This window comes from Pedobacter sp. PACM 27299 (assembly GCF_001412655.1).
Classification (GTDB): Bacteria; Bacteroidota; Bacteroidia; order Sphingobacteriales; family Sphingobacteriaceae; genus Pedobacter.
Map to the genome: position 1 here is coordinate 5,651,807 of NZ_CP012996.1, position 57,671 is coordinate 5,709,477.

At 40.4% G+C, this 57,671-nt stretch carries 54 protein-coding genes (2 of these 54 running past the window's edge); 22 read left to right on the plus strand and 32 right to left on the minus strand.

Translation table 11 applies throughout. The annotated features are described in order from the left end of the window. The 5 genes from AQ505_RS23775 to AQ505_RS23795 all read right to left on the minus strand — a co-directional run. Positions 1-1,437 carry the 5' portion of a glycoside hydrolase family 13 protein gene (locus tag AQ505_RS23775; protein ID WP_062550461.1) on the minus strand. Its footprint begins 405 nt before the window's first position, so only the first 1,437 of its 1,842 coding nucleotides appear in the window; it begins with the start codon at positions 1,435-1,437; its stop codon lies beyond the left edge, outside the window. Positions 1,438-1,522: 85 nt separating this feature from the next. Further along, positions 1,523-2,536 (minus strand): SusE domain-containing protein, encoded by a 1,014-nt coding sequence (locus tag AQ505_RS23780; protein WP_062550462.1) that lies wholly within the window; start codon positions 2,534-2,536, stop codon positions 1,523-1,525. An 18-nt stretch (positions 2,537-2,554) separates the two neighbouring features. Beyond that, positions 2,555-4,141, minus strand: coding sequence for a RagB/SusD family nutrient uptake outer membrane protein (locus tag AQ505_RS23785; RefSeq protein WP_062550463.1), 1,587 nt, complete (start codon positions 4,139-4,141; stop codon positions 2,555-2,557). An 11-nt stretch (positions 4,142-4,152) separates the two neighbouring features. Next, positions 4,153-7,134, minus strand: a complete 2,982-nt coding sequence (locus AQ505_RS23790) for a SusC/RagA family TonB-linked outer membrane protein (protein WP_062550464.1) — start codon at positions 7,132-7,134, stop codon at positions 4,153-4,155. Positions 7,135-7,712: 578 nt separating this feature from the next. Then, positions 7,713-8,726: a LacI family DNA-binding transcriptional regulator gene (locus tag AQ505_RS23795; protein ID WP_062550465.1), complete on the minus strand. Its 1,014-nt coding sequence runs from the start codon at positions 8,724-8,726 to the stop codon at positions 7,713-7,715. Positions 8,727-8,910: 184 nt separating this feature from the next. Between AQ505_RS23795 and AQ505_RS23800 the strand changes: the two genes are divergently transcribed. Continuing rightward, positions 8,911-10,077: a fatty acid desaturase family protein gene (locus AQ505_RS23800; RefSeq protein ID WP_062550466.1), complete on the plus strand. Its 1,167-nt coding sequence runs from the start codon at positions 8,911-8,913 to the stop codon at positions 10,075-10,077. A 36-nt stretch (positions 10,078-10,113) separates the two neighbouring features. Here AQ505_RS23800 and AQ505_RS23805 read toward each other — a convergent pair whose 3' ends face one another. Next, on the minus strand, positions 10,114-10,350 hold the full coding sequence (locus AQ505_RS23805) for a hypothetical protein (protein ID WP_062550467.1): 237 nt from the start codon (positions 10,348-10,350) through the stop codon (positions 10,114-10,116). 133 nt (positions 10,351-10,483) lie between these two features. Then, the gene (locus AQ505_RS23810) at positions 10,484-11,392 is read right to left on the minus strand and encodes a glycerophosphodiester phosphodiesterase family protein (RefSeq protein WP_062551186.1); all 909 of its coding nucleotides are present in this window, start codon (positions 11,390-11,392) and stop codon (positions 10,484-10,486) included. A 388-nt stretch (positions 11,393-11,780) separates the two neighbouring features. Between AQ505_RS23810 and AQ505_RS23815 the strand changes: the two genes are divergently transcribed. From AQ505_RS23815 to creD, 5 genes are all read left to right on the plus strand, one after another. After that, entirely contained in the window at positions 11,781-12,545 is a 765-nt protein-coding gene (locus tag AQ505_RS23815; protein ID WP_062550468.1) for a DeoR/GlpR family DNA-binding transcription regulator, read from the plus strand. Positions 12,546-12,610: 65 nt separating this feature from the next. Continuing rightward, positions 12,611-13,252 (plus strand): DUF47 domain-containing protein, encoded by a 642-nt coding sequence (locus tag AQ505_RS23820; protein WP_062550469.1) that lies wholly within the window; start codon positions 12,611-12,613, stop codon positions 13,250-13,252. Between the two features lie 55 nt (positions 13,253-13,307). Next, entirely contained in the window at positions 13,308-13,928 is a 621-nt protein-coding gene (locus AQ505_RS23825; RefSeq protein ID WP_062550470.1) for a hypothetical protein, read from the plus strand. Continuing rightward, the gene (locus AQ505_RS23830) at positions 13,925-14,227 is read left to right on the plus strand and encodes a winged helix-turn-helix domain-containing protein (RefSeq protein ID WP_197286261.1); all 303 of its coding nucleotides are present in this window, start codon (positions 13,925-13,927) and stop codon (positions 14,225-14,227) included. The genes AQ505_RS23825 and AQ505_RS23830 overlap by 4 nt, the downstream gene beginning before the upstream one ends. 53 nt (positions 14,228-14,280) lie before the next feature. Next, positions 14,281-15,654 carry a cell envelope integrity protein CreD gene (gene creD / locus AQ505_RS23835; RefSeq protein WP_062550471.1) on the plus strand — a complete coding sequence of 458 codons (1,374 nt, stop codon included), beginning with the start codon at positions 14,281-14,283 and terminating at the stop codon, positions 15,652-15,654. A gap of 105 nt (positions 15,655-15,759) precedes the next feature. On the opposite strand, the gene AQ505_RS23840 is transcribed toward creD, so the two are convergent. Beyond that, the gene (locus AQ505_RS23840; RefSeq protein WP_231634971.1) at positions 15,760-17,310 is read right to left on the minus strand and encodes a M28 family peptidase; all 1,551 of its coding nucleotides are present in this window, start codon (positions 17,308-17,310) and stop codon (positions 15,760-15,762) included. Between the two features lie 84 nt (positions 17,311-17,394). Continuing rightward, entirely contained in the window at positions 17,395-18,366 is a 972-nt protein-coding gene (locus AQ505_RS23845) for a polyprenyl synthetase family protein (RefSeq protein WP_062550472.1), read from the minus strand. 72 nt (positions 18,367-18,438) lie between these two features. On the opposite strand from AQ505_RS23845, the gene AQ505_RS23850 reads away from it, so the two are divergent. Beyond that, positions 18,439-19,461, plus strand: coding sequence for an alpha/beta hydrolase (locus tag AQ505_RS23850; protein ID WP_062550473.1), 1,023 nt, complete (start codon positions 18,439-18,441; stop codon positions 19,459-19,461). A gap of 71 nt (positions 19,462-19,532) precedes the next feature. Here AQ505_RS23850 and AQ505_RS23855 read toward each other — a convergent pair whose 3' ends face one another. The 7 genes from AQ505_RS23855 to AQ505_RS23885 form a co-directional block, all read right to left on the minus strand. Further along, positions 19,533-20,507, minus strand: a complete 975-nt coding sequence (locus tag AQ505_RS23855) for a YpdA family putative bacillithiol disulfide reductase (protein WP_062550474.1) — start codon at positions 20,505-20,507, stop codon at positions 19,533-19,535. A gap of 21 nt (positions 20,508-20,528) precedes the next feature. Continuing rightward, positions 20,529-21,944 (minus strand): MBL fold metallo-hydrolase, encoded by a 1,416-nt coding sequence (locus tag AQ505_RS23860; protein ID WP_062550475.1) that lies wholly within the window; start codon positions 21,942-21,944, stop codon positions 20,529-20,531. 88 nt (positions 21,945-22,032) lie between these two features. Next, positions 22,033-23,049 (minus strand): asparaginase, encoded by a 1,017-nt coding sequence (locus tag AQ505_RS23865; protein ID WP_062550476.1) that lies wholly within the window; start codon positions 23,047-23,049, stop codon positions 22,033-22,035. 3 nt (positions 23,050-23,052) lie between these two features. Next, the gene (locus AQ505_RS23870) at positions 23,053-23,820 is read right to left on the minus strand and encodes a TatD family hydrolase (RefSeq protein ID WP_062550477.1); all 768 of its coding nucleotides are present in this window, start codon (positions 23,818-23,820) and stop codon (positions 23,053-23,055) included. Positions 23,821-24,002: 182 nt separating this feature from the next. Beyond that, on the minus strand, positions 24,003-25,445 hold the full coding sequence (locus tag AQ505_RS23875) for an MAC/perforin domain-containing protein (protein ID WP_062550478.1): 1,443 nt from the start codon (positions 25,443-25,445) through the stop codon (positions 24,003-24,005). A gap of 659 nt (positions 25,446-26,104) precedes the next feature. Beyond that, positions 26,105-27,103: an FKBP-type peptidyl-prolyl cis-trans isomerase gene (locus tag AQ505_RS23880; protein WP_062550479.1), complete on the minus strand. Its 999-nt coding sequence runs from the start codon at positions 27,101-27,103 to the stop codon at positions 26,105-26,107. 93 nt (positions 27,104-27,196) lie between these two features. After that, positions 27,197-28,207: a DHH family phosphoesterase gene (locus tag AQ505_RS23885; RefSeq protein ID WP_062550480.1), complete on the minus strand. Its 1,011-nt coding sequence runs from the start codon at positions 28,205-28,207 to the stop codon at positions 27,197-27,199. Positions 28,208-28,314: 107 nt separating this feature from the next. Here AQ505_RS23885 and AQ505_RS23890 point away from each other — a divergent pair, with 107 nt between their 5' ends. From AQ505_RS23890 to AQ505_RS23900, 3 genes are all read left to right on the plus strand, one after another. Next, positions 28,315-28,734, plus strand: coding sequence for a nucleoside-diphosphate kinase (locus AQ505_RS23890; protein ID WP_062550481.1), 420 nt, complete (start codon positions 28,315-28,317; stop codon positions 28,732-28,734). 524 nt (positions 28,735-29,258) lie between these two features. Further along, a complete protein-coding gene (locus AQ505_RS23895; protein ID WP_062550482.1) occupies positions 29,259-29,999 on the plus strand; it encodes an FKBP-type peptidyl-prolyl cis-trans isomerase in 741 nt (246 codons plus the stop codon). 54 nt (positions 30,000-30,053) lie between these two features. Beyond that, positions 30,054-30,236 (plus strand): hypothetical protein, encoded by a 183-nt coding sequence (locus AQ505_RS23900; RefSeq protein ID WP_062550483.1) that lies wholly within the window; start codon positions 30,054-30,056, stop codon positions 30,234-30,236. A 3-nt stretch (positions 30,237-30,239) separates the two neighbouring features. Here AQ505_RS23900 and AQ505_RS27275 read toward each other — a convergent pair whose 3' ends face one another. The 3 genes from AQ505_RS27275 to recF are packed head-to-tail and all read right to left on the minus strand — an operon-like array spanning position 30,240 to position 31,625. Continuing rightward, on the minus strand, positions 30,240-30,356 hold the full coding sequence (locus AQ505_RS27275; RefSeq protein WP_335337975.1) for a DciA family protein: 117 nt from the start codon (positions 30,354-30,356) through the stop codon (positions 30,240-30,242). Next, the gene (locus tag AQ505_RS27280; protein WP_335337976.1) at positions 30,353-30,529 is read right to left on the minus strand and encodes a hypothetical protein; all 177 of its coding nucleotides are present in this window, start codon (positions 30,527-30,529) and stop codon (positions 30,353-30,355) included. The genes AQ505_RS27275 and AQ505_RS27280 overlap by 4 nt, the downstream gene beginning before the upstream one ends. Then, entirely contained in the window at positions 30,522-31,625 is a 1,104-nt protein-coding gene (gene recF / locus AQ505_RS23910; protein WP_062550484.1) for a DNA replication/repair protein RecF, read from the minus strand. The genes AQ505_RS27280 and recF overlap by 8 nt, the downstream gene beginning before the upstream one ends. A gap of 250 nt (positions 31,626-31,875) precedes the next feature. Between recF and AQ505_RS23915 the strand changes: the two genes are divergently transcribed. From AQ505_RS23915 to ytxJ, 3 genes are all read left to right on the plus strand, one after another. After that, positions 31,876-32,544 (plus strand): tetratricopeptide repeat protein, encoded by a 669-nt coding sequence (locus AQ505_RS23915; protein ID WP_062550485.1) that lies wholly within the window; start codon positions 31,876-31,878, stop codon positions 32,542-32,544. A gap of 75 nt (positions 32,545-32,619) precedes the next feature. Then, positions 32,620-33,111: a 6,7-dimethyl-8-ribityllumazine synthase gene (ribH, locus tag AQ505_RS23920; RefSeq protein ID WP_062550486.1), complete on the plus strand. Its 492-nt coding sequence runs from the start codon at positions 32,620-32,622 to the stop codon at positions 33,109-33,111. A 212-nt stretch (positions 33,112-33,323) separates the two neighbouring features. Further along, positions 33,324-33,656, plus strand: a complete 333-nt coding sequence (ytxJ, locus tag AQ505_RS23925) for a bacillithiol system redox-active protein YtxJ (RefSeq protein WP_062550487.1) — start codon at positions 33,324-33,326, stop codon at positions 33,654-33,656. Here ytxJ and AQ505_RS23930 read toward each other — a convergent pair. Continuing rightward, positions 33,646-34,050: an OsmC family protein gene (locus AQ505_RS23930; RefSeq protein ID WP_062550488.1), complete on the minus strand. Its 405-nt coding sequence runs from the start codon at positions 34,048-34,050 to the stop codon at positions 33,646-33,648. The two genes, ytxJ and AQ505_RS23930, sit on opposite strands and share 11 nt — an antisense overlap. 111 nt (positions 34,051-34,161) lie before the next feature. On the opposite strand from AQ505_RS23930, the gene lipA reads away from it, so the two are divergent. The 3 genes from lipA to AQ505_RS23945 all read left to right on the plus strand — a co-directional run bounded on the left by lipA (position 34,162) and on the right by AQ505_RS23945 (position 36,536). After that, positions 34,162-35,049: a lipoyl synthase gene (gene lipA, locus AQ505_RS23935; protein ID WP_062550489.1), complete on the plus strand. Its 888-nt coding sequence runs from the start codon at positions 34,162-34,164 to the stop codon at positions 35,047-35,049. 61 nt (positions 35,050-35,110) lie between these two features. After that, entirely contained in the window at positions 35,111-35,662 is a 552-nt protein-coding gene (locus AQ505_RS23940) for an RNA polymerase sigma factor (protein WP_062550490.1), read from the plus strand. Between the two features lie 94 nt (positions 35,663-35,756). After that, positions 35,757-36,536 (plus strand): anti-sigma factor, encoded by a 780-nt coding sequence (locus AQ505_RS23945; protein ID WP_231634972.1) that lies wholly within the window; start codon positions 35,757-35,759, stop codon positions 36,534-36,536. On the opposite strand, the gene AQ505_RS23950 is transcribed toward AQ505_RS23945, so the two are convergent. The 5 genes from AQ505_RS23950 to AQ505_RS23965 form a co-directional block, all read right to left on the minus strand. Next, complete coding sequence (locus tag AQ505_RS23950) at positions 36,533-37,468, minus strand: NAD(P)H-hydrate dehydratase (protein WP_062550492.1); 936 nt, start codon at positions 37,466-37,468, stop codon at positions 36,533-36,535. The genes AQ505_RS23945 and AQ505_RS23950 overlap by 4 nt on opposite strands. Positions 37,469-37,478: 10 nt before the next feature. Beyond that, positions 37,479-40,322, minus strand: coding sequence for an excinuclease ABC subunit UvrA (gene uvrA, locus AQ505_RS23955; protein WP_062550493.1), 2,844 nt, complete (start codon positions 40,320-40,322; stop codon positions 37,479-37,481). Positions 40,323-40,435: 113 nt separating this feature from the next. Further along, the gene (locus AQ505_RS27020) at positions 40,436-40,768 is read right to left on the minus strand and encodes a 2Fe-2S iron-sulfur cluster-binding protein (RefSeq protein WP_231634973.1); all 333 of its coding nucleotides are present in this window, start codon (positions 40,766-40,768) and stop codon (positions 40,436-40,438) included. Beyond that, positions 40,717-41,487, minus strand: coding sequence for an FAD-binding oxidoreductase (locus AQ505_RS23960; protein WP_231634974.1), 771 nt, complete (start codon positions 41,485-41,487; stop codon positions 40,717-40,719). Before AQ505_RS23960 ends, AQ505_RS27020 begins: the two co-directional genes overlap by 52 nt. A gap of 78 nt (positions 41,488-41,565) precedes the next feature. Further along, positions 41,566-42,375 (minus strand): lytic transglycosylase domain-containing protein, encoded by an 810-nt coding sequence (locus tag AQ505_RS23965; RefSeq protein WP_197286262.1) that lies wholly within the window; start codon positions 42,373-42,375, stop codon positions 41,566-41,568. A gap of 221 nt (positions 42,376-42,596) precedes the next feature. On the opposite strand from AQ505_RS23965, the gene AQ505_RS23970 reads away from it, so the two are divergent. Then, complete coding sequence (locus AQ505_RS23970) at positions 42,597-44,195, plus strand: pseudouridine synthase (RefSeq protein ID WP_062550494.1); 1,599 nt, start codon at positions 42,597-42,599, stop codon at positions 44,193-44,195. Positions 44,196-44,297: 102 nt separating this feature from the next. Next, the gene (locus AQ505_RS23975) at positions 44,298-45,410 is read left to right on the plus strand and encodes a lactonase family protein (RefSeq protein ID WP_062550495.1); all 1,113 of its coding nucleotides are present in this window, start codon (positions 44,298-44,300) and stop codon (positions 45,408-45,410) included. 109 nt (positions 45,411-45,519) lie between these two features. Here AQ505_RS23975 and bshA read toward each other — a convergent pair whose 3' ends face one another. The 3 genes from bshA to tilS form a co-directional block, all read right to left on the minus strand. Beyond that, complete coding sequence (bshA, locus tag AQ505_RS23980) at positions 45,520-46,692, minus strand: N-acetyl-alpha-D-glucosaminyl L-malate synthase BshA (protein WP_062550496.1); 1,173 nt, start codon at positions 46,690-46,692, stop codon at positions 45,520-45,522. Positions 46,693-46,888: 196 nt separating this feature from the next. Continuing rightward, a complete protein-coding gene (locus tag AQ505_RS23985; RefSeq protein WP_062550497.1) occupies positions 46,889-47,371 on the minus strand; it encodes a hypothetical protein in 483 nt (160 codons plus the stop codon). A gap of 57 nt (positions 47,372-47,428) precedes the next feature. Continuing rightward, positions 47,429-48,805: a tRNA lysidine(34) synthetase TilS gene (gene tilS / locus AQ505_RS23990; protein WP_062550498.1), complete on the minus strand. Its 1,377-nt coding sequence runs from the start codon at positions 48,803-48,805 to the stop codon at positions 47,429-47,431. 195 nt (positions 48,806-49,000) lie between these two features. Here tilS and AQ505_RS23995 point away from each other — a divergent pair, with 195 nt between their 5' ends. After that, positions 49,001-51,598, plus strand: a complete 2,598-nt coding sequence (locus tag AQ505_RS23995) for an OstA-like protein (protein WP_157262549.1) — start codon at positions 49,001-49,003, stop codon at positions 51,596-51,598. On the opposite strand, the gene rdgB is transcribed toward AQ505_RS23995, so the two are convergent. Together rdgB and AQ505_RS24005 are read right to left on the minus strand one after the other, a co-directional pair. Beyond that, on the minus strand, positions 51,573-52,148 hold the full coding sequence (gene rdgB, locus AQ505_RS24000; protein WP_062551190.1) for an RdgB/HAM1 family non-canonical purine NTP pyrophosphatase: 576 nt from the start codon (positions 52,146-52,148) through the stop codon (positions 51,573-51,575). The two genes, AQ505_RS23995 and rdgB, sit on opposite strands and share 26 nt — an antisense overlap. Next, positions 52,148-52,930, minus strand: coding sequence for a hypothetical protein (locus tag AQ505_RS24005; protein ID WP_062550499.1), 783 nt, complete (start codon positions 52,928-52,930; stop codon positions 52,148-52,150). The genes rdgB and AQ505_RS24005 overlap by 1 nt, the downstream gene beginning before the upstream one ends. Positions 52,931-53,075: 145 nt before the next feature. Here AQ505_RS24005 and AQ505_RS24010 point away from each other — a divergent pair, with 145 nt between their 5' ends. The 3 genes from AQ505_RS24010 to AQ505_RS24020 all read left to right on the plus strand — a co-directional run bounded on the left by AQ505_RS24010 (position 53,076) and on the right by AQ505_RS24020 (position 56,021). Then, on the plus strand, positions 53,076-53,633 hold the full coding sequence (locus tag AQ505_RS24010) for a hypothetical protein (protein ID WP_062550500.1): 558 nt from the start codon (positions 53,076-53,078) through the stop codon (positions 53,631-53,633). Between the two features lie 62 nt (positions 53,634-53,695). Next, positions 53,696-55,054 (plus strand): peptidylprolyl isomerase, encoded by a 1,359-nt coding sequence (locus AQ505_RS24015; protein ID WP_062550501.1) that lies wholly within the window; start codon positions 53,696-53,698, stop codon positions 55,052-55,054. A 4-nt stretch (positions 55,055-55,058) separates the two neighbouring features. After that, positions 55,059-56,021, plus strand: a complete 963-nt coding sequence (locus tag AQ505_RS24020) for an AAA family ATPase (RefSeq protein WP_062550502.1) — start codon at positions 55,059-55,061, stop codon at positions 56,019-56,021. A gap of 177 nt (positions 56,022-56,198) precedes the next feature. Here AQ505_RS24020 and AQ505_RS24025 read toward each other — a convergent pair whose 3' ends face one another. Both AQ505_RS24025 and AQ505_RS24030 read right to left on the minus strand, forming a co-directional pair. Further along, the gene (locus AQ505_RS24025) at positions 56,199-57,086 is read right to left on the minus strand and encodes a glycerophosphodiester phosphodiesterase family protein (protein ID WP_062550503.1); all 888 of its coding nucleotides are present in this window, start codon (positions 57,084-57,086) and stop codon (positions 56,199-56,201) included. A gap of 211 nt (positions 57,087-57,297) precedes the next feature. Further along, on the minus strand, positions 57,298-57,671 hold the 3' portion of the coding sequence (locus AQ505_RS24030) for a nuclear transport factor 2 family protein (RefSeq protein WP_062550504.1). 484 nt of this gene lie beyond the right edge of the window; only the last 374 of its 858 coding nucleotides appear in the window; its start codon lies beyond the right edge, outside the window; the stop codon is at positions 57,298-57,300.

Here is a 57,671-nt window from a genome sequence, read left to right on the forward strand (position 1 = left end):
GTCAGAATAGTTCTTCATTAAAATCTCTGTTCCATAATACATTTGAGGGATACCTCTTAACGTTAACAGTAAAGCCATTCCAGATTTATACTTGTCGAAATCTTCTTTCACCATCGAGTAGAACCTGCTCATGTCATGGTTGTCCATGAAAATCACATTACGTTCGGCATCCTGGTAAAGGAAATCCTGTGCGATGGTGGTGTATAACCTGAAAATTCCGTCTGTCCAGCCGGATTTACCATTCAAAGCTTCATAAATTGCATTTTTAAGCACGGCATCAGTTACGCCTGGCAGTTCGGTATCAAAACCTCTGCTTACCGTGTTTCCACCAGTAAAAAACGCTTGTGCAGCTGCCGAATTCACCAATGTTTCTCCAAAAACGGAAAGCGTTGGGAACTCTGCTTTTATCTTGATCGCCCAGTCTCTCATGTATTCCGGGTCGTTATATGGGTAAGTATCCAACCTTAATCCGTCGATTCCTGCATCTTCTACCCACCAGATGTGGTTTTGTGTCAGGTAATTCTGTACATAAGGATTTCTTTGATTCAGGTCGGGCATACTAGGTACAAACCATCCGTCCAACATTTTCTTCTGATCGGCTTTTGAAGCATGGGGATCCATAACCGGCTCATCACGATAGCTGGTCTGCGTATACACTGGCCATTGGTTTACCCAGTCTTTCATTGGCATATCTTTATAGAACCAATGTCCGGTACCCACATGGTTGTGTACAATATCTTTCACTACTTTCATTCCTTTTTCATGTACTTTATCTACGAAAGATTTGTACAAAGCCAGGTTTCCGTAGCGTGGATCTATCTTATAGTGATCCGTTGCAGCATAGCCATGGTACGACGCATTGGCCATGTCATTTTCAATTTCCGGAGTCATCCAGATGGCGGTTACGCCTAAATCTTTCAGGTAATCTAACTTATTGATCAATCCCTGTAAATCTCCACCATGGCGGTAATACATAGAATCTCTGTTCAATTTAGTTTCCTGCATTCCTTTAATCACATCATTTTTCGGATCGCCGTTAGAGAAACGATCCGGCATCAGCAGGTAAATCAAATCTTTGCTGCTTACCCCTTTGCGACTTGCATTAGCAGTCCTGTTTTTCAGCTCATAAGTATACTGCAGTACTTTCTTCCCTCCTTTGGTAAATGCGATTGGGAATTTTCCCGCAGCGGCGGATTCCGCAATTTCCAGGTCTACAAATAAGTAGTTAGGATTTTCTACCTTATTTACACCTACCAGTTTTACACCTGGATAGTTCAGTTCTACACCCAGCTCAGCGATGCGGTCGCCATGAACTAACAATTGAAGTTTAGGGTTTTTCATGCCTACCCACCAATACATCGGTTCAATGCGCTCCAATTTTTGGGCAAAGGTGGTCACAGAAATACTCAGGAGGAGTAAAAGGATAAGTTTTTTCATGAGCAAAAGATTGAGGTAAGGAATGGATGAATAAAAACAGGTGGTCCAGCATGCCAGAAGAGCTGTAGGACCACCTGTTTGGGTATTAATTTTTAACCAGTGAGTATTTTAAATTCGGAATATCGAAAGTAACCGTATAGTTTCCTGCTGTGGCAACAGTAATATTGCCACCATTAAATACAAGATTACCACCACTTCCACCATAGTTGAAATCGTAGGCACGATCCGCTCTGAACTTCAATTCTCCAGCCAACAGATTTGCAGTTACTTTATAAGTACCTTTTCCGTCATTGATGAATTTCATGTCAATATCACTACCCCACCCAAGTGGTGTAGCACTACCTGTAATCGCCCATATTTTTGAGTCTTCAAATTTAAATGCTTTCGTGTTCATATCTACTGTAATCAGCTGCGGACCGGCTTTTGGCGCGGTTAAATTGGCCGCGTTTCCTGCACTGCTTAGCAACCCGCCTAAGACACCATAAGAAAGGTCCCAGGTTTTTACCGGCGTAATTTTGAACTCTAACTGAGCAGCTGGGAATACAATAATTCCTGAGTATTTACCATCACTATCTGGAGAAACCAGACTGTCGGCTGTTGCAGGTGCCCATCCCTGATAAGCACCTGGAGCAAAAATCCATGAAGTGGCCAGGTATGCTGTCGCTTTCAAAGTCAATACATTCGAATAAGTGACTGCATTCGGTGCCGGAGCAGATTTTAAGCGAACTTCCAGTTCTGATGGAACATTTGCTTTTAATCCAAAAGCCAGCATCATGGCATTGATCGCACTTACTGTTGGTGCATAAGTTGTACCTGCAATCACCACTTCTTTAGGGTTAGCAAAATCTCTACCTTTTACATCAATCTGAATGGTAGAAGTGACCGGAACAATTACGCCTGTCACTACCGGAGCAGGAAAGGTAAAAGTTACTGCCGGGCTCGTTGCCGCAGCTAAGGATAAATTAAGTGTAGTGGTGCTTGCGGTTAGTGTCCCTGCCGGACTCACATTAGTCACCAGGTCTGTTCCATCCTTTTTGCAGGACCATAAACCTATGGCCACTAAAACAAAGGAAATATATTTTATAATGTTTGATTTCATCTCAATTTCTGCTTAGGGTTAGTAACCTTTATTTTGAATCAGATTGGTATTGGCAATCAGGTCGGCCAGCGGCAATGGATAAATATTACGTGTCGCATCTACCCCTTGTCCGGATTTCACACCACCTTTATACGGCCATAAATAACCAGCTTCTGTAAATTTGTTATAGCGAACTAAATCTGTACGGCGGAAACCTTCCCAGTACAATTCTCTGCCACGCTCATCCAGGAAGAAATCAACACTAATCGCCAATACATTTCCTGAAGTATTGCCATAAGCACGCTGACGCAAATCATTTACATAGGTAATTGCCTGTCCGGTTGAACCGCCAGCACCACCACGGGCTACTGCTTCTCCATAAATAAGATATTGTTCCGCAAGGCGGAATAATGCAAAATCCAATGAGCTGAATTTTCCTTCGTTAGAAGGTGCAGGTACGCCTTTTGAATCCACATTTCTAAATTTGATCACCCTTAAACCATCGGTAAAAGTATTCACATCATCATTTTCCAATTTCTGGCCAAAAAACATTGCTCTTTGATCAGTAGCACCAGAATAGTCTGTAAATAATTTAGGTAGGTTAATCCTGCTGCGGTTACCTCCCCATCCTCCGGTTGGCACACCAAATGAAGCAGGGTTCATGTCTCCGTTAATTGCTGCATTGATCAGGTAAGTTGTTCCACCATCATTTTGCGTATGCAATCCATCATAATTAATGGTCAGGATGTTCTCTTTACTAGTGGTTCTGTTGTCTGTTAAAAATAGATTTTTATAAATTGGTGATAAGCTGTAACCACCGTTGATTACTTTACTGGAATAAGTAATGGCATCTGTATATCTGGCTGTACCGGTATATACCTGAGCATTCAGGTATAACCTGGCTAACAACGACCAGTCTGCACCTTGATCTGCACGACCGTATTCATTGGTCATTGGAGCAGCCAGATCTCCTTCAATTGCTTTCAATTCTGACTCTACGTATTTAAAAAGCTCTGCCCTTTGAATTTGTCTGGGCGGAATTTTTCCGATCAGGTCTTCTTCTGTTACAAAAGGAGGATTGGCGTAACCATCCATCAATACCCAATATTGGAAGGCACGAAGGAAGCGGGCTTCCGCACGGTAGCGCTGTACATTTGTTGCATCCTGACCAGTGATGTTGCGGCTCGCCAATTTTTCTGGCGTACTTTCTCTCAGGAAGTCATTACAAACAGTAATCTGATAAATACTTCTGGAATATAAACCTCTGACAAATATATTCTCAGAAGTCCAGGTCATCTTATCCAAATCCGGAATTCCATCATCATTCCATCCGCAGATGGCTTCATCTGTTGGCAATTCCTGTGTCATCCAGAATAACCTCAGGAAATCTGTAAATCCTGGATTCAACCCGCCGATGTCACTTTCTGCAGTCGCTCCACTTGGGTGCGTCAAAGCATAACTGGCATATAATTTAACCAGCTGGTTTTTATATCCTGCTGGGGTGGCATAAGCCTGATCCGCTACTAAATCATTAGTAGGTCGTAAGTTCAAGGCGTCCTTTTTACATGAGCTGATAAAGACCAGTAAAACGCTTGATATGGTGAATATTTTAAATAAATTTCTCATCCTGATAAAAATTAAAAGCCAACATTTAAGCCCAATGTATAAGTTCTAGGTCTTGGATATAAGTTATAATCTATACCTGTAGTGATTTCCGGATCCAATCCTTTGTATTTAGTCAGCACAAACACATTCTGCACGTTTGCTGATATACGAAGGGTGGTATTTCCATTTTTAGAGATTTTACCTGCATCAAATGCCAATCCTAAATTGTCCATCTTCAGGAAGGATGCATTTTTCATGTAGTAATCACTTAGGTATTCATTGTTGGTGAAATTGGTCTTGTACACATCAACATTTGCATTGTTGATCAATCCACTTGGACTTAGGATATTGCTCCTCACACCGAAGTTAGAAGATACGTTATCATACACGTAGTTACCGATATTGGCTCTCAATACCGTACTTAAGGTCCATTTTTTATAGCTGAAAGCAGAGTTAAAGCCAAAAGTGAATTTCGGATCCGGAGAATGGTAGAAGTATTTATCGTTTGCATCTACCACGCCATTGCCATCCAGATCAGCGTATACCCCTTCTAAAGGCATCCCATTTGCATCATAAATCTGTTTTTTCACGAAGAAAGATCCAGGAGCCTGGCCAATTGCATTGTACTTGATGTTGTTACCAGTACCACCAGTGATACCACCTGCATCAATCTTGAAATTAGGGTCAGAATCAAACGTAAGGTTGGTGACTTCTCTTTTATTATAAGCCATATTAACGCCGATATCCCAGCTGGTATTCTCCGTTTTAACCACAGCTACATTGATACTGGCTTCTAAACCACGAACATCCATATTACCCACGTTAGTGAGTAAACGGTTGTTGTAATTAGTCCCTGAAGGAATATCTACAGTCGATAAAAGATCTTTTGTTTTTTTGTAATACACATCTACGCTACCATAAACTCTGTTTTTAAAGAATCCATAGTCTAATCCTGCATTGTAAGTAGTAGTTGTTTCCCATTTCAAATCAGGCTCATAAGCTGATGGTGTATAGTAATCATAAAGGGTATCACCAATCTGATATTGTCCCTGATTGGTATTCTTGAAATACTTAGCCATGTAATTATAGTTACCGATACCGTCTTTATTTCCGGTCTGGCCATAACTCAATCTGAATTTCAAGTCAGAAAACACCTTGCTGTCTTTCATAAAATCTTCCCCAATGGTTCTCCAGGTAAAACCTACAGAAGGGAAATATCCCCATCGGTGATCTTCTCCGAATCTGGAAGAACCATCCGCACGCATGGTAGCAGAAAGCACATAATTTTCATCATAAGTATAGATCAAACGACCATAGTAAGAATTCAGCTTTTCTCTTTCTACATTAAATGGAAATGGTGGTACTTTAGTGATGGTAGTGCCATCTCCTTTATATTCATTATAACTGTGACTGGTACTGGAATTATCGTAATAACCTAAACCAGCAGTGGCCTCTATCCTGCTTTTAATGCCAGTCAGGTCTTTCGCATAATTCAGGTAAAACTCCGTTACTTTATTATTTTGTTCGTCTAAAGAACTACCCTGAAAACCTTGTGTAGAGGCATTCTGTGCTGCATATGCTGGTACAAAGATTCTACCATATCCTTTAGAAATGTCATAACCAAGGTTTAAGTTGGCGTGTAATTCTGGAAGGAAGTGAAAAGAATAATCAAATCTGGCATTACCGAAACTTCTTTCTGTCTTACCAATATTGTTGCGTAAGCGCGCTAAAGCAACCGGATTACGAGGTGCATTAGGGTTTGGCACACCACCTTTGATCCATTCAAAATAATTTCCATACTGATTATCTGCATTTACTGACTGTGTTGGATCAAATTGAATGGCTGCAGCTCTTGCTGCCTCATTGGCAAATCTTGCTTCTGTTAAAGATCCTTTTAAACTCAGGTCAATTTTCAGGTGATCTGTAAACAATCTTGGTGAAATGCTAAATGAACCGGTTGCACGTTCAAATTTATCCGTGATCAGCAAACCTTGTTTATCCAGATAACCTGCAGAAACACGGTAAGGTACATTTTTGAAAATACCACCGATACTTAAGTTATTGTCAGTAGAAAAGGCATTTTTATAGATTTCATCCTGCCAGTCCGTATTCGCATTTCCCAACAAAGCTTTATAAGTATGTGTCGGATCATCATCATAGCTCTTATTTCCAAATTGGTTGACATAAGCACGAATCTGATCGGCAGAAAGTACATCTACTTTTTTAGCCACCGTTTCATAAGAGTTATTGGTATTGAAATTGATCACCGGCTCTACAGAGCTTCCTTTTTTAGTAGTGATTAAGATTACCCCATTAGAAGCTCTCGATCCGTAAATAGCAGTTGCGTTTGCATCTTTCAGGATGGTAAAAGTCTCAATGTCGTTCGGATTAATCAGGGAAAGCGGGCTTGGCGCATTGTTCACCGTGTTACCGCTAAATGGAACCCCATCAATTACGACTAGTGGATCATTACTGGCATTCAGGGAAGCGCCACCACGAATACGGATGGTACTGCCTCCTCCTGGCTGTCCACCATTGGAAACTACATTCACCCCTGCTACTTTACCTTGAATCAATTGATCTGGTGAAGTGATGGCTCCTTTTTGGAAATCTTTAGCGCTCACCGTAGCGATGGAGCCAGTTAAATCTTTCTTTTGCTGGGTACCATAACCAATCACGACTACCTCATTCAGGTTTTGCGCATCAGGTTTAAGGGATAAGTTGAAAACGGTATTACCAGAGATCGTTACTTCCTGCGTTAAAGAAGTATAGCCGATATAGCTGGCAATTACTGTTGCTGCACCGTTTGGCAATCCGCTCAGGCGGTATTTTCCAGAGGCGTCAGTGGTAGTACTTTTATTGATACTTTTGATCTGGATAGATGCTCCGGGAAGTGGCAGTCCGGTCTCATCTAATACTGTTCCAGTTAATGAACTGGTTTGCGCCTGGGCTGTCAATGTTGCAAGAACAATAAACAGCAATAAACAAGGCTTCAGCAGGTAAAATACTTTCATATTTATAGCTCGTTTTTAGTGTAAATATTTGGTTAGTGTACAGTGTTAGTTATGCTCTTGGTAAATAAGCAAAGCGTACCTGAGAAATCAAAATATTATATGTTATTTTTTTTTAACACCATATTTAATATCTGAAAAATCAAAAAATTAGATTAAAAATTTGTTTTTGTGTTTTCTGAAATCTGGCAGTAAAAAATATTATATATTAATAATCAGATAGTTACAAACAAAAATCAAGTTTCAATGTGTAATTTTTACACTTAGTTGTTTTTGGGGTGTTTTTCGGGAACGATACCGGGAACGTTCCCGAGGTTTTCCACAGCTTTAGGAAAACTTGTGGAAAGCATGAGGCCGAATTCTGCGTAAAATCGGAAAACATGGAAAAGTTTTTGAAAAAAATACCTGTTTTTGGGCGATAAAAAACCATGATTTTGAGCACTAAAAAAGCTTGGTTTTTAGCCCTAAAAAATCTGGCTTTACGGACTAAGAAAATCCCGTAAAAGTGTCCTTATTTCCTATGTAAAAAAGGGCACTTTTTTGATGAGGGTACTGAGGTACAGCAGCAGTTTTAATAAAAATTAATCCCGTTCGGTAGAACGCCTTTTGATCAGTTTCGAATTGAGGACAATCTTTTGATTTGGATTCACCTCTAATGGATGATCCAGCATCTTGAACAAAAGGTTCGCGGCTTCAATTCCAATTTTAGTAGCGGGCTGTGTAATCGTCGTTAAAGAAGGATTCAATAAAGGTGCAATCTCCAGACTGGAGAAACCGATGACCATCAGTTCCTCAGGAATGGAGATTTTCAGGTCATAACATGCGTAGTAGGTAGCAAAAGCCAATCGTTCTACGGAAGTAAAGATGCCATCTGGCTTAATATCCAGCAATAACCTTTTTAAAATCAGGGAATTTTTAGCATAACTATTGGTGCAGTCTACCACCAGCCTATCTTCAAAAGGAATTTCGTATTTCGCCAGGGCATCAATATATCCCTGCATCCTAAACTTACCGATGGATAAATTTTTATTGATCACCAGGTAGGCAATCTTTTTACAGCCTTGTTTGATCAGATGCTCTGTCGCAGAAAAACTGCTGTCGTAGTCATTGGTAATGACTCTTGGCGTGATGATGTCTTCATAAACCCGGTCGAAAAATACCAAAGGCAGACGCTCCTGGCTCAGTTCATTCAAATACGTGTGGTCATTTGCTTCTCCGGAAACCGACATAATGATCCCATCCGCTCTGCCATTGTGTAAATGTCTGATGAAGGAAACTTCTTTCTCATAATCATCATCAGTGGCATAAATTAAAATATGATAGCCTTTGCCCCTTGCAATTTTTTCAATGCCGTGTATGGCCTGCGAGAAAAAGTTGTTCGCCAGCTCAGGAACAATGACCGCAATCGTTTTACTTTTTTGCTCCCTAAGGTTGCTTGCATAGTGATTCGGCTGATAGTTTAACTCCTTTGCCTTCGCCAGGATTTTCTCCTTCGTTTCTTTACTGATGTCACTGTTGTCTCTGAAAGCCCTGGAAACCGTTGAAGTAGATAAATTCAGGGCTTTAGCTAATTGCTTGATATTGATGCGCTCCATCTATTGCCAAAAACGGTTGATATATAACCATTAATTTAGGGTAAATATAGATGAAAATCTAAACTGCCAGCATTTTCGTAACTAAATAATAATATAGGAAATAAACATCCTGGTATTAATTGTGCTACATTAGCTGAAAATAGAGGGAGATTAAGCCATACATTCAGTACGGACAAAATAATTTATGGCGAGAAAGATCAAGTTTACAAACACCAACAAGTCAACATTTTACACTACAGTACGAAAACGAGTTGATGCTTATTTTATAGCAAATAACACCACCAGCTATGCCAATCCGGCGATGTGGTTCAAAGTTTTTTTCTTCCTTACCGGCTTAACGAGCATCTATCTGCTTTTGTTATTGGGTAACTTCAGCGCGCCTGTGATGTTATTACTGGCCATTATGCTAGGTATATTCGGTGCCTTCGTTGGTTTTAATGTTTGCCATGATGCCATCCATAAAGCACTATCTCCTTACCCGGCAGTAAATAAAATTTTCAGTTTCATATTTAATTTGCTGGGTGCAAGTCCGTATGTCTGGAACATCACACATAATATTGTTCACCATACCTATACAAATATCGCAGGTCATGATGAAGATATTGATGTAGCACCAGGACTAATCCGCTTTTCCAACTCAGAAACGGTAAACAGGGTGCAGCAGTACCAGCATTTTTATGCTTTTGCGCTATACAGTCTGGCTATGCTTTCCTGGGTATTCAGAAAAGATTACAAGAAATTCTTTCAGAAAAAAGTAGGTGAGCATGTATTGAGCCATCCCAAAATCGAATACTTCAACCTGTTTTTTTATAAAGCCATTTATTACTTCCTGTTTATTGTACTGCCCTTATTGGTCATGAACATTACCTGGTGGCAATTTATCATTGGTTTCCTGGCGATGCAATTTGCCCAGGGACTAGTATTAGGACTGGTATTTCAACTGGCACACGTGGTAGAGTCTACAGAATTTCCTATGCCTAATGAAGATGGTAACATTGAAGAGGCCTGGGCAGCGCACCAATTACAAACTACGGCTAACTTTGCAGTAAATAGCTCCCTGGCTGCCTTTTTATGCGGCGGTTTAAACAGACAGGTAGAACACCATTTATTCCCTAAAATCTGTCACATTCACTACCCTGCTATCAGCAAAATTGTGAAAGAAACCGCAGCGGAATATGATTTGCCTTACAATGAATGTATTACTTTCAGCGATGCTTTAAAATCCCATTACAAGATGTTAAGGAAATTGGGAAAAGAAACCTATAAGACTGACCGCTATGTGAACAGGGAAGTGATTCCTTTTCCTGCACCGGGATTCCTGGCTCCTGAGCCTGTTGCGATTCGCAGCTAATCCCACTAAAGGAAGTCATTCAAACCTAAATAAAGCTTATTTGAGGTAGTTTCCGGCGCTAAGCACTTTTGCCCATTCCTGGTATCCTGCCTTGATCCTTTGTACCATGCCTTTATAATTCTGCACAATCATGGCATCATGAATCTCTATGGAAATGTCGCCGGAAATCCCTCTATTCTTCGCATTGGGCATATCCAGCAATTTCGCCCAATTCGTTCCAGCAGTAATGCTATTCCCTAGAAAAACAATATCCTGCTTTGGACAGCGGTTCATTTTTGAACTTTTCTAACCGTTCCGCATACCCTTTAGACAGGTAAACAGTATCCAATTTTAATACCTGTGCAGGACTGCAAACAGGCGATAAAAGAAAGATCAGGGAAATGCGGCTAACATCTAAGCTTAAAAACTAGTGTACCAGCAAATTCGGATAATCAGAGATGATGCCATCTACCTTTAAATCTTTTAGCTCCTGAATCTCTTTTGCTGAATTTACGGTCCATGGAATCACTTTAATCTCCTGGTTATGGCATTTCCTGACCAATTCTGCATTGACCATTTTGTAATACGGGCTCAGGATGAAAGGCGAAAAGCCCAGGTCAGCCATATTTTCTTCAAAGCTTTTTGTATTCGCAACCAGGTAAGAAGTTCTGACCTCCGGATACTTTTTATTTAACACTTGTAAAGTTCTCTTGTCAAAAGACTGAATAACTACAAATGGGGTAATCCCTTTTTTCTCCAACACCCCCATGAGCAATTTGACAAATGTTTCAGGGTCAGGATTCAATACCCCATCCCCTTCCGGTCCGCATTTCGTTTCTATATTATAGAACATCGGTTTTTTACCGCTTTGTTCTAAATACAACTGTACCGAGTCAATCAATTCCTCCAGACGGGGGATAAATGTTTTGATCTTTTCTTGCTGCGGAAAAGCAGGGTAATATTTCGATCCCAGGTCAAAGCTTTTCAATTCCGCATAAGTCATTTGATACACCGGGTATTTTTTAGCATCCCCGGGAGGGAGTTCCTTTCCATTTGCATCCAGCATAAAGGCCGGACTTAAATAATCATCGTGTGTCACCACAACTTCCCCATCTTTGGTCACATGGGTGTCCATTTCTAAGGTGGTAATGCCCAGGTCTATTGCCTTTTTCATAGCCATAATGGTATTTTCTGGCATTAATCCACGGGCACCTCGATGGCCTTCCGTACTAAAGGCAGGGAATTCAGCCTTTGCGCTTACTTTTACCTGTGCATTCAGCTTTACCGGAGCCAATCCGATCACAGCAGCACATACCAATAAGGAAGTCATTTTCATAATTTTAAATTTATATTGATCAATCTTGCTGTTCCATTTTAGGTTCATTATCATGACACCTTTCGCTTCAAATATCTTCTTATTATTATTAACCAAATATTATAGATCCATTAACTTAAAGCCCTACAAACACACAAAATAATACCTGCAGTGCAGTTTTAAATGTAAAAAAAGCGGAACACCTGTGCTGTAAATCAATCCGAAACCTGGGATATTTAAACAGTGATCAAACGTCATTTTTCACAAATCCTCGCTTAACCTCTAAGCGCAACAAAATGAAAGGTCAAAATATCGACAGCTAAAAAGATAACTGAATAGTTTATTATTTCCTTTAATTTTGTTGCATCTTTAATTTTAACCACTAAAACCACCACAAAAAGGCCAAAAAATGATCAATATAGCAGAAAGACACCAATTCATTCTCCATAGGATTCAAGCAGAGGGATCTGTAGATGTTCAGATTTTATGCAAAGATCTGGATGTTTCTTCGGTGACCATTCGTAAGGATCTGAAACTACTCGAAGACAAAAAGTTACTTTTCAGGACACATGGCGGCGCCACCTTAAACAACCCGTATACGGTAGACCGGCCAGTAAATGAAAAAGAGCAATTACAATCTGCTGAAAAGTTAAGGATAGCAGCAGCGGCAGCAGTATTACTCAAAGACAATGATTCTATCATCATTGCTTCCGGCACTACTATACTCGCATTGGCCAGAGCCATTAAACCTCAGGGCAACCTTACTGTGATCACTTCCGCATTGAATGTTGCTTTAGAGCTGATTCCACACGACCATATAGAGGTGATCCAATTGGGAGGATTATTGAGAAAAAGCTCAGCCTCTGTAACCGGACCATATTCAGACCATATCCTGAGCAATATCTTTTGCAGCAAACTTTTTCTGGGCGTAGATGGCATCGATTTAGATTTCGGCCTCACCACAACCAATGCTTCTGAAGCACAGCTGAACAAGCAGATGATCGATGCTTCACAAAAAGTGATTGTGCTCGCAGATTCCACCAAATTCGGAAAAAGAGGATTCGGAAAGATCTGCGGCATAGAAGAAGTGGATCATATCATTACCGATAGCGGTATTTCCACACAGATTTTACAGCAATTGGAGAGTTTGGGCATCGAAGTGACGATCGTTTAATATAGCAAAAACTTCATCCCCTGTTAATATTACGATTGATATTTTTGAATCATATCATCTATAATATGAACAACTTTTTTAAAGTCTTTAGTCCTAAGGATAAAAAGTTCCAGCCGCTATTTGAACAATGCGGCGGGAACCTGGTACGGCTGTCGGAAACCTTACTGCTTACTTTTAGCACCACAGATCTGGAAGAACGCAAAGTACACATCAAGGAAATTGAGCGCATGGAACATACCGGCGAACAAATCCGCACTAAAGTATTCCTGAGCCTTAGCAAAAGCCTGATCACGCCATTCAGCAGGGAAGACATTCATTCTTTGATCAGCTCTTTGTATGCCATTGCAGATTACATGCACACCGCAGCCATTAATGTAGACCTCTATCAGGTAACGGAACTCAATAAGCCGATGATCCACATGGCGCAGCTGCTGATTGAAATGTGCCGTGATCTGGAAATTGCTCTCAAAGAACTCCGTACTTTCAAGAATACCGGACTGATCAGTGATGTTTGTCTGCGGATTTATAAAGGCGAAGGCCAGGCAGATGCCGTATGTAATCAAGCCATCGCCTTTTTATTCCAATCCGGTATCAGTCCGATTGAGCTGATTAAACAGAAAGAAATCCTGCAAATCCTCGAGATGGCCGCTGATAAATGTGATGACGTAGCTAATGTGCTGGAAAGCATCCTCGTGAAAAATTCTTAAGCCCCTATTGTGGTTTCCATAATTAATACTTTACTTTGCAATACAAAGTACTTTTATGGAAAAGCAAGAAATCTATTCTGAACTCCATTCCATCAGAAACCTGATGGAACGTTCTGCAAAATTCATCTCCCTAAGCGGATTGTCAGGAATTTTGGCGGGAGTTTATGCCTTAATTGGGGCAGGTATCGCCTATTCACTGGTGTACGGTCAAACCATGAACATGGATTACCGGGAGCATTATGTAAATGAGTCCAATCTGTTGTGGAATTTATTTTTTATCGCATTGGCCGTATTGCTGCTTTCCATCAGTACCGGAATTTTCCTCACGCTGCGCAAAGCCGGGAAGCACAACCAGAAAGTGTGGAACCCGATCAGCAAAAAACTACTGTTCAGCATGTTGGTTCCTTTACTGACCGGAGGTGCACTGATTTTAATCTTGTTTTTTAGAGGATATTATGGCGTTATCGCCCCTACCTGTCTGATATTTTACGGGCTGGCACTCGTTGGTGCCAGCAACTATACATTCGAAGATGTAAAATGGCTTGGATTAATGGAGCTGATTCTTGGTATATTCGCCGCTTTATTACCTGGATATGGGCTTATTTTCTGGACCATTGGTTTCGGATTACTCCATATTATTTACGGTACGATCATGCATTTTAAATACGACAAGTGAAAAGCACATTAGCAAATTTTGATAAAGCCTTTGAAAACAGGGTTCGCCTGCAGATCATGAGCATTCTGGTAGCCAATGAAAATTACGACTTCAATTCTCTGAAAGAATTGCTGGAAGTAACCGATGGTAACCTGGCTTCCCATCTGAAAGCCCTGGAGAAAGAAGCGTATATCAATGTCTATAAATCCTTTCTGGGCAGAAAGCCCAATACCAGTTATGCCGCTTCAGAACAAGGAAGAATCGCCTTCCTGAAACACCTGGAATCCCTGGAAAATTTAATCAAACAACAGAAATTTTAATTTTTTTTACCCTTCTGCTTTGAAATTCAAAGTACTTTTTAAAAACAAAAACCATGGAAAACATTCAATTCCCTAAAGAAAAATCAACTTTTGCCCTACTACAGGAATCTGTGGGTGCTAAACTATTTTTAATCGCTGTACTGACCTTGCTCTTACTCATCCCCTCTTCCTGGGTTCAATACCTGATTCAGGAACGCCAGGGCCGACAAGATGAGGCCATACAGGAAATCTCTGAGAAATGGTCAGGTCCGCAGCTGATTGAAAGTCCAATCCTGCAGCTTCCTTATAAAACATGGGTTAAAACCTTAGATGTGAACGGAAAATCGATCATGAAAGAAAGCTTCAACACCATTTACCTACTGCCTGAAAGCCTGGACATACAAAGTGATGTAAAACCGGAAATCCTGCACCGAGGTATATTTGATGCCGTGGTATACCATGCGAAAATCCGTTTAAATGGTAAATTCAGTGAATTGGAATTGAAAAAATCGGGGATCAATCCAGAACTGGTTTTATGGGATAAAGCAAAGATAGTAGCTGGAATCAGCGACTTTAAAGGCTTAAAAAGTACGCCCATTATTAAAGTAGCAGGCCAGGTCTATACTGCAGAACCAGATTTTGCGCCAGAAAACCTATTGGTCAATAACCTGGGTATACAAATCGATCTTTCAGCTGCAAAGCGTTCCGATATCCACTTTAATTATGAATTAGACTTGAGGGGTAGTGAAGCATTAAATTTCCTGCACCTCGGTAAAAACAGCACCATCAAAGTAAGTGGCGACTGGAACAATCCAAGTTTTACAGGCGCTTTTCTGCCAGAAAACAGAAACATCACAGAAAAACAGTTCAGCAGCACCTGGAAAATGTCAAATTTCAACAGGCCATTTCCGCAGCAATGGCTTGGCGGACAAGCAGTGCTGACCCCACAAAATAAAATAAAAGCGACGTTTGGGGTGAAATTTTTACTGCCGGTAGATCAGTACCAGAAAACAATGCGCTCTGCAAAATATGCCATTCTAATCATCTTATTGAGTTTCATCTCACTTTTCTTTATCGAATTACTGAATAAAGTGAAAGTAAACCTGCTGCAATATGTCCTGATTGGCGCTGCCATGATCATCTATTATACCCTGTTGTTATCCTTTACGGAACAGGTTGGTTTTGGAGCCGCTTATTTCATCGCTTCTGTTGCCACGGTGATCCTCGTGAGTACATTTATCGGAGCTTTTCTGAGGAACAAAAAAGCAGCAATAGTTTTTGCGATCACCCTCAGTATATTCTACAGCTTTATCTATGTGATTATCCAGTTGCAAGACCTTGCGCTACTCTTTGGCAGTATTGGCTTGTTCATTACAGTGGCTTGTCTGATGTATTTTTCAGTTAAGATCAACTGGAATAAACCGGAAACGGCTATTGATCAGCCTTAAAAAGATATTTGTGATCCTATATCGCTAGCTCTATTGCGGATATAAAATCAACCTGCCCATTTTTCAGCTCAGCATTCCTTTGAAAAGAATGCTGAGCTATTTGTACTACCACTTCCATTCACCAGCTATCTTCAAAGGAACCTCCAGATCATTCTCTTGAAGAAATTTCTTCAATACCTCATTTGATTGTCTGCTCACTGGAATATTTGGTGTATTGGCCAGGGCATAAGCCAGCATGGCACTAAATCTCACCGTATTTCTCAATTCCTGATCATCCACCAGGGAGAATACATCTCCATCAGAATGGTAGAAAGGACCGGAATTATTCGGCAGTACTTCTCCTGCGCCTCCACCTGTTGGGATTCCTTCCAATAAGAAAGGTTGGTGATCACTGTGCAAGCCTGCACCTGCATAAAATATATTTTTGAAACCGCTATCCAGCTGATTGATCTGGCTGCCCCAGGCATTAAACAAATCTTTCATTTCTTTTCTACTGGTTGAAAATCCTTTAGGATTATTGGCCATATCATAGTTCAGCATGAACCTGACTTTATCCAGTGTATTTTGTTTATGCTCCGCAGCAACGTAAGCTTTTGAACCTAATAACCCTTGTTCTTCCCCCATGAACAGTACAAATTCAAGTGTACGTGCTGTCTTTAAGTTTAATTTTTTGAAAGTACGCGCCATATCAATGATGGCGAAAGAACCAATGCCATTGTCAATGGCACCTGTTGCCAGATCCCAGCTGTCCAAATGACCACCTACTACAATCTTTTCGGCAGGTAAAGTTGTTCCTTTTAAGGTAGCAATGACGTTCCTCGCTTTAATCAAACCAGAGAAATTACTCATATTTAAGCTGGCATATTGCGGCTTACTTTTTAAGGTTTCTTTTAAAGCCATCCCATCTTCCAAACCGATGCAAAGCGCAGGGATTGGGATCAGTTTTCCGGTAACCGAAGCCGTTCCAGTCAGCAATACCCCTCCTTTTACACCATTGATCAGGATAATTCCTCTGGCACCATGCTGAATGGCTATCGCTGCTTTTTCTGATCGGTGCAGGTAAGGCGTTTTTTCAGCAGAACCGGGGAGTACGCCCAGATAAACCAGGGCAATTTTACCTTTCACCTTTCCACCATCCTTGATATAATCTGCTTCCAGGCCATTCCCTAAATCTATGAGCTCCCCAAATACACTGGTTTTTACCGGCGAATGTGCCAAAGTAACTGAGTTTACTTTTTTCAATTCTTTTTCCGAATCTCCGATTTTTGTCTCATTGCTGATCCTGCTCCAGCTTTCCACTTCAAAAGGCTGGAATTTTACCTCATAGCCATAGGACTTCAGCAGTTGATAGGCATAAGCCTCTGCTTTCGCTCCATTTGCGGATCCAGTTAATCGGTGGCCAATATTTTCTGTAGCGAATTTCAAGTTATCGTAAGCCTTGGAATTGGCTTGCACTTCCGCATTTATTTGCTGGAAAACGGGACCAAAATTACCCTGAACCTTCATTTGCGAAGATACTGATGTGATGACTGTTGACTGTGCAAGGGCTTGTACGCCCGTTTCGGCAGAAGTTTGTATCGTAGTTTGAGCCTCCGCAGCAACTGCGCCAGCACAAATCAATAGACTAAAAGAGCTTTCATAAAGGAGAAATTTCAATGAAAATAAGGATTTTGGCCCTACAAGTTGTACCTGTGGGTCATTTTATTTGCAACAAATTTATAGCAAATTTATGGCAGAGAATTATTTCTTACGTTCCGTGGTATAGCGCACCAGTTGTTCCAGACCTGTTCTGGCATCACCAGGTTCGAAAGTATAGAGAATATCGAAAGCTTCCTGCTGGTACTCCACCATCTTTTCATGCGCATAGCGAACGCCTTCTTTGGCATTCACAAAATCGATGATCTGCTGAATTTTAGCGGGCTCATCCTGGTGGTTTTTTACCAGATTGATCATTTTCTTTTTCTCAGCCTTATCGGAACGGTTGAGCGCATAGATCAAAGGTAAAGTCACCTTTTTCTCTTTAATGTCAATGCCTAAAGGTTTTCCAACATCGTCCGTACCAAAATCAAAAGTATCGTCTTTAATCTGGAAAGCGATGCCGACCTTTTCGCCGAACAGCCTCATTTTTTCAATAGTTTCTTCATCAGCACCTGCCGAGGCAGCACCACAAGCACAGCAGGAAGCAATTAGAGAAGCGGTTTTCTGACGGATCACATCGAAGTATAATTCTTCAGAAATGTCCATCTTACGTACCTTTTCTATTTGCAGCAGTTCCCCTTCACTCATTTGCTTGACCGCTTCAGAAACGATTTGCAGCAAGCGGAATTCCCCATTATTCACTGAAAGCAGCAATCCTTTGGCAAGTAGATAATCACCTACCAATACCGCAATCTTGTTTTTCCAAAGGGCATTGATGGAGAAGAAACCTCTACGCTCATAAGCATTGTCTACCACATCATCATGAACAAGTGTTGCAGTATGCAGCAGTTCCACTAAAGCGGCACCTCTATGGGTAGATTCAATGATTCCACCACAAAGTTTTGCAGCAAAGAAGACGAACATCGGACGAATTTGCTTACCCTTTCTTTTAACAATATAATGGGTAATTCTATCCAGTAATGGTGCGTCACTGTGCATGGAAGCCTTGAACTTTTCTTCGAAGGCAGCGATGTCGGCGGCTATAGGTAGTTTTATCTGATTTATTCCCGGCATTCAGGTGAAAAAATATGTGTGCAAACATAAATTAAATATCTTTAAAAGCGTACTTTTAGTAAAAAGTTTAAAGTGAAAAATACATTCAAAGTACTTATCGCCGTTATTTTAGTCGCTCTCGTGGTATATTTTATGGGTCCAAGACCTGCGCAGCCACAATACAGCGCTCAGCTTCCTGTTGTTCCTCAACTTCCAGAGCTTGAAAATTATGTGAAATCTATCGAGTCCAAGCACAAGATCAAGCCGGGTAATGAGGCAGAGATTGTATGGGCAGATTCTGCGAACAAACAGCAGTCGGAATATTCAGTGGTTTACTTACATGGCTATACCGCTTCTAAGGAAGAGGGCAACCCTGTTCATACCTACCTGGCGAAAGAAATTCATGCCAATTTATACCTGGCCAGACTTGCGGATCATGGAATAGACACGGTTTCGGCAATGGAGTATTATACGCCGGACCGGGCTTGGGAAAGTGCTAAACAGGCTTTAGAAATTGGAAGAAGATTAGGAAAGAAAGTGATCCTGATGGGCACTTCTACTGGTGGTACATTGGCATTAAAGCTGGCTGCTACCTATCCTAAAGAAGTATATAGCTTGATGCTGATGTCGCCAAACATAGAGATCAACGAGAAGTTCGCTTTTCTATTAAACAACCCATGGGGATTACAGATTGCACGTTTGAACTTTGGTGGCAAAAAAGAAAGAGAAGTGGCCGACAGTGATCCTAGATATGCTAAATACTGGTATACTAAATACCGTTTAGAATCTGCAGTTGAGCTGCAGGAATTGGTAGAAACCACCATGAACAAGCAAACTTTTGAAAAAGTAACACAGCCAACCTTGCTGTTATACTATTATAAAAACGAGCAGGAACAAGACAAAACAGTAAAGGTATCTGCCGAGTTGAAAATGTTTGATGAACTGGGAACTCCGGCTGCTATGAAAGTTAAAAAAGCAATTCCTAATGCTGGAGACCATGTTATAGGTTCTTATATTACCTCTAAAGACATCCCAACTGTATTACAGGCTGTGGATGATTTCGTTAAAAATATATTGAAGATCTCAGTAGCTGAAAAAGCTGCGGTACAACCTTAACGGTTTAATATTAAAGGCTGAATTAAAGCGCTGTATACCTTGCTGAGCAAAGAATACAGCGCTTTTTTATTTTACAGCACTGCCTTCTCCCCTGCAGCGATATGTGCAAAGATCTGTTCGGCATGCACCCTGCTATTTTCGATATACCATTTGTGGGTATCCATCCCTCCGCATACTACGCCTGCAAGATATAAACCTGGCAAATTGCTTTCCATCGTTTCTTCATTATAGAAGGGCTGTGTACCATCCCCCATTTCCACACCCAGGTTTTTGAGCATGGCAAAATCAGGATGATAACCGGTCATCGCGATCACAAAGTCATTGTCGATGGTATGCTCCCCTTCCGGAGTTTTGATGGTTACTTTCCCCTCTTCAATGCTGGTCACTTCAGAATGGTAATGGGCGGTGATTTCGCCTTCTTTGATCCTATTTTCTATATCCGGGCGCACCCAATATTTTACATAAGAACCGATCTCGCCGCTGCGGATCACCAATGTTACTTTTGCGCCTTTGCGGTAAGTTTCTAAAGCTGCATCAATGCCAGAATTATTGGCGCCGATCACCACTACATTTTGAAAAGCATACAAATGCGGATCTTTATAGTAATGGGTCACTTTTGGCAAGGATTCGCCGGGAATATTCATCATTAGTGGAATGTCATAAAATCCAGTCGCGATGATCACTTTTTTGGTCTTATAATTTGTTTTTGAAGTGGCAACCTGAAATATCCCGTTTTCATTCTTCTTCACCTGTTCCACCTTTTCAAAAAGATGAATATTTAAAGAGAACTTTTCTTTGACTCTCCTATAATATTCTACAGCTTCATTGCGATTGGGTTTAGGATTGATGCTCACAAAAGGAACACCCCCTATTTCCAGGCGCTGGGAAGTAGAAAAGAAAGTCATGAAAACGGGGTAATTGAACAGACTGTTTACTAATGCTCCCTTTTCAACGATGACATAGGTCAGTCCGGCCTTTTTAGCTTCAATCGCACAAGCCATCCCAATCGGGCCGGCACCAATAATCAGTACATCGTAATTGTTCATTTTATCCGTTTTAATGATGGATTAAGCTTTCATCTGTTTGGAAGGGCAGGCAAAATCCGTACGTTTCAATCCCGTAGTTTTGATGGCAGCATAACCACCGGCAACATCGATTACATTTTCCACCCCTCGGGCTTTAAGAATCGATGCGGCTACCATAGAGCGGTACCCACCGGCACAATGGATATAATAAGTTTTTTTAGGATCGATCTCCTGCGTCCAGTCGTTGATGTAATCTAAAGGACGTGTTAAAGTTTGCTCCAGATGTTCGGCTTCATACTCTCCTGGTTTTCTCACATCCAGGGCTTTCACATTCTCATTGTTATTCAATACTTTTTCAAATTCCGCAGCAGAAATAGAAGTAATGGTTTCCAGGTCTTTTCCTGCAGCGGCCCATAAGCTGATGCCGTCCATTAAAAACCCAATGGTATTGTCGTAACCAACTCTGGAAAGACGCATAATCGCTTCTTCTTCTTTTCCCGGCTCACACACCAATAGCAAAGGTTGTTTGAGATCGGTAATTAAAGCGCCTACCCAGGGGGCAAACTGGCCATTTAACCCAATGTTCACCGAAGAAGGAATAAAGCCCTTAGCAAAGACCTGAGGATCTCTGGTATCAAGGATCAGGGCCCCGGTGCTATTTGCCATGGCTTCAAATTCGTCTGGTGTTAAAGGCGTCAATCCTTTCTCACAAACTTCTTCAAAGCTTTCATAACCATGTTTGTTCATGGCGGCATTTTTAGCAAAATATTGAGGTGGTGGTAAAATACCTGCCGTCACTTCTTGTATAAATTGTTCTTTTGAACTTGCTTTTAAGGCATAGTTGACTTCCTTTTGATGCCCTAAAGTATCGAAAGTTTCCTTGCTCATATTTTTTCCGCAGGCCGAACCGGCACCATGTGCAGGGTATACCAATACATGGTCAGGAAGTGTTAAAATTTTATTGTGCAGCGAATCGTACAGGGTGGCGGCCATATCTTCCATGGTCAGCTCCCCTTTCTGTGCTAAATCCGGACGACCAACATCACCGATAAACAGGGTATCACCAGAAAAAATGCAATGTGCTTTACCTTCCTCATCCGTCAATAGATAAGTGGTTGATTCTGGTGTATGCCCAGGCGTATGCAAGGTGGTGATCGTGACTGCACCAATTTTAAATTGCTGTCCATCGGCTGCGATCAAAGATTTGAAAGTCGTTTGGGCCGTTGGGCCATACACGATTTCCGCACCGGATTTTTCTGCCAGGTCTACATGACCCGACACAAAATCAGCATGAAAATGAGTTTCGAAAATATATTTTATCGTTGCATTGTCTTTCTCCGCACGTTTAAGATAGGGATCTATCTCCCGTAGGGGATCAATAATTGCGGCTTCACCATTACTTTCTATGTAATAGGCTGCCTCTGCTAAACAACCTGTATATATCTGCTCTATCTTCATTCCAATTTGCTATTGAACTGCAAAATTAAGGTTATAATTGATCTAGCGCAAGATTTTGGTTTTTAATTACATTGACAGGATAAGCAGATCAGGCAGTCAGCTCTCCGCGAAGTGATTGTTCCATTAAAGCGCCTACCTCTGCTGCGGTATAATCCTGCCCCATTAAATACATCAATTTGGTCACTGTAGCTTCAAAAGTGGTATCATAACCACAGATGACGCCCATCTGCTGCAGCTTTTTACTGGTTTCATATTTCCCCAATTCTACAGCTCCCCTTTTGCACTGGGTAATGTCGATGATCAGTTTGCCTCTATTGATGGCATCCTGTAAACTGGCAATGAACCAATCTGCAGTAGTTGTATTTCCGGAGCCGAAGGCTTCCAGCACAATGGCATCCACCCCTGATTTTGTAATGGCATGAACTGCCTGAGGAGAAATCCCCGGATACAGTTTCAGTACCCCAATATTAGCGTTGAACTTTGTATGTACCTTCAAAGGTTCTGTAGGCTGTTTTGCGATGTAGTTTTTAAAGAAAGATAAATGAACTCCTGCTTCTGCCAGAATTGGATAATTTGGCGAGCGGAAGGCTTCAAATTTCTCTGAATTGTATTTTATGGATCGGTTGCCGCGAAATAGCTGATAGTCGAAATAAATACACACTTCGGGCACCATTGCTTTTCCTTGTTTCTTAGTGGCCGCAATTTCCAGGGCGGTAATCAGGTTTTCTTTGGCATCTGTTCGGATCTCTCCTATCGGCAGCTGTGAGCCGGTTAAGATCACCGGTTTCGACAAATTCTCCAGCATAAAGCTCAATGCAGAAGCGGTAAAAGACATCGTATCGGAACCATGAAGAATTACAAAACCATCAAATTCCTCATATTTATCCCGGATTAAACTGGCCAACTGTTCCCAAATTAAGGGGTCCATGTTAGAGGAGTCGATGATCGGATCAAAAGAATGCACGGAAAGGTCGTAGTTTAACCTGGCCAGTTCCGGAACATTTTGTTGAATTTGCTCAAAGTTAAAGGGAATGAGTACACCGGTTTTAGGATCGTTTACCATTCCTATGGTTCCGCCGGTGTAGATGATCAGTATTTTAGTCATTGGTTAGATGTTGAAGATAGTTTTAGAATTGGCAGTAGTGACGGCAGCAATTTCTTCGATGTCGGTTTGGTAAATGTCTGCTAATTTCTCCGCAATGTGTATCAGGTAACTGCTTTCATTTGGTTTTCCACGAAAAGGAACGGGTGCCAGGTAAGGAGAATCAGTTTCCAGAACCAGGTTGGCCAATGGGATTTCCTTCAATACCCCGTCTAGTCCGCCATTTTTATAAGTGACTACACCGCCGATACCCAGGTAAAAACCGAGGTCGATGGCTTGTTTTGCCTGTTCTACATTTCCGGTGAAGCAATGCAAAATCCCTCTTAATTTGGCATCTCTTTCTTTTTCCAATACCTCAAAGATCTCGTCGAAAGCTTCTCTGCAATGGATCACAATCGGCAGGTTCAGGTCTTTCGCCCATTTGATCTGCTCAGAAAGAGCGATCTTCTGAATGTCTAAAGTGGTTTTATCCCAGTGCAGGTCAATTCCAATCTCACCAATGGCATAGATCTCCCTGCCTACGATACTTTCGCAGATTTCGTCCAGTACCAATTCATAATCTTCTTTTACATCACAAGGATGCAATCCGGCCATCGCAAAGCAATGTTGCGGGTATTTTTCTACCATCGCATCAATTTTGGCAATAGAAGCAATATCAACATTGGGCAAAAACAGGCGCTCTATATGATTATCAAGACATCTTTGCATCAAGACATCTAATTTCTCTGGGTCTGTCTCGTAATATAGGTGGGTATGGGTATCCGTCAAAAGCATGGACAAAGTTAATAAAAAAAGCAGCGGAAAGCACTAAGACACCAACCATAGAACGAGAATCACGTCTAAAAAAAATATCCAGAGATCTGAATAACATCGACATTGAACAAATTGAAAAAAGTTAAAATTATAAAAGGCGGGATTTCCCGCCTTTTATAATTTTTATATCTTATGGAATAAAACTATGTACCTATTACATATCCTAAAATACCTTCATACATCCATCCACCAGTTCCCCAACCCAGTTCATTAAATCCGACAGAGAACATATGACGTCCTCTATTATCCACGTATCGAATTAAAGGCTGAGTGCCTGGAACGTTCGCCGAAAAAATATAACCCACAATTCCTTCATACACACCATTACCATTTCCAGGCCCAAGTTCATTTCTATTATTTGAATAAAAATGAGTCTTTGTATTAGGCAGGTAAAATCTATGTAAGGCTATTGTCCCAGCTATAGAATTATCTGGATATATTTTAGCAAACGGTCCTTCAACTTGCCAACTGGAGCTTCCAGCTACTTCACCGGGATTAACAGTTAACAATCTACCATTAGTACTAGCGTTGTAGCAACGATAGATCATTCTAGTAGGTGGCTCATTTACGATATGAATCTGATTGTCCGATAAATATTTGGTAACATATGCCTTTACCTCTGCCTTTTTTACAGGATCATTGATTACATCATAAATTGGGATTAAGCCTCCCTCACTAATATTAATCATTTCTGCATTCTCTACAGTAGAACTATTTTGCCAGCTACCTATATTGACTACAGGTGTATTCGTACCTAATGGCATTTCTCCAACAATCTGCATTGAAGGATTACCACCCCAGGTTCTATAATGCAATGATTGAGAAAAATTATCTTTAACATCAGTTGTATTATATGAATAACCCGTATTTATACTGAAAATAGCCTTAACTTTCACATCCACTCCAGCAGATGCTGCATGAATTTTATCTTCTCTAGATGTCTCTGAGCGATACAAAACTTCAAGCTTAGCGCCCAAAACGATATCTTTTAAAATATGGGTGCCGTAATTATTTACAATATATGCAGCACTTTGATTACTAACATCTGCAATAAATGAAGGACTAAGATAATCCATCAACATCGCATTATTTGCGTTGAATTTGACTCTTTTTTGTATCATCATCAAATCAAAACTGCTATAAACAAATTTAGAAGAGAAGGCAGTAGAATCCTTATAACGAGCTGTTACTGTTGCTTTAAAAAACGGGGTCACACCGGTATATTCAGCATCAACCCTTAAACTCAATCCTTTAGTATAATCAAGAGCATTTTTTCCGGCGATAATTTTTCCTTCCTGCTTTTTTGATAAATCCCAAATTACCCGAGTTGGTTGCTCACTTTGTAATCTATCCACATCAATTACAGGAAACTTTGCAGCACTAGAATTGGCATATTCTCCGGTGATATCATATCCAAATCCAAGCAAATCATTTTTGCCATCTCCTGCAGACAGTAGGCTGATTCTGTTTGACAAGGAATTAGAGTTTTCCTGTAGATCATTTAATTTAAATTCCTCTTTAGAACATCCGAAAAATAGAGATGCAGCTAAAAAAAGGCAGCTTAATAGGTAATAATTCTTGTTCACAATTGTTGATTAACATAATAGCCTACTCTTTTTAAGATTTTCAGCACCCTCTGATTTTTTTAATAATGATTCAAATAAAAAATTACCTATTAAATTAATAATTACAATTACAGAGCAAGACATCAAACAACGCAAGGGAAGGGACGTGCTGGAACAAGTTAATTGTAATAAATTATTAAAATAAATAATCAATCATATATTCATTTTCAATCAAAAATACACTTAACCTGAATATTAGTTACACATATTACGTGAAATGATATCCTCACTCCATGAACTTACCCCCGCCATTACGTAAACGAACATTAGACATATTATTAAAAAAAATAACTAAACTAATACTCAATAATTAATAGACATGAATATTAAGAATTATCATTCAATTATAAAATAATTATATATTACAATGGAAATCCATAAAACACAATGATTAAGGAGTTTATAAAAGCATATCATAATATAACACATCACCATGATACATGGAAGTAATCAATAGATTGTTAATAGCATAAAATCAAGACCTTCCTTTACAATATTTATACGACATAGCAATAGGCATCATTTCAAAACCAAAATAATTTTCTTATAAAATAACGATAAAAAAAAAGGCTGCATTACCTTATAGATAATGCAGCCTTTTTTTGATGTATTTCTTTTAATTATTTTTTCTTTGCCGGAGCAGCTGTTGCTGGAGTCAGCGTTGCAGCGGGGGCAGCTTTTGGTTTTTTAATGTCTGTTAATTCCACTTCAAATACTAATGGAGCGAAAGGACTGATACCACCTTGCTGCATTCCACCTTCGCCATAAGCTAAAGCTGAAGGAATGATCATGGTCATTTTACCACCTTTACCGATCAATTGTAAACCTTCATCAAATCCTGGAATTGCTCTACCTAAAGTGATCGCACGTGGACCATAAGTAGCCATTGGATTGTGTTTACCTGATTCTTTAGCGATTTTCTCATCACTGGTATCGAAGATATTATCTTTACCGTCAGATTTTTTAGTCGTTAATTTACCAGTATAGTTTACCATCATGGTATCCCCTAAAACAGGTTTTTCGTTGTTACCTGGTTTGCTGATCACATATTGTAATCCTGAAGCAGTAGTGGTAGTTTTAAGGTTGTTATCAGCGATATATTTTTTGATTTTACCAGCTTCAGCAGCTTTCATTTTCTCAATGTTTGCTTTGTAGTCTTTTTCAAAAAACTCTCTTGCTTTTTTCTGGAAAGTTGAGTCAGCCTCATCTTTACCTTTTTGCAGTACTTTTTCTACTTTAATCGTAAAGATCAGGTATTTATCTTTCTGACCTGCTGGTTTTGGCTGACCAGAATATTTAGCTACGGTATCTAAGTCCAATTTGAAGGTAGCACTATCGCCTTCTCCAAACATGGTCAATACATCATTCATATCACCTGCATATACTTTTTTCTGTACAGGGAACACTTGTGGTGCTTCCATATCCCAGGTATTTACAGTTACTGAGTCTTTTTCAGTTTTTTGAATAAAGTTCAATTTTACAATATCACCTTCTTTGATTTTATCTTTTCCACCATCTTTGTGAATGGTGTACATCAGGCCACCCGGACCTTTTTTGTATTGGTTACAAGCAGCTAATCCAAGTGTTGCTGCGAAAAGAATTACGATACCTTTCTTCATGTGGTTTATTAAGTTTTTGTTTTTTATTTAATTTTTTTTATTCTATACTGAAGGCGAGCCTTCTTTTATTTTCACCTCAACAGGTTATAGCCTTTACTGTAATAATTGCGTTTTATAGTCTGCTAGTAACGCTTTAAAAGTCGTTACGGTATCTGCCAGATTTTGATCTGAATAACCACCTGCAGCATTCCTATGTCCACCACCATTGAAATATTTCTTACAAATTTCATTTGCAGGGAAATCTCCGGTGGAGCGCAAAGATAATTTAACTTTATCAGTTCTTTCAATAATAAATGCAGCTAATTTTATCCCGTTTACCGACAGTGCGTAGTTCACAATACCTTCTGTATCACCGGTCTGAATTTGGAAAGATTTCAACTCTTCTTTGGTCACGGTGATGATCGCAGTATGGAATTCAGGCAGGATTTCCAGTTTATTGCTCAAGCAATGACCCAGGAAACGCAGGCGGTTTTCCGTCGCATTGTCATATACCAATTGGTGGATTTTCCAATGCTCAGCTCCCAAATCAATCAGATCAGCCGCAATGCGGTATACTGTAGAATTTGCGGAAGGGAAACGGAAAGAGCCAGAATCGGTCATGATACCGGTATATAAACAGGTGGCAATGTCTTTATTCATGAATTGACCATCTTCCAGTTCATTCACAATAAAATCATAAACCAATTGTGCTGCTGCACAGGCATTGATACTCCAATGGCGGTAATCATCAAAATCTTCCGGATCCAAATGGTGGTCGATCATCAATTTATAAGCATTGGACGCCCTCACCAATTCTCCCAATTCATTGATCCTGCTCAGCGTGTTAAAGTCCAGGCAAAAGATCATGGCAGCTTCTGCAACTAACTGCGCAGATTTCTCCTGTTGTTCTGTGTAAATGATGACATCAGAATTGTTAGGAAGCCAATGTAAAAAGTAGGGATAATCCGTAGGCGTAATCACGGTAACGTGATGTCCTTTCTGGATCAGATAGGCATACAAGCCTAAAGATGAGCCCATCGCATCGCCATCAGGCTTATGGTGGGTCGTGATTACTATTTTTTGCGGCGTTGCCAGCAGTGATTTTAATTCAGGAACAGATAGCATAATTTTCACTGCAAAGCTAGTGATTAAATGATTAATTGGAGCCTATTATATTTGATGCTATAATATTAACAGTATAAAACGTAATTTTGCAAAAAAATTGAAATAAGATGACTACAAACAGAACATTTACCATGATTAAGCCTGATGCTGTTGCAAACGGACATATCGGCGCAATCATCAACGACATTACTGCAGCAGGTTTCAAAATCGTTGCTTTAAAATATACTAAATTGACTGAAGAAACTGCTGGTCAGTTCTATGCAGTTCATGCTGAACGTCCTTTCTACAAAGATTTAGTATCTTTTATGTCTTCAGGACCTATCGTTGCTGCGATCTTAGAAAAAGACAATGCAATTGAAGATTTCAGAAAATTAATAGGTGCAACTAACCCAGCTGATGCAGCTGAAGGTACGATCCGTGCTAAATATGCAAAATCTATTGATGCAAATGCAGTTCACGGTTCTGACTCAGACGAGAATGCACAAATCGAAGGAGATTTCTTCTTTACTGCTGCTGAGCGTTTCTAGTATTCCCTAAGCGGAAAATAAAAAATAAGCATCCTGATCAGGGTGCTTATTTTTTTTTAGCCCACTTTTCTAGCATCAAATGATTTCAGGAATCAATTAAGGCTAAACAAACAGCATCAGTAATCACCACAAGAATTAGCCTAAATCAACAAGTCATTTCAGTATCAGACACCTACTGAAAAAAGCGGAAAAGTAGTCGGGAAGTGTTCGGGAAGAGAAGTGCCTTACAATAGGGTTCGCAGAGGGTTCGGTTAGGGTTCGCGTAGGGTTGCCTTAGTCTTTGCTATCCCAACCCTAACCGAACCCCCTCCTGAAGCTATAGGAAAGCAGGTCTCTTCCCGAGTCCAATTACGGTGATTCCTCCCCTCCAGAAGTGCCATCCTCAGGCCAGCATTCTAACCTAATTACCGCAGGTCTGATCAAACTTTACAAAAAATTTCAGGATACTTTGTACCTTTCCCCTCCAAATAAACCATTGGGTATGTCCCGAACAGGCAAACCCTTTTATAAAAACAACAGCATTGATGAAAAAAATTTTGATTACCTTATTACTTCCATGCTGCAGTCTGGCGGCTATGGCCCAAACAAAAGGAACAAAGGCGAGTCCGGCAAAAAAAGCTACAGCCACAAAAACAGCGGCTAAAGGCCCGGTAAAACCAGTTTTTAGAAACAACCTGGATTCGGCCAGTTATGCTTTAGGCGCTAATATGGCAGGCAGTATGAAGAAAGACGGGCTGACTACTTTAAACTACGATCTGATGATCAAAGGAATGAAGGATGCACTCGAAGGAAAAACATTATTAATTAGCAAAGAACAATCACAAACACCCATCAGCAACCTATTTAACGGCCTGAGCAAAAAGAAATTCTTACCCATGATCAACGAAGGAAAAACATTTTTAGAAAACAATAAGAAACAGCCAGGCGTAAAAGAAACCGCTAGTGGCTTACAGTATATCGTGCTTCAGGAAGGTACAGGCGTTAAGCCGGTAGCTACAGACACGGTATTGGCACATTATAAAGGTACTTTATTGAATGGAAAACAGTTCGACAGCTCTTACGATAGAAACGAGCCGCTTTCTCTTCCATTAAACCGCGTAATTCAAGGATGGACAGAAGGGATCCAATTGATGCCTGCAGGTTCAAAATACAGGTTCTTTATCCCTTACAACCTTGCTTATGGTGAGCGTGGTGCAGGTGCAGACATTCCACCTTACAGCACTTTAATTTTCGAAGTAGAACTTTTGAAAGTAAACGGTAAATAAACCGCCAGAAAACCATTGGGAAATTGCTTTGTTATTAGAGGTAAAGAAAAACCTATGATCGCAAAAAGATATTTCCCACTGGCACTTGTGGCTTTGCTTTCCAGTACGCTCATGAGCTGTGAACTGGTACAAGGCATTTTTAAAGCTGGCGTATGGACCGGCATTATCGTTGTTGTATTGGTATTGGCATTGCTGATCTGGCTCGTGAGCCGGATATTTGGCGGAGGCGGAGATTAATCCTTATAAAAACACGATTTCTGTGATTACTTCAGAACCGGCACGTTCATTTAATTTTTCAATGATCCCGGTTCTGACCATCATCAATTCATTCTTGATCACCGAAGACTCAATTCTCACAAAAAGTTTCTTTGAAAAATGTAGATCTGCGTGGTGCGGTTCCCAATAGCTACACCCATCAGTTCCGGCCATAAGGCGATAATAGTCGTTTCGTCGAACTTCCCTTTCAGCTTGTACACATTCAGTAATTTGCCGATTCCTTCTTTTAAGGTGATGTCATTAGGTTTACGCATTTTCTACTGCTCCGTTATTTACTTCGAACAAGGTCACTGCTACATCGATCTTCTCGAATACTGCCAGTACCCGTTCTTTACCGGTGTCTGTAATAAAAATCTGCCCGAAGTCATGGTGAGATACCATTTCCATCAGCTTGTGCATCCTGCTGTCGTCCAGTTTGTCGAAAATATCATCCAGCAACAGCAAAGGCTTGAATCCTTTAAACTTCTGAAGATAAGCATACTGTGCTAATTTCAAAGCAATTAAAAAAGATTTCTGCTGTCCCTGAGAACCAAACTTCTTTAAAGGCATTGCCGTAATGGTAAAGATCAGGTCGTCTTTGTGAATACCGGTAGTGGTACGTTCAAGGATTTTATCTTTCTCGATAGACTGGGTCAGGAGTTTTGAAAAAGGGGTATCTTTCAACTGACTTAAATAAGTGAGGCTCACCTCCTCTTTATCATCCGTCAGGTACTGATAATATTTATTAAATAAAGGAATAAAATCGGTCATGAACTGCTCCCGTTTGGCAAAGATTTTATTACCGGAGAGGACCAGCTGTTCATTGTAGATCTCTAATAAAGTTGGATCGTAACTCCTGGTCACCGCGATCTGCTTCAACAGCGCATTTCGGTTCCCCATGTGCTTGTTGTATAGGATCAGTTCATCCAGGTAATGGGCATCCGTTTGGGAAATCACATTGTCCATAAACCTTCTTCGCTCCTCAGAGCCTTCCATAATAATGGTGGTATCATAGGGAGAGATCATCACTAATGGAAATAAACCGATGTGATTGGCCAGTTTATCGTACTCCTTTTTATTCCGCTTGAATTGTTTCTTCTGATTTCTTTTTACCCCACAGGTGATCTTCTCATTTTTCTGCTCGCGTTCAAAATCTCCCTGGATCAGGAAAAGATCTTCAGAAGTTTTAATCTGCTGACTGTCGATGGGATTGAAATATCCTTTACATAAACACAGGTAATGAATGGCATCTAGTAAATTGGTTTTCCCTGCGCCATTATTCCCTACAAACGCATTTACAGTTTTGGAAAAACTTAGACTGGCGTCAGAATAATTTTTAAAATTGAGGAGTGTAATGTTTTTTAACCACATAGTTGTATGGAGCAAAGTTACCGTTTAGCTTTGTCATATAGTAAAGTGACCGTGTCATTTATTTTTCATCTGCTGCGCTCCATTTATCATTTGCCCTCTAAACTACGTTTTAGCCCCTATGCAGTAGATTATTAACCATCAGGTAGTTCTGTTTAACCATTTAGGCAACAAAGTTTAAGAAATCCTTCGAAAGGGGTTGATACTTTCCTATAAAAATGTATTTTTGCAATCCTTAATTTTTTTAAATAAAATGTCTACAACAGAAAAAGAAACGAGTCACCCGGTTAGAAAGGGTTCCTTTTTAGAAGAAAATTCAAAAAGCCTTTTGTTCATTGCAGGCGCTGTAGTGCTATTAATTGGGATCTACTTTTGGTATCAAAATGTATATCTAAAAGACAGAGCAGTAGAAGCATCGGCAAAAATGTATAAAGCAGAACAGTTTCTTGGAGTAGATTCTCTTGCCAATAAAGCAATCAATGGCGATGGTGGTTATCCAGGTTTAGAAAAAATTGCGGAAGAGTACGACAACACCAAATCTGCCAACTTAGCTAACCTTTATTTAGGTGGTATTTATTTGCGTAAAGGCGAGTACAAAAAAGCAACTGAAGCTTTGGGTAAATATTCTGAAACAGGAAGTCCGGTAGCAGATCCATTGGCACTAGGTTTATTGGGTGATGCTTACAGCGAGTTGAAAGACTTCAAACAAGCAGCTACTTATTACAAAAAAGCAGCTGATAAAGCGAGCAACAAATTCACTTCTCCAATGTTCCTTAAAAAATTAGGATTGGTTTATGAGCACCTGAAAGATTTCAAATCTGCAGAAGATGCTTACACGAAAATTAAAACTCAATATCCGGAAAGTCAGGAAGCAGCTATGATCGATGAATTCATCGCCCGCGCTGCTGTTCAGGCAAAATAGGACTCACAAAATATTATGACAAAGGTTAGCCATTACGGCTAGCCTTTTTTTGTACCCTTTACTTATATTTGCAGTATGGCAACACAACTTAAAAACCTATCTGACTTTTCACACACGACTGTTCCAAATGGATCGGACTATAAAATCGCGATTGCGGTGGCAGAGTGGAATGCAGAAATTACAGGCAGCCTGTATAATGGCGCTTTAAAAACCTTACTTGAACATGGCGTTGCGGAAGAAAACATTCTTTCTATTGCGGTACCGGGTACTTTTGAGCTGACTTCAGCTGCTGACCTCCTATTGAAGAAACACCAGGACCTGAATGCAGTGATCTGCTTAGGATGTGTGATTCAAGGAGAAACCAAACATTTTGACTTCATCTGTGATGCAGTAGCCAATGGAATCACTCAGGTGAGTGTAAAACATAGCAAGCCAGTAATTTTTGGCGTACTGACTACCAACGATTTACAGCAGGCAATTGACCGTGCCGGCGGTAAACATGGCAACAAAGGCGATGAGGCAGCGATTACTGCACTGAAAATGTCTGAACTGTCAGTTACTGTCTAGCAAAGCTTTGTTTCTTCGTATTAAAATTGGTAATTTAGTACAAGAAATTTTTTAAATCTTTTGAGAATGAAAAAATTAGTCATTTTATTACTTTGCGTAGGCACTGCGGTTACGCTGCTGCAAGCCTGCTCGAATAAACTTTGTCCGGCTTACAGTTCTTATCCGCAGAAAAGAAGATAAGGACTAAAATATAATACCTAATAAAAAAATTGATGCAGTGGAAACAGATAACTGATCTAACACAGATCAGCGAGATAAAGAATAATGAGGGTTACAGTTTAATTTTCAAACACAGTACCCGCTGTTCGGTGAGCAGTATGGCAAAAAGACGGTTTGAATTGGACTGGGAAGCAATCCCTGAAGCTACCAATTTATATTTTCTTGATTTAGTAGCGTTCAGAGAGATCTCCGCAAATATCGCGGAAACCTTTCATGTGCATCATGAATCTCCGCAGATCTTATTGATCAAAGACGGAGATTGCATTCTTGATGCGTCACACAGCGACATCTCCGCAGAGGAGGTTGCCGAAATGATTAATAATTAAAAGATACCGTTTGCTTGATATCAGGGTGTAAACTCATGGCTACCGGACAGGTATGTGCCGAACGCTCAATGATCGTTTTATCCTTATCAGAATACCCATTTGCAGGGAATTGGAAATTGACCACAATTTCCGAAACCCTCCTTGGATTTTCGGCCATGATCTTCGTGACCTCTGCAGTGGCCCCATCAATGCTAAAACCATGCGATGCGGAAGCAATACCCACAATTGTCAGCATACAATTTCCTAAAGAAGTAGCCAGCAAATCAGTCGGCGAAAACGCCTCCCCTTTTCCCTGGTTGTCTATCGGTGCATCCGTTATGATTTCATTTCCAGAGCGTTCATGTACAGAAATTGTCCTTAAACCTCCTTTATAAGTTGTTTTTGAAGTCGCCATCGCTTTAATGTTTAGACCACAAGATTAACATATTTTTTTAAAACTGTCAGATTAGCGTTGTTAAACCTTCCATTTTTATAACTATTCAAACCTATTGCTTAACTTTGTCCTATGATTGAACTTCCGGTGGTTTCCGCAAACACAGTACAACGTAAACCTGATTGGCTTAGAGTTAAGCTTCCTGTTGGTAAAGAATATGCACAAGTACGCAGTCTGGTAGACACGCATAAACTGCATACCATTTGCGAAAGCGGCAATTGTCCGAATATGGGAGAATGCTGGGGTGCAGGTACGGCAACTTTCATGATTCTTGGAAATATCTGTACGCGTTCCTGCTCTTTCTGTGCAGTAGCCACCGGCAGACCATTAGCCGTGGATATGGATGAGCCTAATCGTGTGGCAAATTCTGTTAAACTGATGAAAGTGAAACATTGTGTGATCACTTCAGTAGATAGAGATGACCTGAAAGATGGTGGTTCTATCATCTGGGCAGAGACTTTACAAGCCATCAGAAGAGAAAGTCCGGAGACTACATTAGAAACTTTAATCCCTGATTTCAGAGGGATCTGGGACAATTTATACCGCGTACTGGAGGAAAGACCAGAGGTGATGTCTCATAATATTGAAACGGTAAGACGTTTAACTAAACAAGTACGCATCCAGGCAAAATACGATAGAAGTTTAGAATGTCTTAAACGCATTTCTGATTTCGGATTGAGAACTAAAACGGGCATTATGCTGGGTTTAGGAGAAACCGAAGAAGATGTTTATGAAGCGATGGACGATTTAGTAGCCAATGGTGTTCACATCCTGACATTAGGTCAGTATTTACAGCCTACCCGCAATCACCATCCGGTCCTGGATTGGATTCATCCGGATCAGTTTGCTAAATATAAAGAAGTAGGCATGTCCAAAGGTTTCAAATATGTAGAAAGTGGACCGTTAGTACGTTCCTCTTATCATGCAGAAAAACACCTATTTGATCTAAATCTTCTATAAAAAAAACAAATTATCAATTTTCCTTGTTAAGGTCTACTGTATTACTGTATATTAGTAGACCTTGACGACGACAAAGAAAATATCCCTATCTGAAGATCAGCTCATCCTAGCTTTAAAAGCTCAGGACACCAATGTTATGAAGGCATTGTATGATATGTATTCAGCTGCCTTGTTTGGTGTCATCTCCAGAATTGTCTCCCATACCGAGGTTGCGGAAGACGTTCTACAAGAAACTTTCTTAAAAATCTGGAATTCTGCAGATCATTATGATGCCACAAAAGGGCGTCTATTTACCTGGATGATGAATATTGCCCGGAATTTAGCTATCGATAAGCTCCGTTCAAAAGATTTTAAGAACGCGAATAAAAACCAAGACATCGAAAATAACGTAGATTTCATAGACTCGCAGAAAGACACAACTTTCAACGCGGATGTGATTGGTTTGAAAGACATGGTTACCGCACTTAAACCGGAATTCAACAAAGTGTTGAGTATGGTTTATTTTAAAGGGTATACTCACGTCGAAGCGGCAGAGGAATTGGATTTGCCATTAGGTACGGTTAAAACCCGTATTCGGATGGCTATTATGGAATTAAGAAAGCATTTTAATTAAGGTGGAAGAGGGAAAAGCATATATCGAATCAGGCATACTAGAACTTTATGTTCTCGGCGAGCTTAGCACGCAGGAACAACATGAAGTCCAAGAAATGGCAGCAAAATATCCGGAAATAAAAGCCGAAATTACTGCAATTGAGCTTGCTATGGAAAAATATGCCATGCACAATGCCATCGAGCCTTCCGCGGAATTGGAAACGATCATCCTTGGAAAAATTGGTGCTGCAGCTCCGGTAGTTCGAGAAAAAACAGCAGTGAATGTAGTTCCAGCTGTTGCCGAGTCTCAGCAATCGACAACTGTGCCTTTACATCCAGCAGGGTATGAATCGAAAATAAGATCTTTACGAATTGCATTGGCAGCCTGTGCTACTTTGCTGCTGGTGGCCGGTATCGCCCTTTATTCTGCTCATACGGAATTAGGCACTGCCAAAAATCAGATCATTGCTTTAAATCAAGAAAAACAGCGATTTGCCACTACGGTAAATTACATGAGGGAAACCAATAAAGAATTGCAGACGATCGCAGATATGCCAGCAGATCCGGATTGGAAAACGGTACGTTTAGCGGGAACGAAAATGGATCCAGAGGCGAAAATGACGGTTTATTGGCATACTTCTGGCCGCCATGTCATGCTGGACAACTCTAAAATGAGCCTTCCTAAAAATGATGAAGCGCATCAATATCAACTGTGGGCATTGGTAAAAGGAAAACCGATAGATCTGGGTGTATTTGATGTAAAGGCAGACAGCAGTCACATTCTTTTGAAAATGAAAGAAATTGCAGGTGCTGAGGCTTTTGCGGTTACTTTAGAAAAAAGAGGTGGTTCCCCTGGTCCGACTATGGATCAGATGATTGCCATGGGTGGGGTTTAAAAGTTAGCTAAACTTTTTACAGTCATAGGAATCTGCAGCGCAACTTGTGAGGCGGTGACATTGAAATGCGTGTTGCTCAGCTCATCGCCGGATTTTCCATGAAAATAGCAAGCCAGTAATGCCGCAGCTTTCGCACTATATCCCTGCGCCAGATAAGCAGTCAACATCCCCGTTAATACATCTCCCATTCCGCCCTGTGCCATCGCGGGATTTCCCGTTTGATTGATAGACACGTCAGCTTCATGATCAATAATGAAAGTATATTGATTTTTGAGGACGATAATGATCCCTCTTTTTTTAGCTTCTTTTCTGGCAGTCTGTAAACGCTCCCACCAGTTTTCATGGGCACCGAAAAGCTGATCAAACTCTTTTACATGCGGACTAAGGATCGAGTCTTTTGGCAGCTGATGGAATATATCCGGATGTGCTTTTAATATTACTAAAGCATCTGCATCTATCACAACAGGTTGTTTCAGTGCAAAAATGGCTGTCATGACTTCCTGGTTATCTGCCATTCGGCCGATGCCTGGACCAATGCCAATCGCATTATAATTCGTTAATGTTCTAGGTCTGAGTAATTCTGCACGCTCGAGGTACATCGCCTCTGGCAATGTACTATTTAGTGCTGTTAAGCCCTGCTCTGGAATGGAAAGACTAACCAAACCTGTGCCTGCATACATGCAGCCCTTCGCGCAGAGGATCGCTGCACCCATCGTTTTTTGTGCGCCTGCGATCAGTAAAGCATGGCCATAAGTGCCTTTATGCGAAAAAGGCATCCTGGTTTTCAGCATGCCTTTTATATCGGCTGCTTCCACCAATTTATAAGGAGAAGCTGCCGATTCTGTACTTCGTTTCGTTAATCCAGGATCTACGACCTGTTTTTTACTCGATGGATCTGTATCGGGAAAATAGGCGTTCAGGAAAACTGACATATTATTTTTTTTATAAACCCATTTCTTTCTTCAAAAATTTACCGGTTAAACTAATCGGGTTTTGCACTAATCCTTCAGGAGTTCCTTCAAAGATGATCCTGCCACCGCCGGCACCACCTTCTTCTCCTAAATCGATCACCCAATCCGCTACTTTTACCACATCCAGGTTGTGCTCAATCACCAGCACGGTATTCCCTTTTTCTACCAATTCATTCAGCACACCAAGGAGCACATTGATATCCTCAAAATGTAAGCCAGTAGTGGGTTCATCCAGAATATAAAATGTTTTTCCAGTATCTTTTTTAGAGAGTTCGGTCGCTAATTTTACGCGCTGTGCCTCTCCACCGGAAAGGGTGGTAGAAGACTGACCTAAAGTGATGTACCCCAAACCTACGTCTTTAAGGGTTTTGATTTTACGGTAGATCACTGGCATGTTTTCGAAGAAATCACAAGCATCTTCAATGCTCATATCTAGCACATCGCTGATGGACTTACCACGGTAACGTACTTCCAGGGTTTCCCTGTTGTATCTTCTTCCTCCACATTCTTCACAAGGCACCTGTACATCCGGAAGGAAGTTCATTTCGATGACTTTCATTCCTCCCCCCTGGCAAGTTTCACACCTTCCTCCTTTTACATTGAAAGAGAAACGTCCTGGTTTATAGCCTCTGATTTTCGCTTCCGGTAATTGTACAAAGAGGTTCCTGATGTCAGAAAATACGCCTGTATAAGTAGAAGGATTAGATCTAGGCGTACGCCCAATCGGTGCTTGGTCAATTTCAATGACTTTATCAATTTCTTTAATGCCATTGATCTTTTCATAGGGCAAAGGATGTTTCTTGGCCCTAAAAAAGTGATGGTTTAAAATAGGATATAATGTCTCCGTAATCAAACTTGATTTTCCGCTCCCGGAAACACCGGTCACGGCAATGAATTTACCCAATGGAAAATCTACTGAAACGTCTTTTAAATTATGTCCACTTGCTTTGATGATGGACAATTTATGACCGGTTCCTTTCCTACGTTTTTTAGGGATTTCAATTCCTTTTTTACCGTTTAAATAGGCTGCAGTGAGGGTGTCTGATTTTAAAATCTCTGCTGGAGTACCCTGTGCAACAATTTGTCCACCGCGTACACCTGCAGCAGGCCCCACATCAATTACGTGATCTGCTTCCAGGATCATGTCCTTATCATGTTCTACTACCAATACGGTATTGCCAAGATCCCTCAGGTTTTTTAAAGCGCCAATTAAGCGCTCATTGTCGCGCTGGTGCAAGCCGATACTCGGCTCATCCAGAATGTACATCACATTCATCAGCTGAGAGCCGATTTGTGTGGCCAAACGGATCCTCTGTGCCTCTCCACCGGATAAGGTACGTGCCGTACGGTCCAGAGAAAGGTAATTTAAACCTACGTCCGTCAGAAAGCCCAACCGGGTTCTGATTTCTTTAAGAATTTCTTTGGCAATGGTATTCTGACGTTCTGACAAGCGGCTTTCCAGGTCTACATACCAGGTTTTTAAACTGTTGATGTCCATTTCTGCCAGCTCAAAAATGTTTTTACCGTCAATTTTAAAGTGTAAACTTTCTTTCTTCAACCTTGCACCATTACAAACCGGGCAGGTTTTGAGTTTACGGAAAGTTTCCATATCGTCGATTGCGCCTTCTCCCTTTTTCTCCTGCTGTTCTTCCAGCAGTTTAATGATCCCATCAAAGGTGATCTGGTAGTTTTGCACATTCCACTTGTTGTATTCTACAGCCACACTTAAAAGCTCATGAGAACCGTCAAGGATGATCCCGATCTGTTCTTCTGTCAGTTTTTCTAGTGGGGTAGATAAAGAGAAGTTATATTTTTTAGCCAGGGCTTTCAATACCTGGAACACCCAGATGTCGCGATATTCACCTAATGGGGCTAAACCACCATTCATGATGCTCAATTTAGGATTCGGCATGACCGATTCCTTATCAATCACGAAAATATAGCCTAAACCGTCACAGCTTTCGCAGGCTCCATAAGGAGAATTGAAAGAGAAACTGTTGGGCTGTGGTTCATCATAAGAAATTCCGGTAGTCGGGCACATCAGGAATCGACTGAAATGGGATACATTGTTGTCTTTATCGCTGATTTTAATAATGCCTTTTCCCATCTTCATCGCCGATTGCAGGGAATCCTGTAAACGTTTCTGGTCTTCTTTATCGATGATCAATCGGTCTATCACTACTTCAATGTCGTGGATTTTATAGCGATCCACCTGCATTTTAGGGCTCATGTCCTGAATTTCTCCATCAATGCGCACTTTAATGTAGCCTTGTTTACGAATCTGCTCGAATAGTTCCCTATAATGTCCTTTACGTCCTTTTACAACGGGCGCAAGAATATTGACCGGCATGCCTTCAAATTTCTTGTAGATATTGCTCAGGATTTGATCTTCGCTCATGCGCTCCATTTTTTCTCCGGTATTGTAAGAGAAGGCATCCGCAGTACGCGCATATAGTAAACGCATGAAATCGTAGATTTCAGTAATGGTACCTACAGTAGATCTTGGATTTTTGCTGGTTGTTTTTTGCTCGATGGCAATTACCGGACTCAATCCTGATACTTTATCCACATCAGGACGCTCCATTCCCCCCATAAACTGGCGGGAATAGGCACTGAAAGTTTCCATGTACCTACGCTGTCCCTCTGCATAAATAGTATCAAATGCTAGAGAGGACTTTCCGCTTCCACTTAATCCGGTAATGACTACCAGCTGGTTTCGGGGAAAAGAGATGTCGATATTTTTAAGGTTATGTACCCTGGCACCATATACTTCTACATCCTTTTGCTCGCCCAGGTCAACGGTATTTTTGCTCATATTTTTATTAAAACAATACTGATATCTATATATTTAAGACAACAAATTTTCAGCCACAAAAATGCTAAAAATTTTATCAAAAGAAAAGTTTACAGCGCTATGGCTGATCATTTTTACCAAACTAATGTGGTACCGTTTTCAGTGGGGTGTCCAGTACAAACCAGCACTCTTCCCGCTTCAATTTCGTTATCCATTAAAACTTCATTGTAATCCATCCGAACCTTTCCTTTGGTACAATTGGCAGTACAGGTACTACAAATGCCGGCATGGCAGCTATATGGCAGGTTAATGCCTTGTTCTAAAGCTGCATCTAAAATGCTTTGGTGGTAAGGCACACTGATTTCTTTGATTTCTCCTTTGAAATGGAGGATGACAGCATAGGTATTGGTGTCTTTTACCGCCTTTTCTGTCGTATCGTCTTCATCGGCCTCGTCTTCAGGCAGCACAAAAGTTTCTTTTTTATCTGTGACTGATGGAAACCCAGGTTCAATAAGGTAATTCTACAGACATCCATATAATCTACGGGGCCACAAGTATACAGCAAGGTATCGTCTTTTTTGAATTCGAGGTTCTCTGCGACGATGCGTTCAATCAGCTGTCCGTTTAAGCGGGCCATCATCAGGTTTTTAGCCGTACTGAAAAGGTAAATGATTTTTAGACGGTCTGGATATTTTGTCTGCCATTCGTTCAGTTCTTCATAGAAAAGACTGCCTTCAGCAGATTTGTTGCTGTAAGCTAAAATGACTTTGGTATGTTTTTCAACGGTCAAAGCCGTCTTCAATATCGAGAATAATGGTGTGATACCTACTCCTGCGGCGAATAAAAACACCGTTCTTTTGATGGCCTCCTGCGGAATATAACTGAATTGTCCGTTCGGTTCTAGTGCAGTCAGCACCTCGCCAACCGCCGTATTGTGGTGCAGCAGTCTGGAAATTTCTCCATTTTCTACTCTTTTGATTGCAATTGCCAAAGGTTCATCCAAATCTGGGGAACTGCAAAGTGAATATGATCTTCTCAATTCTTTTCCATTCCGCTCAAATACAAGCGTTAAGAATTGTCCGGCCAGGTAAACAGGTTTTTCTGCTGCTATTGGCTCAAAACTGAGGAGGAGAGTTTCGCCCGGTGTATAGGTCATCCCGGTAATGCGCAATTTTAACAGTTTCATAGGCGAGTAAAATAGTGATTTTCCGAGAAAACAAAAAGCCGGAATAAATTCCGGCTCCCCCCTTTGTCAATTTTTTTATTACTCTGCCCGCTCTGCTTTGTCCGCTTCGTTGGCAGCCTTCTCCGCATTGTACGCTAAAAACGCTCTTGACGCTTTGTAACCATACTGATTCGGAAATTCCATGATTTGTTTCATGGAAATCAATTTGTAAACGTAACTAGCGGTTTCGCTGTTCAGTTTCATTTTGAAATAGTTGTCTTGTTTTTGTCTGTTGATCTGTTTCCGCATGTGGTTATCTCCCACATTATAGGCAGCCGCAACGAGTGCCCAATCGTCAAATATTCCGTAGAGTTCTTTGATGTATTTGGCGGCGGCGATCGTAGACTTACGTAAGTTATTACGTTCGTCAACTTTCGAATTTACTTTCAAACCATAGCTGCGTGCAGTAGCCGGCATAAACTGCCAGAATCCTGCTGCTCCTTTTGGGGATACGCCCGACTTTAGTCCTGATTCTACCAAAGGCATATACTTAAAGTCTTCAGGAATGCCGTAGGCGGCAAGTATAGGTTCTATTACAGGAAACCATTCTGCTGCTTTATTGTGCAAACGGTTGGTTTGTAGATTACTGTAACTAAATTTAGCAAGGGCTTTTTCCATTTTCCGCTCCACAATCGCATCCCCTAATGGTAGTCCTTCCTCTGCAAATTTTAGATCAGCCATTGTTTGAGCTGGCTCCTCGATCTCTGATACTAATGTATCCGTATTTTTTGTTATTTTTTCTTCTTTTAAAAGACTTTTTGCTGCTTGGGGCATGTTGTAAGCAAACACTTTTGCGATTACCAGTAATGTAATGATTACCGTTAATGTTATTATGTGTTTCTTTATCATTTTCCTCCTTTTTTTGGTTAACAATTTTAAAACGTTTGCAAAGATAACGTATATTATCTTAACTATCAACCTTTTACAAAAACTGCTTCTAAAATCAACGTTTAAACACCCATAGACCGCGATTTTTTACAACTCTTACAACTTCGCAAAATAGTAGCAATAAATTGCTCGATTTTTACTAAATTTGCACCCGCATAAATTATGCGGAATAATAGCGTATCATGATGAAAGACAACAACAGGAACAGTCGGGATGACAAGTCCAAATCGGGCAACAGAAGTTCAACAGGCCAGAATCGTAGTGGAGGAGACTCTTCTTACAGAGATAAAAGCAAGTTTGACGACAAAGAGGGGAAAGATAAAAAATTTGGTGGCCCGAGAGATTTTAACCCTAGAGAAGGTGGATCAAGAGACTTCAAACCTCGTGAAGGCGGATCAAGGGATTACAAACCACGCGAAGGTGGTTCAAGAGATTTCAAACCACGTGAAGGTGGTTCAAGAGATTTCAAACCACGTGAAGGTGGTTCCAGAGATTTCAAACCACGCGAAGGTGGTTCAAGAGATTTCAAACCACGCGAAGGTGGTTCAAGAGATTTCAAACCACGCGAAGGTGGTTCAAGAGATTTCAAACCACGCGAAGGTGGTTCAAGAGATTTCAAACCACGCGAAGGTGGTTCAAGAGATTTCAAACCACGCGAAGGTGGTTCAAGAGATTTCAAACCACGTGAAGGCGGTTCAAGAGATTTCAAACCACGTGAAGGCGGTTCAAGAGATTTCAAACCACGTGAAGGTGGTTCAAGAGATTTCAAACCACGTGAAGGTAGTTCAAGACCTCATAGTGCAGGTAGCTCAAGAGACGTACCTCCTTCTGACAAAACACGTAGTTATATAAAGAAAGATCATTTCGGAAAAGGGGATCAGCCTTTCAGGAAATTTGATGATAATAAAGGTGGCGCTTCAAGAAGTACTGACAGCAGACCTTTTAGAAAAAGAGAAGACGAAGGTGGTTCAAGAGATTTCAAACCTCGTGATGCACGTCCTGACCGCGAAGAAGGTAGCAATACCACTATGCGTAGCAGAAAAGCACCTTTCGTTAAGGATGATGGCTTAATTCGTTTAAACCGTTACATCGCCAATTCAGGAATTTGTTCCCGTCGTAAAGCGGATGAGCTGATTGCTGCTGGTGTAGTATCTGTAAATGGTGAAGCAATTTCTGAGCTTGGTCATAAAATCGACCCTGCGAAAGATGAGATCCGTTATAACGGGGAGTTGTTGAAACGCGAAAAGAAAATTTACGTGTTGTTAAACAAGCCTAAAGATTATATTACGACTACTGATGATCCTCAGGAACGTCGTACAGTAATGCAATTGGTAGAGAAAGCAAGCAGAGAACGTATTTATCCGGTAGGAAGATTAGACCGTAACACTACAGGTTTATTATTGATGACCAATGATGGCGATCTTGCTGATAAATTATCTCACCCAAGAAATGGCATCACTAAAATCTATCATGTAGAATTAAGTAAGACTTTAAGTCAGGGTGATTTCAACAAAATCCAGTTCGGTTTAGAATTGGAAGATGGTTTGATCAAACCTGATAACATTTCTTATGTTGCTGGTGGCAGTAAAAAAGAGATCGGTATTCAGATCCACAGTGGTAAAAATAGAATCGTAAGAAGAATATTTGAACACTTAGGTTATGATGTCGTGAAACTTGACCGTGTAGTTTACGGCAATCTGACTAAAAAAGACCTTCCTCGTGGAAGATGGAGATATTTAGAAGAGCATGAATTGATTCAGATCAAGCATCTGATCAAGTAATTTCCTGTAAAAAGGTCCAATAAAATACCATTAGCCTGTTCTTTACTTCTGTAAGGAACAGGCTTTTGTTTTTTTAAGATAATTTTAAATAAATTAGCCCTCATGAAGAAACTCCTATTTTTCCCGGTTATTATGCTGGCACTACAAAGCTGCGCACAGAAAAAAGATTACAATTTAATTGTAGGTACGTATACGAATACAGGGAAAAGTGAGGGGATTTATGTGTACGATTTCGACACTAACACCGCTGCTGTTAAAGCAAAAACTGTGACCAAAAACGTGGAGAACCCAAGTTACCTGGCTTTAGGTGATGGCAATAAAGCGATATATGCGGTAAATGAAACTTCAGAAACCAGTGCAGTCAGTGCTTTCGGTTTTGATGCGGCATCCGGCAAGCTGACCTTCTTAAATAAACAAGCGACCAATGGTGCAGATCCTTGTTATGTGATCGCAGATAAAAAGAATGTGATTACCGCAAATTATTCAGGTGGCAGTATCTCCGTATTTGGCATTGAAAAAGATGCTTCTTTATCCGCCATCAAACAATTGGTTAAACATACAGGAAAAAGCATAGATAAAGCCCGTCAGGGAAGTTCTCATGTGCACATGGCACAATTTACCCCAGATCATAAATATGTTGTCGTAGACGATTTAGGTACGGATAAGGTTTATTTATACGCCTACAATCCTGATGGCGGTAATAAAGTATTGACGGTTAAAGATAGCATTTCCATCACTCCTGGAGCTGGCCCAAGACATCTGGTTTTCAGTAAAGACAGCAAGTACGCTTACCTGATCCATGAAATTGACGGAGGGATCACCGTTTTCAGCTATAGCGATGGAAACCTGACCGAAATTCAGAAAACTAAAATTACGGAAGATGGTTTCAAAGGAGAAAATGGTGCAGCAGATATTCACTTATCCCCAGATGGCAAGTTCTTGTACGCGAGCAACAGAGGTTCGGAAAATAAGATCACCATTTTTGCTATTGAGAAAGGTGGGTTGTTAAGCGTTAGAGGATATGTATCTACTTTAGGAAAAGGTCCGAGGAATTTTGCGATTGATCCGACAGGAAAATATTTGCTGGTAGCACACCAGTATACGAATGATGTGGTGATTTTTGAACGTAACCTGGAAACAGGTGCCTTAAAGGATACGGGAAAAAGAATTTCCGTAGGTGCGCCGGTTTGCCTTGTATTTGCTCCTGTAAAATAACTAGGAATGATTTTCTAATACCTAAGTAGATATAATTGGGTATTAAAATATAAAAGAAAGGCCTTTGGATGATCCAAAGGCCTTTCTTTTTATCCTACAACAACTACACTTATTTGGTTGCTGCTTTCAAAACGACCTTCACAGGGTTATTGATTTTTGCTTCTTCAATGATCTGTGTGTAATAGTCTACATAAATTGGCAGGATTTTCTTCAGGTCAAAGTCTTGCGCTCTGATAAAGGCATTTTCTTTAAACTGCTGTAACACCTCATCATTTTCAAGAATCAGGATTCCTTTAGCGGCCATATCATTTACATCTCCTACATTACTCATAAAACCACAGAAGCCGTCTACATTTAGTTCTGGCAATCCACCTGCGTTAGAAGTAATCGCAGGCACCTTACAAGCCATTGCTTCTAAGGCAGCCAGACCAAAACTTTCAGATTCCGAGGGCATCAGGAATAAATCCGACACGGAAAGAATCTCTTCTATCGCATCTTGTTTCCCTAAAAAGCGTACATGTTCGCAAATGCCCAGATCTCTGCACAACTGCTCACAATAAACACGCTCAGGACCATCTCCTACCATTAGTAATTTAGAAGGAATTGTTTTCTGAATTTTTTCAAATGTCAGGATTACATCCTGGGTACGTTTCACTTTTCTAAAGTTGGACGTATGAATTAAGATGCGCTCATTATTAGGTGCAATTGCTTTTTTAAAGTGATCTTTTGGCTTTAAGCTAAAGCGGTTGAAATCGATAAAGTTAGGTATCACCTTTATCTCATTGGTGATTTCAAAATGAGCTTCTGTATCTTCTTTCAGATTTTGCGATACCGTAGTTACGCCATCAGACTTATTAATGGAGAAGGTAACGACAGGTTTATAGGTAGGATCTTTCCCGACCAGGGTGATGTCTGTTCCGTGCAAAGTGGTTACAAAAGGAATATTGATTCCATAAGTTTCCAGGATTTGCTTGGCCATAAATGCAGCTGAGGCATGTGGAATGGCATAATGAACATGGAGGATATCCAGCTGCTCAAAACGAACTACATCTACAAGTTTACTCGCCAGGGCAGATTCATAAGGTGCGTAGTCAAATAAAGGATAGTCCCTTACAGATACTTCATGATAGAATAAGTTGGCAGAGAAAAAGTCGAGGCGTGCAGGCTGACTATAAGTAATAAAATGTACCTGATGTCCTTCATCGGCGAGCGCTTTACCTAATTCAGTAGCGACTACACCACTACCTCCAAAAGTTGGGTAACAAACAATACCTATTTTCATTCTAGCGAATTTGTTTTTTGTGATATTCTTATCTCAAATACACGAATCAGGCTGTGTGATATTACTCTGACACAAGCGCTTACTTAACGTGCTGTAAAGACAACACCAATCCAGAAAAACGGTTTGATTTCTTTTGTTTTTACAGATGCAAAGAACAATACTTAAACTGAGCTTTGTGTTAAACAAATGCAATTATTTAAGATTTCATCTGGTCTTTTATGACCAAATACATCTCGTTGGGGCGTTGGGTGCCGATGAAGTATTCAAAACCATCATGATCAGTCAGCACAACAGCATCTTTTCCAGAGGAATAGAAGCGCACACTGCCTTTACGATGCAGGTTATAAACAGGGTTGTTGAACAGGTAATTGCTATAGGTATCTTTTCTGACACTTTTAATGGTGTTCAGGTCGATTTCTACTTTTCTTGCCGACCATAATCCGTCGATCAGAATTTTCTTGTCCTCAATGATGGTTTTATATTGAATCATGAACAGCAAAATAATGGAAACACCAATGATTCCGAAACCGACTACCAGAAATAGGTCCTGGGTATTGTCACGGTCACGTTCGTAAACATAAGCCGCAAAACAAAATGCAGCCATGACCAAACGAATACAGATTCGGATATAATCGCGGCCTATATATTGTTTCTCCAAAAATGCGTATCGGTTCCCCATCTATATAATTTTCAATAAAGTTACTTGTTTTTTCCTTTGCATAGTAAAGCAACCAGGTTAAGATTGTTTAGAATTTGTAATATATGGCGCTGAGAAGGTCAAAATAGTAATATTTTTTGTGGCAGGGCCCAACTTATACCGATTGTCCTGGCGCATTCCAGCTACCCAGATCACCTCTCCATTTCCATTCAGCAAAATTGGTACCGCATCTTTTCTTGTGACCGGAACTTTTTCATCAATAAAAAAGTCGCTGAGCTTTTTATAATGTTTCATTCCGAAAGGTTTGAATTTATCTCCAGCCTGCCTGTTTCTCAGAATCAGGGGATAAATCAATTGATCGGTATCGAGATAAGCTTTGCCGGGATCTCTTTCGATCTGGTAATTTTCATCAAATTCTGCTTTGCTCAATCGGATACTGCTGAAAGTTCCATTTGGTGTTTCTATTTTTTCTTCTGTTGGGTGCCATAGCAAATGCTGTCCGGTTTCTGTTGATTTTATCAGACTGATGATCAGCTCTTCTCTATTTAAAGTGAGCTGGTGACTGGTACTGAAAAAAGAAATCCCGCTTTGTTTGTCCAGGGCCTGGATCAGATCGGCAATCACCGCTTCTGAAAAATGGTAAGGTTTCAAGAGTTCAAACATCAGCAGTTTCTGTGGATTCAGGCTTTTTACCTTTTCAATAGACAGGTAAATACCGTCGTGTTCCTTTTTAAACATTGCATTGCGCAATTCCGTGACCACTTGCTGTAAAACCTGTTCCGTATCAGCGAAACGCTGGATATTGTGCTGAAAAGTAAGTTCCAGGCTTGCATTGATTTCTTTTAATTGCGGAATGACCTTTAAACGGATTTTATTCCTTGCATAATTGGCGCTCAGGTTGGAACTGTCTTCCACATAATCAATGTTCTCAGCATCGATCAAATTATTGATTGAGGTACGTGTTAAAAACAACAGCGGTCTGATCAGTTTTCCTCTTTTCGGCAAGATGCCATGCAATCCGGCAATGCCTGTACCGCGGGTTAAATTCAACAGGACGGTTTCTATAGCGTCGTCCTGATGCTGTGCCAGGGCGATACGCTGGTAACCTTCCTGATGACTCAATTCCTCAAACCACTGGTAACGCAGGTCTCTGGCCGCCATTTGGATGGAAATTTTATGCACATTGGCATATTCTTTCGTCTGAAAATGTTTTACATAAACGGGCACAGCTAAAGTTGTCGCCAGCATTTTCACAAAATGTTCATCACGCACAGACTCTTCGCCTCTTAAGTTAAAGTTGCAGTGTGCGATTCCAAAATTATAGCCGGCCAGTTTAAACAGCTGGGACATTAAAACGGAATCCCTCCCCCCACTGACTGCCAAAAGAATCTGGTCATCGCTAGAGAAAAGTGCGTTTTGCTGGATATATGCTTTAAATTGATGAAGAGGTAACATCTTTCAAAAATAGCATTTACTAATGGATTTTAATTTCATCGGTATAGCAATATTTGTAATTTATACGTTTATGGGGTAGCGACCATCAGAAGATCTCTAAGGCTATTTCCAGATCCATTCAAGAAACAAAAAAATAGCGCAATTGAACTCTATTTATTCTGGTGAAAATGGTAAGCAAAAAACTAACTTTGTAACGTGCAGAAACTATATATTTTTTTCATTTTATTCCTTCTATCGTTTTCTCTACTGGCTCAGCAGAAGACAAAAATCATTCTTAAAAGCTCCCAGCGTGCAAGGGTAGAAAAGAATAGCAATACGACTTATCTGAGAAATCCGGTATTTCAACAGGACAATGCGACTTTGGCCTGCGATAGTGCTATATTTTATGAAGCCAAAAATATGTTTGATGCCTTTGGCAATGTACACATCAACCAGGCAGATACGATCAATATTTACTCGGATCGATTAACCTATGATGGGAATACAAAAAATGCGCACTTAACCAGTAATGTGAAAATGATCGACAAAGAGTCGATTTTAACTACTAATATCCTGGATTATAACCTGGGTAGTAAAGTAGGAACTTATGTAACTGGTGGAAAGATTGTCAATAAAGACGTGACGCTGACCAGCAAAAACGGTTATTATTTTTCTAATAGCCGGGATGCATACTTCCGCTACAATGTGGTTGTAGTTACCCCGGAAACCACCATTAAATCGGATACGCTAAGGTATAACACTTTAACGAATTGGACTTATTTCTATGGCCCAACTAATATCATGGGTAAAGACGACAACCTTTACACAGAAAACGGTGCTTACAATACGAAAACTCAATATGCTTATTTCGGCAAGAAAAACTTGTATACCACAGGGTCGAAATCGCTAAAAGGAGACAGTTTATATTATGACGGGATTGCCGGATACGGTAAGGCCGTCCGCAACATTGTGTTTAGAGATACGGTGGATAAAACCGTGATGTACGGACAATTGGGCTATTACTACAAAATTGACCAGCGTACTGTGGTGACGAAAAACCCTTATGTAGGCCTGGGCACTTCCGATTCTATTATGGTGGGCAAGAAACTTGTCCCAGATACTTTATGGATGGGTGCCGATACGCTGGAAACGCAGATGGTACTCCTTAAAACTTTAAAATTAATCGCCTCCCCTGTGCTGAAGAAAGACAATGAGATGGGAGAAGCAGAAGAAGCACCAGAAGAGAAAGTTGGTGCCAAAAAGCCGACTGTAGTTGCGGAGACTGATAAAAGAAAAGATAAGAAAAAAGATAAACAACCGGTTGCAGCAATCCCTGTGGCAGCTGTGGATCCCAGCAAAACAAAACTGCCCAGTACAGCCGATTCGCTCTCTAAAGGAAACCTTCCCTTAAAAAAGGATTCAATTGCCTTGAAAATCAATCCTATTCCTATAGAAAAGAAAGCAGTCGCCTTGAGTAAAAAAGGAGCAAAAAAGATAGTTTCAGACAGCACCATATTGGTGGTACTGAAGGCGGCGGAAGTGATCCAGCCAGAATCGCTGACAGACTCCGCAAAAACGGCGCTGGAGAAAAGTAATACCGATCCACTAAAAAATGCAGCTGCTGAGGTCAAAAAAACTGCAGGAGCGCTAGCAGGGAGTAAAGCAGGCGCAGTAAACAAGGCAATCACAGGAGCAAAAAACGTTGCAGGAAATAAGGCAGTTGCCGGCGCTAAAACAGTAATTGGCAATAAAGACACCTTGAATAAAACAGTGACAGGAGCTAAAAATGGGGCAGCAAAAGCAGCGAATGTGGTAATGGCCAAAGATTCAATTCCTTTTAACCCTGCGGATACGATAAAAACAAGGATCATTAAGGCTTATCACAATGTGAGGGTTTATAAGTCCAATATGCAGGCCAGAGCAGACTCCTTGTTCTACACCAGTTCTGACTCTACCCTTCGCTGGTATGGCAAACCAGTATTATGGTCGGAAGGTTCTCAGCAAACTGGAGATACCATTTATTTGAAACTAAAAGATAAACAACTGAATACTTCACAAGTACTCAGCAACGCCTTTATGGTGAATGTAAATTTAGATTCTGCCAGGTTCAACCAGATCAAAGGGAAACTAATCACCGGATTTTTCCTGAATGGCAAGCTGAACAGGATGTTTGTAGATGGAAACGCGGAAAGTATTTATTTCAACAGGGAAAAAGACAGTATTTATACTGAAATGAACCAGACGGTGAGCAGCCGGATTAAGATCATTTTTAAGGAAAAAGAGATCAGTGAGATCATCACCATTAAAGATACAGAAGGGGTAAGAACTCCGATTAAGGAGCTTAAAGCAGATGTTTTCTTAACCGGATTTACCTGGAAGCCGGAATTAAGGCCATTGTCGAAGAAAGAAGTAATCAATGGCAAGCCGAAATCGAAACCTGGCGCCAAGAAACCAGCTGGTCCTAAAGGGCCAAAACCAGCGGCTGAAAAGAAAGATGGGAAAGAAGCCACTGTAGCCCCTCCTGATGGAAAACCAATTTCTGAAAAGGAGCTCCTTCCAGGGAAGTCGCTGCCGAAAAGTATCAATGGTGTTGCGGTTCCTTCAACTGAGGCCATTAAAAAAGAGGCGATTAAAGCGGGTTCCCTGAATACAGATTCTTTAAAAACAGAAGCTTTAAAGGCTATCCCATTAAAGGTAGACAGCGCCCAAATAGATAGTCTTAAAAAAGTAATTGAAAAAAAAGCGGCTCCAATTAAATCCGCTATTCTTAACCCGACAACAAAACCAGCTACTGCTCCTTCAAAAAAGCAATAAGCTTACGCATGGCAATGGCACGATGTGAGATTTCATTTTTCTGCTCCATACTCATTTGCGCAAAACTGATGTCATTACCCTCTGGGACAAAAATCGGATCGTATCCAAAACCTTGCGTACCCATTGGTTTTTCAGCGATATGACCGTTAATAATGCCTTCGAAAATATAGTTCTGCTGATTTTTGAAAAGGGAAACTACCGTTCTAAAACGGGCTTTTCGATTGGTTTGCCCTTCCATCTTTTGCAGCACAAGATTTAAATTTGCAGCATCATCCTTAATTCCTGAATATCTGGCAGAATAGATCCCTGGTTCCTGGTTTAAGGCTTCGATTTCCAAACCACTATCATCAGCAAAGCAATCCAACTGGTAATTTTCCAATACATACTGGCTTTTTAACGTTGCATTCTCTGCAAATGTGCTTCCTGTTTCCGGAATGTCTACGTTACATCCGATATCCGACAGATTCAATACTTTATATTGGCCGCGCAATAAATTGCCGACTTCTTCTGTTTTATGTTTATTATTTGTGGCAAATACTAATTCAGTGATCATAGTCCTAATTGTTTAAGGCTTCCCCATAATGTTTTCTTTCCGCCTGGATCCTGTTCCAGTTTTCTCAATTCTCCTGAGAAAATTACGCGGACATCTCCCTCCATCACGATCTTATTCTCCGGATGTGAAGGCAGCTGTAAATCCTCCGCTGAGACGCCAAAAGCGAATACTAAAACGCTTGAAAAATGCTGCTGCAAATCTATGAAACTGGTTTTCGGGTATTTCGCATAATTTAACAATGCAAAATCACTGGCTGTCAGATTAATTGATTTTACGATTTTACGCAGCAGTTCTCTTCCTGCCTCATCACTCACTTCGTGATCTGCATCATTTACCAAAATGAGGATTTTCTTTTTATTCTGACCCAAAAACTTGAAAGATAAGGCAGCTGGCCTTTCAAGAGCAGGAAACTGAGGAATCGTGATCGGGATCGTGGCTGAAGGGTCTACAGGAGCTGTAAGCGGGATCGAAGCAACAGCCACAGGAACAACCGCAGGTGCAGCAGCGGGAACCGAAGTAATTGCCGGATTAATAACTGGTGTAACTTCAGGAGCAAAAATCGGAGTAACCGCAGCTACAGTACCTGTAGCTCTTCCTGACACCGGATTTTCTAAATCCGCCGCAACAATAGGTTCCGCAGCAATCTGCACTCTAACTTTCTGTAGATCAGCCCCCAGTACTTCTCCAGTTGAAAACCCTTCCTCCCCCTTAATCAAATAAATATCATCTGTAAAAAATAAACGTAAAGCGTCTCCGTTAGTTGTTAGTTCGCTACCCATTAATGCTGATTTTGTTGGAAATCTTTTTTCTGTTAAAATTAGTTAAATATCTTATTATAGTGCCTTTATTTATTACTTTTATGCCTTAAAATATATATAGCATATATCTTTCGTGAGAAAAACTTGTTGCATTATCTTCTTCAGTATGACCTTTGCGGGCGCATTTGCACAAAATGTAGCCAGTATTAATGGGAAACCTGTAAGTAGTAAAGAATTTATGTGGGTTTATAAGAAAAACCACCCTGGGACTTCAAATATTGAATTTAAAGAACTGGAAGATTATTTAAACCTCTACCTGGATTTCAAACTTAAAGTACTCGATGCTAAAGAAATGGGATTTGACAGGGATACGGCCTATCTTTCAGAAATTAAAGACTATGAGACTGCCCTGCGTGCTCAGAAAAAAGTGACCCTTCCAAAGGCCACTTACTCGATGATCATCAATGAGTACAAGAACGCGGTACTCATGTTTAATGTATCGGAGATAAAAGTTTGGGATAAAGCTCAAAATGATACCCACCAGCTTCGCAACTTTTATGAAAGAAATCAATCGCTCTATAGTGATGGTTCTTTTGAAGAACAAAAAGGAATGGTAATCGCTGATTATCAAAGCGCACTGGAAAAAGACTGGGTGACACAGCTAAGGGATCGTTATCCGGTAAAAATAAATGAGGCAGAATTGAAAAAACTGGCAAAATTATAAACGCGGCTCCCCAAAAATATTAATGTTAAATTTGCAAAAGAATATAATTGAACGTACATAGAATGAAGAAATTTTTAGTGATTGCAAGCGGTTTAATCTGTTTGTTTTTAAACACACAGGCGCAAAAGAAAAATATTGATAAAGTTGTTGCTGTATTAGGGAATAATATCATTTTATTATCTGATTTGAACCAACAATATGCGCAATACCTGAATTCTGGAAACCCACCTGATGAAAAGATAAAGTGTTATATCCTTCAGCAGATGCTTGCTCAAAAATTACTGAAGCAACAAGCGGAAATCGATTCAATTACCGTAGATGAGAATCAGGTAGACAATGAGGTGGAGAAAAGAATGCGTATGCAAATTCAACGTGCCGGTGGTGAAGAGCGCTTAGAGCAATTCTTAAACCGTTCCGTTTTGCAATACAAAGATGAGATCAGACCGGATATCAAAGAGCAGTTAATTTCTGACAATATGCAGCAGCACATCACAAAAGATGTGAGCATCACCCCTCTTGAAGTTAAAAAATACTTTGATTCTTACAAAAAAGATAGCTTACCTGATATTCCTACAGAATTTGAGGTTGGAGAGATTGTGCTTCACCCAAAACTAACGAAAGCAGAGAAGCAAAAATTCTATGATAAAATCGATGCATTAAGGTTAAGGGTTAAAAGTGGTGAAGACTTTGCTTTCCTTGCAAAATCATATTCTGAAGATCCAGGATCGGCACCTGATGGTGGTGATTTAGGTTTCTTTGACCGTACAAAAATGGTAAAAGAATTTACAGCATGGGCCTTCAAATTGAAAGCCGGTGAGGTTTCCCCAGTTTTTGAAACCGAACATGGTTTCCATATTTTACAGGTGATTGAACGTCGTGGAGAACAAGTCCAGGCCCGTCACATTTTGATTCGTCCACAAACAACGCCAGCCAGTTTAGAACGTGTAAAACTGCAGGCAGATAGTATTTATAGTAACATCGTCAACAAAAAAATCACCTTTTCTACCGCTGCTTCTTTGTATTCTGACAATAAAGAATCACAGTACAATGGTGGAATGATGCTTTACGCAGATAACGTTACTGCAAGAACGACTTTCATTCCTGCTGATAAACTGGACCCTAAAGTATTCTTAGTAGTAGACACAATGAAAGTTGGTGATTTATCTAAACCAATAATGTTTACCGGTCAGGATGGTAAAGAAGGATACAAATTATTGTATCTGAAATCTAAAATCCCACCACACAAAGGAAACCTGGAACAAGATTATTCTAAGTTCAAAGAAAGAGCACAACAGGCCAAAATTGACCGTACGTTGAGCGAGTGGTTTGAGAAAAGAAGAGAAAATACTTACATCAGAATCAACCCTGATTATGACCAGTGTGATGAGTTAAAAATCTGGGCTCAAACTTCTAAAAAATAAATCTATGCCATTTGAAAATGAGATTAAAGCAGTAGACGCCTTACATCAGGTATACAAAGACATTAAAGCCGAGATAGGCAAAGTGGTTATTGGGCAGGATGAAGTGGTGAAATCAGTTTTAATCGCTATTTTCAGCAATGGCCATTGTCTGTTGGTCGGTGTTCCAGGTCTGGCTAAAACCCTGCTGGTTCAAACCGTATCGAATGTGCTGGATCTTAATTTCAATAGGATCCAGTTCACTCCAGACTTAATGCCCAGCGACATTATTGGGGCTGAAATTCTTGGTGAAGACCGCAACTTTAAATTCATTCCCGGACCGATATTTTCAAATATCATTCTTGCTGATGAGATCAATAGAACCCCTCCGAAAACACAGGCTGCCCTATTAGAAGCCATGCAGGAAAAAGCAGTTACTGCAGCCGGACAAAGACATATCTTACCGAATCCTTTCTTCGTATTGGCCACACAAAACCCAATTGAACAAGAAGGAACCTATCCGCTTCCAGAAGCACAATTGGATCGTTTTATGTTCCATGTGCATTTAGGCTACCCTTCTTTTGAAGAAGAATTGACCATCGTAAAAAACACCACCAGCAATCGGGATGTTCAGCTGAAAAAGATCATCAATTCGCAGCAGATTCAATATTTTCAGAAACTGGTCCGCAATATCCCTATCGCTGATAATGTAGTAGAATATGCCGTTAAACTGGCTAGTAAAACGCGTCCGCATACTGCGCATGCGACCGAAGAGGTGAATAAATACATCAGCTGGGGCGCAGGTCCTAGGGCCTCTCAGTTTCTTGTAGTTGGTGCCAAGTGTCATGCAGCGATTTCTGGGAAGTATTCACCGGATATTGAAGATGTGCAGGCGGTAGCAGAAGCCATATTAAGACATAGGATTGTTCGGAATTACCGTGCGGAAGCAGAAGGTCTTTCCATGGAACAGATCATTAAAAACTTGTTTTAAAATTAAGTGATTCCGATTTTTACACAGGGCTATAGATCGGTTCCAAAGCAGCATTCATTTTATAGCGATAATTGATTTTATACCATGGCTCTAATTAATTTTACAGTCGCCAGCCCTATAAAAAGAAGGCCCTTGAAAATTTTCAAGGGCCTTCTTTTTATACCTCATTTCTTTTCTTTACTCTTCTTTCAGCAGCGCTGGTTTAAACAGATTTGGATAATCCGTTACCAGACCGTCTACTCCTAACCCAATCAGATACTTCATCTCTTTAGTGGAATTGATCGTCCATGGGATGATTTTAATCCCGGCTTCGTGACAACGATCCACTAAGCTTTTTCCTACCAATACTGAATATGGGCTATATACTGTCGGCTTAAATCCTAATTCCTCAATATTAACTTCAAAGTTTTCCTTTTCATCGATCAGCAATCCAGTTTTGATCTTAGGATAATGCTCATGAAGGTATTGAAGTGTACGGATATCAAATGATTGGATGGTCACTCTTTTCTCCAGTTTCTTTCTTTTCACAATTTCCATAATCAGGTCTACAAACTCCGAAGGTTCCGGTTGAAATTCTCCATCTCCTTTGGGGATCAGTTTTGTTTCAATACTGTAATTAGGTTTAGTAAGCTTGTTGAATTTCACATAAGACTCCACTGAATCCATCGTTTCTTCCAACAATGGTTTATATGCTTTAAATTTCTGCTGGCCAGGATAACGGTTGTGAATTTTGCTTCCTACATCGAATTTCTTCACCTCCTCATAATTCATTTTGTAGATGTTATATTTCTTTTGATCTTTTAAACTGATGGCTTTACCATCTGGCTTCAAACTGATCTCTGCATTAAAATAGGGCTCCTGAGAAAGCACCACCTGCTTATCTTTTGAAATCACAGCATTCATCACTAAGGTATTAACGCCGAGATCTAAGGCTTTAATCATTCCTGGTATGGTATTTTCAGGCATTATGCCACGAGCGCCTCTCTGGCCTTGTAAATCGAATTTCTGAGCCTGACTTTGACCGACAATCAACATTGCCGCAAGGATTAGTATATTTTTCTTCATTAAATGTATTTCTTCATTAATTATGGTTACTCTTCATCCATAACGCAGATAAGGTATGATCCTTATATGGATGGGCATTGAAAATAAGAGATTAAAAACGGAAATATCAAAAGCTAATACTAAGCGACCTCAAAAAGGTAAAACTCAGCCATAAAAAAAGGGTTTTTAAACCAATTGTTAAAAACCCTTTTCTCTTTATATTATCATTTGATTAACGTTCAGCAGGTGTGAAAACCTGCATGATCAGGTTCCAGTTATGGTCGGCCTGACGCTCATAGATAAACACGTAATTGAAGCTTTCTCTTAAATCTGCTTTATAATCAATGGTTGCAACGCCATAAGTATAGGCAAGATCACCACCTAAAGCTTTATCTGCTTTAGTAGTTTTAAGTGTCATATTTTTCACCATACCGTTGTAGAAAGCCATGGCTTTATCTTTTCCAACGATCGGCTCATATCCAGGGAACAATACTCTGGCATCAGGATTTAAGAAACCTGCAAATGCAGCTACACCGTAAGACTTCAGGGTAGTATTCAACGTTTTCTCTGTGGTCACGATGATATCTGTTCCCGCAGCTCTTTGTT

Bases quoted from the DNA above. Each gene is read 5' to 3' on its own strand.
- AQ505_RS23975 (WP_062550495.1), top strand. From the start codon at position 44,298: ATGAAGAAACTCCTATTTTTCCCGGTTATTATGCTGGCACTACAAAGC.
- AQ505_RS24015 (WP_062550501.1), top strand. From the start codon at position 53,696: ATGAAGAAATTTTTAGTGATTGCAAGCGGTTTAATCTGTTTGTTTTTA.
- AQ505_RS23915 (WP_062550485.1), top strand. From the start codon at position 31,876: ATGTCTACAACAGAAAAAGAAACGAGTCACCCGGTTAGAAAGGGTTCC.
- AQ505_RS23930 (WP_062550488.1), bottom strand. From the start codon at position 34,050: ATGGCGACTTCAAAAACAACTTATAAAGGAGGTTTAAGGACAATTTCT.
- AQ505_RS23965 (WP_197286262.1), bottom strand. From the start codon at position 42,375: ATGATAAAGAAACACATAATAACATTAACGGTAATCATTACATTACTG.
- AQ505_RS23900 (WP_062550483.1), top strand. From the start codon at position 30,054: ATGATCGCAAAAAGATATTTCCCACTGGCACTTGTGGCTTTGCTTTCC.
- tilS (WP_062550498.1), bottom strand. From the start codon at position 48,805: ATGTTACCTCTTCATCAATTTAAAGCATATATCCAGCAAAACGCACTT.
- AQ505_RS23795 (WP_062550465.1), bottom strand. From the start codon at position 8,726: ATGGAGCGCATCAATATCAAGCAATTAGCTAAAGCCCTGAATTTATCT.
- AQ505_RS23805 (WP_062550467.1), bottom strand. From the start codon at position 10,350: ATGAACCGCTGTCCAAAGCAGGATATTGTTTTTCTAGGGAATAGCATT.
- AQ505_RS23885 (WP_062550480.1), bottom strand. From the start codon at position 28,207: ATGCTATCTGTTCCTGAATTAAAATCACTGCTGGCAACGCCGCAAAAA.
- AQ505_RS24005 (WP_062550499.1), bottom strand. From the start codon at position 52,930: ATGGGTAGCGAACTAACAACTAACGGAGACGCTTTACGTTTATTTTTT.
- AQ505_RS23950 (WP_062550492.1), bottom strand. From the start codon at position 37,468: ATGTCAGTTTTCCTGAACGCCTATTTTCCCGATACAGATCCATCGAGT.
- AQ505_RS23855 (WP_062550474.1), bottom strand. From the start codon at position 20,507: ATGAACAATTACGATGTACTGATTATTGGTGCCGGCCCGATTGGGATG.
- AQ505_RS23825 (WP_062550470.1), top strand. From the start codon at position 13,308: ATGGAAAAGCAAGAAATCTATTCTGAACTCCATTCCATCAGAAACCTG.
- recF (WP_062550484.1), bottom strand. From the start codon at position 31,625: ATGTGGTTAAAAAACATTACACTCCTCAATTTTAAAAATTATTCTGAC.
- AQ505_RS23845 (WP_062550472.1), bottom strand. From the start codon at position 18,366: ATGCCGGGAATAAATCAGATAAAACTACCTATAGCCGCCGACATCGCT.
- AQ505_RS23790 (WP_062550464.1), bottom strand. From the start codon at position 7,134: ATGAAAGTATTTTACCTGCTGAAGCCTTGTTTATTGCTGTTTATTGTT.
- AQ505_RS23890 (WP_062550481.1), top strand. From the start codon at position 28,315: ATGACTACAAACAGAACATTTACCATGATTAAGCCTGATGCTGTTGCA.
- AQ505_RS23945 (WP_231634972.1), top strand. From the start codon at position 35,757: ATGGCAGCAAAATATCCGGAAATAAAAGCCGAAATTACTGCAATTGAG.
- AQ505_RS23800 (WP_062550466.1), top strand. From the start codon at position 8,911: ATGGCGAGAAAGATCAAGTTTACAAACACCAACAAGTCAACATTTTAC.
- AQ505_RS23820 (WP_062550469.1), top strand. From the start codon at position 12,611: ATGAACAACTTTTTTAAAGTCTTTAGTCCTAAGGATAAAAAGTTCCAG.
- AQ505_RS24010 (WP_062550500.1), top strand. From the start codon at position 53,076: ATGACCTTTGCGGGCGCATTTGCACAAAATGTAGCCAGTATTAATGGG.
- AQ505_RS23780 (WP_062550462.1), bottom strand. From the start codon at position 2,536: ATGAAATCAAACATTATAAAATATATTTCCTTTGTTTTAGTGGCCATA.
- AQ505_RS23785 (WP_062550463.1), bottom strand. From the start codon at position 4,141: ATGAGAAATTTATTTAAAATATTCACCATATCAAGCGTTTTACTGGTC.
- AQ505_RS23810 (WP_062551186.1), bottom strand. From the start codon at position 11,392: ATGAAAATGACTTCCTTATTGGTATGTGCTGCTGTGATCGGATTGGCT.
- ytxJ (WP_062550487.1), top strand. From the start codon at position 33,324: ATGCAGTGGAAACAGATAACTGATCTAACACAGATCAGCGAGATAAAG.
- AQ505_RS23880 (WP_062550479.1), bottom strand. From the start codon at position 27,103: ATGAAGAAAGGTATCGTAATTCTTTTCGCAGCAACACTTGGATTAGCT.
- AQ505_RS24020 (WP_062550502.1), top strand. From the start codon at position 55,059: ATGCCATTTGAAAATGAGATTAAAGCAGTAGACGCCTTACATCAGGTA.
- AQ505_RS23960 (WP_231634974.1), bottom strand. From the start codon at position 41,487: ATGAAACTGTTAAAATTGCGCATTACCGGGATGACCTATACACCGGGC.
- AQ505_RS23870 (WP_062550477.1), bottom strand. From the start codon at position 23,820: ATGCTTTTGACGGATACCCATACCCACCTATATTACGAGACAGACCCA.
- AQ505_RS23815 (WP_062550468.1), top strand. From the start codon at position 11,781: ATGATCAATATAGCAGAAAGACACCAATTCATTCTCCATAGGATTCAA.
- bshA (WP_062550496.1), bottom strand. From the start codon at position 46,692: ATGAAAATAGGTATTGTTTGTTACCCAACTTTTGGAGGTAGTGGTGTA.
- AQ505_RS23865 (WP_062550476.1), bottom strand. From the start codon at position 23,049: ATGACTAAAATACTGATCATCTACACCGGCGGAACCATAGGAATGGTA.
- ribH (WP_062550486.1), top strand. From the start codon at position 32,620: ATGGCAACACAACTTAAAAACCTATCTGACTTTTCACACACGACTGTT.
- AQ505_RS23860 (WP_062550475.1), bottom strand. From the start codon at position 21,944: ATGAAGATAGAGCAGATATATACAGGTTGTTTAGCAGAGGCAGCCTAT.
- AQ505_RS23895 (WP_062550482.1), top strand. From the start codon at position 29,259: ATGAAAAAAATTTTGATTACCTTATTACTTCCATGCTGCAGTCTGGCG.
- AQ505_RS23985 (WP_062550497.1), bottom strand. From the start codon at position 47,371: ATGGGGAACCGATACGCATTTTTGGAGAAACAATATATAGGCCGCGAT.
- uvrA (WP_062550493.1), bottom strand. From the start codon at position 40,322: ATGAGCAAAAATACCGTTGACCTGGGCGAGCAAAAGGATGTAGAAGTA.
- AQ505_RS27280 (WP_335337976.1), bottom strand. From the start codon at position 30,529: ATGCGTAAACCTAATGACATCACCTTAAAAGAAGGAATCGGCAAATTA.
- AQ505_RS24025 (WP_062550503.1), bottom strand. From the start codon at position 57,086: ATGAAGAAAAATATACTAATCCTTGCGGCAATGTTGATTGTCGGTCAA.
- AQ505_RS23970 (WP_062550494.1), top strand. From the start codon at position 42,597: ATGATGAAAGACAACAACAGGAACAGTCGGGATGACAAGTCCAAATCG.
- lipA (WP_062550489.1), top strand. From the start codon at position 34,162: ATGATTGAACTTCCGGTGGTTTCCGCAAACACAGTACAACGTAAACCT.
- creD (WP_062550471.1), top strand. From the start codon at position 14,281: ATGGAAAACATTCAATTCCCTAAAGAAAAATCAACTTTTGCCCTACTA.